This is a genomic window from Leifsonia sp. PARNA 1/14, from assembly GCF_055720965.1.
On the sequence record NZ_JBVQSP010000001.1, the window covers coordinates 735,298 to 790,584 of the forward strand.

Below are 55,287 nucleotides of genomic sequence, written 5' to 3' on the forward strand. Positions count from 1 at the left end.
GTTCGCCGCGGCCTCCGCCGTGCTCGCGTCGCTGCCCACCGAAGTGCTCGGGCGGGTCGACACGATCTCGGCGAAGACCAAGGACGATGTGTCGTTCACGCTGCGCGGCAGCGGTGCGACGGTCGTCTGGGGGAGCGCAGAGGACTCCGGGCTCAAGTCGGCGGACCTCGCAGCACTCCTGAAGGGTGCGCCGGACGCGCACCGCTACGACGTCTCGTCACCGCACAGTGTGACGACGGGATGACCAGGTTGGAGGCCCACTTTGCCGACACGCCTGGAAACTGCGGCGGCTGGAGGCCCTGCGCCTCTACCGTCGAATCGAGAATTGCATACTCAGCATAACTTTAAGCCTCGAGTTGAGGTTGAAGGTTCCCGTGGAGGCCGGAAGTGACAGCAAACCAGAACTACCTCGCCGTGATCAAGGTCGTCGGCATCGGCGGCGGCGGCGTGAACGCCGTCAACCGCATGATCGAGCTCGGCCTGCGCGGCGTCGAGTTCATCGCCATCAACACGGACGCCCAGGCACTGCTCATGAGCGATGCCGACGTCAAGCTCGACGTCGGCCGTGAGATCACCCGCGGCCTCGGCGCCGGAGCCGACCCCGAGGTCGGCCGCCGGGCGGCGGAGGACCACGCGGAGGAGATCGAGGAGGCGCTCGCGGGCGCCGACATGGTCTTCGTGACCGCGGGCGAGGGCGGCGGCACCGGCACGGGCGGAGCGCCCGTGGTCGCGCGCATCGCCAAGTCGATCGGCGCCCTCACCATCGGTGTGGTCACCAAGCCGTTCTCCTTCGAGGGCAAGCGCCGCCAGCAGCAGGCGGAGTCCGGCGTGCAGCGCCTCAAAGAAGAGGTCGACACCCTCATCGTCGTCCCGAACGACCGGCTGCTGGAGATCAGCGACCGCGGCATCAGCATGCTGGAGGCGTTCTCCACCGCCGACCAGGTCCTCCTCGCCGGTGTGCAGGGCATCACCGACCTCATCACGACCCCGGGCCTCATCAACCTCGACTTCGCCGACGTGAAGTCCGTGATGCAGGGCGCCGGCTCTGCGCTTATGGGCATCGGCTCGTCGCGCGGTGCGGACCGCGCCATCAAGGCGGCCGAGCTGGCGGTGGCCTCGCCGCTGCTGGAGGCCTCCATCGACGGCGCCCACGGTGTGCTGCTCTCCATCCAGGGCGGATCGAACCTCGGCATCTTCGAGATCAACGACGCGGCCCGCCTGGTGCAGGAGGCCGTGCACCCGGAGGCCAACATCATCTTCGGTGCGGTCATCGACGACACCCTCGGCGACGAGGTGCGCGTCACGGTCATCGCGGCGGGTTTCGACGGCGGCGAGCCGAAGTCGGTGCAGGCCGCGGCAGACACGCGCCGCTCGACCTTCGTCGAGACGGGATCCGAGGAGGCCGCAGCGGCCTCCTCCGCGACTGTGGAGGCCGGCGAGGTCCAGGCGCCCGTGACGGAATGGCACGCGACCGGCGAGACCCCGGTCACCGAGACGGCCCAGAAGGACCCGGCGTTCGACGACGAGAATGACGACCTCGACATCCCCGACTTCCTCAAGTAACGCGCTCGCCGAGCGGCTGGCCGCTGTCCGGGGCGGCATCGCCGATGCCGCCAGGGCCGCCGGGCGCGCGCCGGAGGAGCTGACGACCATCGTCGTCACGAAGTTCCACCCGGCCTCGCTCGTGCGCGAGCTCGCGGCGCTCGGTGTGGAGGACGTGGGGGAGAACCGCCATCAGGAAGCGCAGGAGAAAGCGGCCGAGCTCGCCGAGCTCGGCCTCCACTGGCACTTCGTCGGGCAGCTCCAAAGCAAGAAGGCCCGCCAGGTCCGGCGCTACGCGAAGGTGATCCACTCGATCGACCGCTCGTCCGTCGTCGACGCCCTGGCCTCCGACGAGGACGTGATCGACGCGTTCGTGCAGCTCAACCTCACCGATGATCCCGGCCGTGGAGGCGTCGCCGACCGCGACCTCGAAGGACTGGTCGAGCGCGTGCTCGAGACGCAGGGGCTGCGTCTCCTCGGGGTCATGGCCGTCGCGCCGCTCGACGAGGAGCCGTCCCGCGCTTTCGAGCGGGTGCGCCTGGCGAGCGAACGCGTCCGCGCGCTCGCCCCCGACGCCGTCGCCATCTCGGCGGGGATGTCGCAGGACTACCGCGAGGCCATCGCGGCCGGCGCGACACACCTTCGGATCGGCACGGCCATTACCGGGAATCGGCCGACCCTTCGTTAATCTCGAAAGGGAGAAGGTTCATACAGTGCGTGCGAGGCGTCGGCGCACCGGTCTACACGGAGGAAGCGCATGGCCAACCCGCTGAAGAAGACGATGGTCTACCTGGGCCTCGCCGACGAGGAGCTGGAATTCGACGAGCAGCCCCAGGAGCAGGTGCAGCACCAGCCGCGCCGCGAGGCTCCCGCGCCTGCCCCGGTCCAGCCCGTCCCGCACCCCGCTCCGGTCGCCCCCGTGGCCGGTCGCGCTCCGGTAACCCCGCTGCGCAAATCGTCCACCGCACGGAATGTTTCGGTACAGGAAATGAACGAGATCCTCACAGTCCACCCCCGCCAGTACCGCGACGCGCAGGCGATCGCCGAGTCCTTCCGCGAAGGCATCCCGGTGATCATCAACCTCTCGCAGATGAGCGAGAGCGACGCGCGCCGCCTCATCGACTTCGCGAGCGGCCTGTCGCAGGGCCTCTACGGCAAGATCGAGCGGGTGACACCCAAGGTGTTTCTGCTCTCCCCGTCGCACGTGGTGGTCTCCGGAGAGCACGGCGGCCAGGACGCAGACGTCGACGCCTCCTTCTTCGCGCAGGCCTGACCGCCTCCGTACGAAAGCGCACCGTCCGGCCGGGCGGTGCGCTTTCGTGCATTCTCGGTCGTTCATACTGGAAGCGTGCTTGTCGTCTCGATCATCGCGAACGTCCTCTACTACGTCCTCCTGATCTACTTCTTCGTGCTCTGGGCGCGCTTCGTGCTCGATCTGGTGCGGACCTTCGCGCGGCAGTGGCGCCCACGCGGCTTCGGGCTCGTCCTCGCGGAGTCCACGTATGTGGTGACCGACCCGCCGATCCGCTTCTTCCGGCGGATCATCCCGCCGCTGTCGATGGGGCCCGTCGCGATCGACTTCGGCTGGAGCCTCACCATGCTCGTCGTCATCATCGGGCTGTACGTGACCCTGAGTTTCACCTGAGCGCAATTCCTCCCGACGCCTCGGCCGAGCGTCGGTGTCGGGCAGCGGCGCGCACCCGTTGTAATGTGGTCGAGGCCGACGCACCACGGGTGCGGCGGAGTGCGCTCTCGCAGTGCACTTTGCTAGCGTTGGCTGAACGCACTCAATGTTCGTCTTTTTCATGATCGAAGGTGGCTTGCCATGGCGCTGACTCCGGAAGATGTAGTCAACAAGCGGTTCCAACCGACGAAGTTCCGTGAGGGCTACGACCAGGACGAGGTCGACGACTTCCTCGACGAGGTCGTCGTCGAACTGCGTCGCCTGACCCAGGAGAGCGACGAGCTCAAGCAGCGCCTCGTCGCGGCCGACTCGCGCATCGCCGAGCTGCAGCGCAGCGGCGGCGCCGCCCCGGCCGCCCCCGTCGCGGCCGCACCGGCCGCCGACAACGGCGAGGTTCAGCGCCTCCAGCAGGAGAACAACGACCTCAAGCAGCGCCTCGCCGCCGCGCAGCGCGAGACCGAGGCCGCTCGTCAGCAGGCCTCCGCCGCGCCCGCCGCCGCCGCGGGAGCCGCCGGTGCCGCTGCCGGCTTCGCCGCCGGTGGTGCGACCGACGCGAACGACCCCAACGCGACCAACAACCTGCTCCAGCTCGCGCGCCGCCTCCACGAGGAGCACGTGCGCGAGGGCGTCGAGAAGCGCGACGCGCTCATCGCGGAGGGCCACGCCACCGCCGCCCGCATCGTCGCCGAGGCCGAGTCCAAGCAGCGCGCGCAGATCAGCGCGCTCGACCAGGAGCGCACCGGCCTGGAGCGCCGCATCGACGAGCTCCGCACCTTCGAGCGCGACTACCGTCAGGGTCTGAAGGGCTACATCGAGGGTCAGCTGCGCGACCTCGACAGCCAGCCCGCCGCCGCGCCGTCCGGCTTCGGCCAGGGCCGTCCGGCCCAGGGCACCGGCAACGTGCCGACTCCGGTCCCCGCCGGCTCGGGCGACGCCAACAGCCAGGACCAGGGCGCACAGCCCCCGGTCTTCCCCGGCTTTGGAGGCTAGTCCTTCGAGGACCAAGGTCAGCATCAGGGCCTTGGCGATCCTCGCCGTGGTCGCGCTCTGCGTGTACCTCGTCGACCAGATCGCCAAGGTCCTCGTTGTGTCGAACCTCTACGAGGGCCAGCAGGTCCAGGTCCTCGGACAGCTCCTCCAGTTCCACTTCGTCAAGAACCCGGGCGCCGCCTTCTCGATCGGCAGTGGTTCCACCTGGATCTTCTCCATCGTCGGTGTCGGCGTGCTCGGCTTCGTCATCTGGTATGCGCCGCGCATCCGCTCGACCGCGTGGGCGATCTTGTTCGGGCTTCTCCTGGGCGGACTGCTCGGCAACCTGACAGACCGGCTGTTCCGCGAGCCGGGCTTCGGAGTCGGCCACGTCGTCGACTTCCTGCAGATTCCGCTGTTGCCGGCGATCTTCAACCTCGCCGATGTCGCCATCGTCTCGAGCATGGCGCTGTTCCTCATCCTCACGCTGCGCGGAATCGGCCTGGACGGCCGGCGTCCGAGCGAGGAGGACGACGAGATCGGGGACGACGAGATCGAGGACGAAGAGATCGCGGACGACGACCTGCCCTCCCACGTCGACAAGCCCGGCGCCCCGCAGTCCTGATGGAGTCGCGTAGTTTCCCCATCCCCGACGGCCTCGACGGGTCGCGCGTCGACGCCGGCCTCGCCAAGCTCCTGGGCTTCTCGCGCAGCTTCGCCGCCGAGATCGCGGAGGCCGGCGACGTCAGCGTCGACGGCCGCCAGGCTGACAAGTCCGATCGCCTGATGGCCGGCTCCTGGCTCGAGGTGAGCTGGCAGCCACGTCAGGAGGCCCGCATCGTGCCGATCGCCGTCCCCGAGCTGACGATCGTGCACGACGACGACGACATCGTCGTGATCGACAAGCCCGTCGGCGTTGCGGCCCATCCCTCCGTCGGCTGGGAGGGCCCGACCGTGCTGGGCGCGCTGGCCGCCGCCGGCTTCCGCATCTCGACCTCCGGGGCCGCCGAACGCGCCGGCATCGTGCATCGCCTCGACGCCGGCACCAGCGGGCTCATGGTCGTGGCCAAGTCGGAGCACGCCTACACAGTCCTCAAGCGGGCCTTCCACGACCGCACGGTCGAGAAGATCTACCATGCCGTTGTCCAGGGCCACCCCGACCCGCTCACCGGCACGATCGACGCGCCGATCGGGCGCCACCCGCGGTCGGACTGGAAGTTCGCCGTCGTCGCGGGCGGCAAGCCCTCCGTCACTCACTACGAGACGATCGAGGCGTTCCCGTCGGCGAGCCTCCTCGAGATCCACCTGGAGACCGGTCGCACGCACCAGATCCGCGTTCACATGGCGGCGCAGCGGCACCCGTGCGCCGGCGACGCCATGTACGGCGCCGACCCCGCGCTGTCGGCGCGGCTCGGGCTCACGCGGCAGTGGCTGCACGCCGTTCAGCTCGCGTTCGCGCACCCCGCGACGGGGGAGTGGGTCACGTTCACGACGACCTACCCCGAGGATCTGCAACACGCTCTCGACGTGCTCCGCGCGTCGTAGGTCCGACGTAGTCTTAAGCCCTCACCTCGACCCGGAGCACCAGTGCCTTCGACTGATTCGTTCGTCCATCTCCACGTCCACAGCGAGTACTCCATGCTCGATGGGGCCGCGCGCGTCAAACCGCTCATCGAGGCCGCCGTCGAGCAGGGTATGCCGGCCGTGGCCATCACCGACCACGGCAACATGTTCGGTGCCTTCGACTTCTGGCGCACGGCGACGGACGCGGGCATCAAGCCGATCATCGGCACCGAGGCGTACCTGACGCCACGCACCCACCGCACCGACAAGACCCGTGTGCGCTGGGGAGACGGCGGGGGCGACGACGTCTCCGGCTCCGGCGCGTACACCCACATGACGATGCTGGCGGCGACGACCGAGGGCATGCACAACCTGTTCCGGCTGTCGTCCTACGCCTCGATGGAGGGTTACTACTTCAAGCCGCGCATGGACCGCGAGCTGCTCAGCAAGTACTCGAAGGGCATCATCGCGACCACCGGCTGTCCGTCGGGCGAGGTGCAGACCCGACTGCGGCTCGGCCAGTACGACGAGGCCAAGAAGGCCGCGGCCGAGTTCCGGGACATTTTCGGCAGAGAGAACTTCTTCGCCGAGATCATGGATCACGGGCTCGGCATCGAGCGCCGGATCATGAGCGACCTGATCCGGCTCGCGAAGGAGCTCGGCATCCCGCTCGTCGCCACCAACGACCTCCACTACACGCACGCGGCCGACGCCAAGAGCCATGCCGCCCTGCTGTGCGTGCAGTCCGGATCGACGCTCGATGACCCCAACCGGTTCAAATTCGACGCTGACGAGTTCTACCTCAAGACGCCCGAGGAGATGCGGCAGCTCTTCCGCGACCACCCCGACGCGTGCGACAACACGCTGGCGATCGCCGAGCGCGTCGACGTGAAGTTCGACACCGCGGCCAACTACATGCCTCGCTTCCCGGTGCCCGAGGGCGAGAACGAGCAGAGCTGGTTCGTCAAAGAGGTCGAGAAGGGGCTCGAGCAGCGCTATCCGAACGGCATCACGCCCGAGGTGCGCAAGCAGGCCGACTACGAGATCGGCGTCATCTCGCAGATGGGCTTCCCCGGCTACTTCCTCGTCGTCGCCGACTTCATCAACTGGTCCAAGCGCAACGGCATCCGAGTGGGGCCGGGCCGTGGTTCCGGTGCAGGGTCGATGGCCGCGTACGCCATGCGCATCACCGACCTCGACCCGCTGCAGCACGGCCTCATCTTCGAGCGCTTCCTCAACCCCGACCGCGTCTCCATGCCCGACTTCGACGTCGACTTCGACGACCGCCGCCGTGGCGAGGTCATCAAGTACGTGACCGAGAAGTACGGGTCGGAGCGCGTGGCGCAGATCGTCACCTACGGCACCATCAAGGCCAAGCAGGCGCTGAAAGACTCCGGGCGGGTCCTCGGCTTCCCGTTCTCGATGGGCGAGAAGCTCACCAAGGCGATGCCGCCGCCCGTCATGGGCAAGGACATCCCGCTGACCGGGATCTTCGACAAAGAGCACCCGCGCTACAAGGAGGCCGTCGACATCCGCTCCGTCGTCGAGACGGATCCGGAGGCCAAGACGGTCTTCGACACGGCCCTCGGCCTCGAGAACCTCAAGCGCCAGTGGGGCGTGCACGCGGCCGGCGTCATCATGTCGTCGGATCCGCTCATCGACGTCATCCCGATCATGAAGCGCGAGCAGGACGGCCAGATCGTCACGCAGTTCGACTATCCGGCCTGCGAGTCGCTCGGACTGATCAAGATGGACTTCCTAGGTCTGCGCAACCTGACGATCATCAACGACGCGCTCGACAACATCCGCGACAACCGCGGCGTGAACCTCGTCCTGGAGGACCTCGAGCTCGACGACCGGCCCGCCTACGAGCTGCTGTCCCGCGGTGACACGCTCGGCGTGTTCCAGCTCGACGGCGGCCCGATGCGCTCGCTACTGCGCTTGATGAAACCCGACAACTTCGAGGACATCTCGGCACTGATCGCGCTGTACCGCCCGGGTCCGATGGGCGCGAACTCGCACACCAACTACGCGCTGCGCAAGAACGGCCTGCAAGACATCACGCCGATCCACCCGGAGCTCGCCGAGCCCCTGGAGGACATTCTCTCGACCAGCTACGGCCTGATCATCTATCAGGAGCAGGTCATGGCGATCGCGCAGAAGGTCGCCGGCTTCTCGCTCGGACAGGCCGACATCCTGCGTCGTGCGATGGGCAAGAAGAAGAAGTCCGAGCTCGACAAGCAGTTCGAGGGCTTTTCGCAGGGAATGGTCGACCGCGGTTATTCGATGGCGGCCGTCGGCAAGCTGTGGGAGATCCTCCTGCCGTTCTCCGACTACGCGTTCAACAAAGCGCACTCCGCCGCCTACGGCGTCATCTCGTACTGGACGGCCTACCTCAAGGCGCACTTCCCCGCTGAGTACATGGCCGCGCTGCTCACCAGCGTCGGCGACTCCAAGGACAAGATGGCCCTCTACCTCAACGAGTGCCGGCGGATGGGCATCAAGGTGCTTCCGCCCGACGTCAACGAGTCGAACCTCTACTTCGCGGCCGTCGGCGAGGACATCCGCTTCGGCATGGGCGCCGTGCGCAACGTCGGCGCGAATGTCGTCGAGGGCGTCCGGGAGGCCCGCGAGGGCAAGGGCCGCTTCGAGTCGTTCCACGACTTCCTCGGCAAGGTGCCGATCCACGCCGCGAACAAGCGCACGGTCGAGTCGCTGATCAAGGCAGGGGCGTTCGACTCGCTCGGTCACACCCGGCGCGCCCTCGTGGAGGTCCACGAGGACGCGGTGGAGTCCGCGGTCAAGATCAAGCGCAGCGAGGCGAACGGCGACGTCGGGTTCGACTTCGACAGCCTGTGGGGCGACGACGAGCCGAGTCAGTCGCAGCACCACATCCCGGAGCGACCGGAGTGGGTGAAGCGCGACAAGCTCGCGTTCGAGCGCGAGATGCTCGGGCTCTACGTCTCCGACCACCCGCTGGCCGGGCTGGAGCTGCAGCTCGCGAAGCTCGCCAGCACCTCCATCGCCGAGCTGCTCGCCTCCGACTCCGTGCAGGACGGCGACACCGTCGTCATCGCGGGTCTCGTCACGAGCGTGCAGCATCGCGTGGCCAAAGCCTCCGGCAACCAGTACGGCATGATCCAGGTCGAGGACTTCGGCGGCGAGATGACCGTCATGTTCATGGGCAAGGCGTACCAGGAGTTCTCACCGATGCTGCAGGGCGACGCCATCGTGGTGGTCCGCGGCCGGGTGAGCATGCGCGACGACGGCATGAACCTCCACGCCTTCAGCCTGATGACACCCGACCTGGGCCAGGCCGACGACGTCGGGACGCTCATGATCACGATGCCGGACCAGCGGGCGACCACCGACACGGTCTCGTCGTTGGCCGAGGTGCTGTCGCGCCATCCGGGCGACAGCGAAGTGCGGCTGCGGCTCGTGAAGGGCCAGGTCGCGCGCGTCTTCGAGGTGCCCAAGCCGGTGAAGGTGTCGCCCGACCTCTACGGCGAGCTCAAGGGCCTGCTCGGCCCGAACTGCCTGGTGTAAGCCCGGTCAGTCCAGCTCGCTGGGCCGGTGGTAGCGGCGCTCGTGGTACAGCAGCGGCTCGTCGGGCTCGCCGAGCTCTCCGCCTTCGATCTGCACGACGACCACCGCGCTGTTGTGCACCGGGAACCGTTCGACGATGCGGCCGACCATCCACGACGTCACACCGTTGATGACGGGCAGGCCGTGCGGTCCGCGATGCCAGTGGTCGCCGAGGAAGCGTCGCGAGTTGTCATCCGAGAGGATCTCGGCGACGCCTTTGTTGCGGACGCCGAGCATGTGGATGACGACGCGCTCGGTCTCCAGGATCGCGGGCCAGCTCGACGCCGAGAGCGCCATGTTGAAGGTCGCCAGCGGAGGGACGGCGGCGAGCGAGGCGAGCGACGTGGCGGTGAAACCGACCGGGGTTCCGTCCGACGTCTGAGCGGTCACGATGGCCACTCCCGCGGCGTGCCGGCGGAATGCCTGACGGAACGCGGAGAGGTCGGGAGTGCGGTCGGTCGTCGCATCGTTCATACAGATTAAGAAGTACCGTTCGGCGCGGGGGATTCCCGAGGGGGGAAAGTCGGGAGCGGATAGGCTGTGAGGGCCATGATGAACACCATCGATCTCCGCGGAGTCCAGCCTACCCGCGCCGCCTTCGAGCGGCTCGTCCCCCGTCCCGTCGTCGACGTCCAGGTCGCGATGGAGGTCGCCGGCGAGCTGATCCATGACGTCCGGGCCAGGGGGGCGGCGGCCCTCGCCGAGCAGGCCGAGCGGTTCGACGGCGGGGCTCCTGCGTCGATCCGCGTACCGGCCTCCGACATCGCCGCCGCGGTGGACGCCCTCGCGCCGGAGGTTCGGGAGGCCCTGGAGGAGGCGATCGTGCGCGTGCGCGAGGCGACCGGCGCGCAGGTGCCGCCGGCAGCGGAGACCCGCATCGGCCCCGGCGCGACCATCGTGCAGCGGTGGCAGCCTGTCGAGCGCGCCGGTCTCTACGTCCCCGGCGGCAAGGCGGTCTACCCGTCGAGCGTCGTCATGAACGCTGTTCCGGCCCAGGTCGCCGGCGTCTCGTCCGTCGCCCTCGCGAGCCCGCCTCAGCGCCAGTTCGGCGGTTCGGTGCACCCGGTCATCCTCGGCGCCGCGGGACTGCTGGGCATCGACGAGGTCTACGCGATGGGAGGCGCCGGAGCGATCGGCGCGCTCGCCTACGGCGTCGAAGACATCGGCCTCGACCCTGTGCAGGTCATCACCGGCCCCGGCAACATCTACGTCGCTGCGGCCAAGCGCGTCGTCCGCGGTCAGACCGGCATCGACTCGGAGGCCGGGACGACCGAGATCCTGGTCATCGCCGACGACTCCGCCGACCCGCGCTACGTCGCAGCAGACCTGATCAGCCAGGCCGAGCACGACGAGGCCGCGGCCTCCCTGCTCGTCACCGACAGCCCCGCCTTCGCCGATCGCGTGTCCGCCGAACTCGACGCGCTCGCCGGGGCGACCAAGCACGCTGAGCGCGTGCGAACGGCGCTCGGCGGCCAGCAGTCGGCGATCGTGCTGGTCGACGACCTGGTCGCGGCGGCCGCGTTCAGCAACGCCTACGGGCCGGAGCACCTCGAGCTGCAGACGGCCGACCCGGATGCGCTGCTCGGGCTCATCCAGAACGCCGGCGCGATCTTCGTCGGCCCGGCCGCGCCGGTCAGCCTCGGCGACTATCTCGCCGGCTCCAACCACGTGCTCCCGACCGGCGGCCAGGCCCGGTTCTCGCCCGGCCTCGGGGCGTACTCGTTCCTGCGGCCGCAGCAGGTGGTCCGGTACGACCGTGATGCCCTGCGCACGGTCGCCGACCGCATCGTTGCGCTCTCCACGGCGGAGGACCTCCCGGCTCACGGCGAAGCGGTGACGATCCGCTTCAGGTGAGGGGCCCCGGTCGCGGGATCCCTCGACGCTGGGGTCGCGGCGTCGCTCCGGGCCGCCCACGCTCCACCGCGCGGTAGGATTTCCTCCATGTACTGCCCCTTCTGCCGCCACCCGGACTCCCGCGTCATCGACTCCCGGACGAGCGACGACGGGCTCTCGATCCGGCGGCGCCGACAGTGCCCCGAGTGCGGCCGACGCTTCTCGACCACCGAGACCGCTAGCCTCAGCGTCATCAAACGCAGCGGCGTCGTCGAGCCGTTCAGCCGCGAGAAGATCGTGCTCGGCGTCCGCAAGGCCTGCCAGGGCCGGCCGGTGACCGACTCCGACCTGGCGGTGCTCGCCCAGAAGGTGGAGGAGACCATCCGCTCGACCGGTGCCTCCCAGATCGAGGCCAACGACATCGGCCTCGCCATCCTCCCCGAGCTCCGGGAGCTCGACGAGGTCGCCTACCTGCGGTTCGCGAGCGTCTACCAGGCGTTCGACTCGCTGGAGGACTTCGAAGCGGCCATCCAGCAGTTGCGCGTCGCGCACCACGGCGAGCCGGTCGACGTCGAGGCGTGACGTAAGCCTCGCGGCTCGGTGCGCGCCGCAGGGTATTCTTCTACCGGCATGTATCGCACACTCTTCTCCCTCGTCCTGTCGAAGCTCGATCCCGAGCGCGCGCACCACCTCGCCTTCCTGGTGATCCGCGCCCTTCCAGCCGTGGGACTGGGCGCCCTGGCCCGCAGATTCACCGCAGCCGATCCGTCGCTCGCCGTCGAGACGCTCGGGCTGCGTTTCGCGTCGCCGTTCGGCCTCGCTGCCGGGTTCGACAAAGACGGCGAGGCCGTGATCGGGCTCGGCGATCTCGGGTTCGGGCATGTGGAGGTCGGCACGATCACCGCCCTCGCACAGCCGGGCAACGACCGGCCGCGGCTCTTCCGGCTGATCCCGGACCGCGCGGTGATCAACCGGATGGGATTCAACAACCACGGCGCCGGTGCCGCCGCCGACCGCCTCCTCAAGGTAGGCCGCGCGCGGCAGCGGCCGGTGCTCGGCGTGAACATCGGCAAGAGCCGCGTCGTCGCCGTCGAGGACGCCACGCAGGACTACCTGACCAGCGCACGCGCGCTCGCCCCGGTCGCCGACTACCTGGTCGTGAACGTCAGCTCGCCGAACACGCCCGGTCTGCGCGGCCTCCAGGAGCTCGAGCTGCTGGCGCCGCTGCTGACCGCAGTGAAACAGGTCGCCGGCTCGGTTCCGCTGCTGGTGAAGATCGCCCCCGACCTGACGGACGAGCAAGTCGAGAAGATCGCGGGCCTCGCCGTCGAGCTCGGACTCGCCGGCATCATCGCCACGAACACGACGATCTCGCGCGACGGCTTGTCGACCGATGCCGCCGTGGTGGAGGCCGCCGGCGCCGGAGGGCTCTCCGGCGCACCGCTGGCAGCCCGGTCGCTCGAGGTGCTCAGGCTGATCCGGGCCCACGTCCCCGCCGACCTGTGCGTCATCTCGGTCGGCGGCGTCGAGACGGCAGACGACGTGCAGCGCCGGCTCGACGCGGGCGCGACGCTCGTGCAGGGCTACACGGCGTTCCTCTACCGCGGGCCGCTCTGGGCGCGGCAGATCAACCGCGGGCTGCTACGCCTCCGGCGTGCCCTGGTGGAAGCGTAGGCGCCACCGCCCACCGCTCCGGAGCCACAGCGAGCTGCGCAGGCTGGCCCCGCGCGCGTCGACCGTGCGCGCCGTGAGCAGGATGACGTCGGAGCCGAGACGCTCGGTGCCGAGCACGTCGATCTCCGCGGCGGGCGCGTCCTCAGCCTCCAGAGCCTCCAGGATCGCGTCGCGCCCCCAGAGGGTGCCCGACCGGCCGATCTCCTCGAACTCGGGGTGCAGCAGCGCCGCGACACGGGACGAGTCGGCGCGGACGGCCGGCTCGATGAGCTCGCGCTCGAGGCGTGCCACGGCCTCCTCGTCGGTCTCCGCCGCACTCGCGTCGTCGGACGTCAGGAGGTCGTCGAACAGGTCGAACTCGACGCTCGTCACCGCCGGGGCCGCGACCTGCGCCTGAGCGGGTCGCGCGAGGGCGGGCTCCGGCTCGTGGACGGCCGCGCCCGGCCATCCCGGGCCGATCGGGATCACGTCGTCGTCGCGGTACGCCGTGGCGACAGCGCGGGCGCGCAGATCCGCGGCCTCGTTGAGGTCGTGTCCGGCATGGCCCTTGACCCACTCGAACGTGTAACTGCGACCGTGCAGCGCGCGATCCAGGCGTTCGAGGAGCTCGCGGTTGAGGACGGGGGAGCCGTCGGATTTACGCCAGCCCTTGCGCTTCCAGCCCGGCATCCACTTGGTGACCGAGTTGATCACGTACTGGCTGTCGCACAGGATGCGCAGGTCGTCGTCGACGTGGGCGGTCGACTCGAGGAGGTCGATGACAGCCATGAGCTCGCCCATGTTGTTGGTGCCGTGCGGCCAGCCGCCCGCCGACCAGTGGTCGTCGTCGACGTACCAGGCCCAGCCGGCCGGGCCGGGGTTACCGAGGGCGGAGCCGTCCGCCGCTGCGACGATCGTCACGTCAGCTGGGGTAGTGGCCGCGCTTGACCTGCGGCTTCGGCAGACGCATGACGCGCAGCTGCAGCGCACGCATGGCGGCGTACCACTTGAGGCCGCGCTCGACCTTGGTCTTGCCGAACTTGTCGCCGACTTTCCTGGTGACCACGAAGCCGAGGACGATGCAGTCGATGACGGCGATCAGGAAGAACGCCCACAGTGCGACCAGGCCCCAGAGCTGCATGAACTGCCACGGCAGGAAGCTGAGCACGATGACCAGCAGCATGACGGGGATGAGGAACTCGCCGATGCTGAAGCGCGCGTCCACATAGTCGCGCACGTAGCGCCGCTGCGGTCCGCGGTCGCGGGCGGTGAGGTAGCGCTCGTCGCCCGCCGCCATGCCGACGCGGGCCTTCTCGCGGGCCTCGGCCTGCTTGGTGCGCGCCGTGCGAGCCGCCTCTTTGCGGTCCGTGGGCACCAGGGGCCGCTTGCGGGCGGCCTCCTGCTCACGGCGGGAGGGCGTGGGGGCGCCCTTGCCCTGCGTGAGCCGGGCTGCGGTCTCTTCGGGGGTCTCGACGGCGGGCGTCTCCGCCTCGGCCGCCGGGTTCTGTCGTTTCGCCAACGCTTGCGCCTTCGTTTCAGGGGTCCGTTTAAGATTACCCGCATGACAGACTCCCAGCAGACTCCTTCCGGCCGAATCGCAGGTGGCGAGAGCGACGCGGCGGAAGCGCGCGTCCGGACCGCCGTCGAGGCGGGCCTCCCTGCCACGATCGCCGAACTCTCCCGCCTGGTGCGCATCCCGTCGGTCTCGTGGGCCGCCTACGACCCCGCGAACGTGCGCGCGAGCGCCGACGCGGTCGCCGGGCTCCTGCGCGAGACCGGCGCGTTCGACAGCGTGGAGGTGAAGCAGGCGCCGATCTCCGGCGAGAGCCTGGGGCAGCCCGCCGTGCTCGCGACCCGTGCCGCGAAGAACGGCCGCCCGACCGTGCTGCTCTACGCCCACCACGACGTGCAGCCGCAGGGCGACGCCGCGAACTGGGACACCCCTCCGTTCGAGCCGACGGTGCGCGGCGATCGCCTCTACGGCCGCGGAGCCGCCGACGACAAGGCCGGCGTGATGTCGCACGTGGCGAGCGTGCAGGCGCTGGTCGAGGCGCTCGGCCCCGACTTCGACCTCGGCCTCGCCGTCTTCATCGAGGGCGAGGAGGAGTTCGGCTCGCGCTCGTTCGCGAACTTCCTGGAGCAGAACAAGGCGGCGCTGGCGGCCGACGTCATCGTCGTGGCCGACTCGGACAACGTCGACGTCGACACGCCCGCCCTCACCGTCTCGCTGCGCGGCAATGTGACCTTTAAGCTCACCGTGTCCACGCTGGAGCACGCATCGCACTCCGGGATGTACGGGGGAGCGGCGCCCGACGCCATGCTCGCCCTCGTCGCCCTGCTGGCGACGCTGCACGACGAGAACGGCTCGGTCGCCGTCGAGGGGATGCGCTCGCGCGACGACGCGGCGGAGCCGCCGGCGGTCAGCGAGGAGCAGTTCCACGAGGAGGCCGCACTGCTGCCAGGCGTCACCCCGATCGGCACCGGGCCGATCCTGTCGCGGATGTGGTCGCAGCCGACGGTGACGATCACCGGCATCGACGCGCCCAGCGTGGTCGACGCCTCCAACACGCTCCTGCCGAGCGTGGCGGTGCGTCTGAGCGCCCGCGTGGCGCCGGGGCAGCCCGCTTCGGAGGCCTACGCGGCGCTCGAGCGCCACCTGCGCGAGCACGCGCCCTTCGGCGCCCACATCGACATCAGCGACGTCGACACCGGCGACGCGTTCCTCGTCGACACGGCCGGCTGGGCCGCGACGGAGGCCAAGCAGGCGATGGCCGACGCCTGGGGCAAGGAGGCCGTCGAGACCGGCGTCGGAGGGTCGATCCCGTTCATCGCCGACCTGGTGCGCGAGTTCCCCGAAGCTCAGATCCTGGTGACCGGGGTCGAGGATCCGGACACCCGTGCGCACAGCCCGAACGAGTCGCTGCACTTGGGGGTGTTCAAGCGGGCGATCCTCGCGGAGGCCCTGCTGCTGGCCCGGCTGGACGGCCGGCAGAGTTGAGCGCCGCCCGGCGGGATCGGACGGTACTGAGCGATCTCGCATCCGATCGACGTACAATCGACGCAGATTTCGCAATCGAACTCTCGACACACGTGTGAGGAGCCCCATGACCGACACAGCGCTGACCGCGACCAAGCCGCACGGCGTCGGCCTGACCGACAACGCCGCAGGCAAGGTGAAGAGCCTGCTCGAGCAGGAGGGACGCGACGACCTGCGCCTGCGCGTCGCCGTGCAGCCCGGCGGCTGCTCCGGTCTGATCTACCAGCTGTACTTCGACGAGCGCATGCTCGACGGCGACGCCACGGTGGACTTCGACGGGGTCGAGGTCATCGTCGACAAGATGAGCGTCCCCTACCTGGACGGCGCCACGATCGACTTCGAGGACACCATCCAGAAGCAGGGATTCACCATCGACAACCCCAACGCGACGGGGTCCTGCGCCTGCGGAGACTCGTTCCACTGAGCCGTCCATAGCACAGAAAACACCTCTGGGCCGCCCCTTGTGGGCGGCCCTTTGTGTTCGAATCCGGGTGTCCAGCGGAGTAGGGTAGGTAACGCCACATACAGTTGCATGTGAACTGTCCCCGAGTCTCTCGAAAGGTCACCGGTGCGTCACAATCGCCGTCTCCGATGGGCTGCCATCCCGATCGCAGCGACACTCGCTATCGTCCTCGCGGGCTGCACGCAGGCCCAGCTCCATGGCTTCCTGCCGGGCTTCGTCGAGGGCGAGCAGCCAGTCACGAACCACACGGAGCGCATCAGCGGTCTCTGGGTGACGAGCTGGATCGTCCTTCTCATCGTGGGCATCGTCGTGTGGGGCCTGATCCTCTGGGCGGTCATCGTCTACCGACGCCGCAGGGGGCAGACCGGCCTCCCGGTGCAGCTGCGCTACAACATGCCGATCGAGATCTTCTACACGATCGTGCCGCTCATCCTGGTGCTCGGCTTCTTCGCCTTCACCGCACGCGACCAGAACGCCATCGAGCAGCCGTACGCTAACCCCGACCTCAAGATCCAGGTCTACGCCAAGCAGTGGGCGTGGGACTTCAACTACGTCACCGACAACGTGTACGACCCGGGAATCCAGGCTCAGCCCGACGATTCGAACGCCGCCCCCGGCACGGTGCAGGAGAGCCAGATCCCCACGCTCTACCTCCCCGAGAACAAGAAGGTCACGATCCAGCTCGACTCGCGCGACGTGATCCACTCGTTCTGGGTGCCCGCCTTCCTCTACAAGAAGGACGTCATCCCGGGCAAGACCAACTACATGTACTTCTCGACGACCGGCCGCACGGGAACGTTCGTCGGCAAGTGCGCCGAGCTGTGCGGCGAGTACCACTCGGCGATGCTCTTCAACGTGAAGATCGTCTCGCAGAGCGAGTACGACGCTCACATCCAGTCCCTCCGCGACAAGGGCTTCGAGGGGCAGCTGGGGTCGGAGTTCGACCGCAACAACAACCTGCCCGGCACGGGCGCCCCCACGGGCAACGAGTGATTCCGGCAACGAGTAGGACAGACGCATGACGACGACAGCACCGGCGCCGGGAGCGACCACCGCTCCTGCAGCTCCGAAGCCCACTCTCCTCACCGCGAACGGCGTGGAGCGCAAGGGCAACATCCTCGTGAACTACATCACGTCGACGGACCACAAGACGATCGGGTACATGTACCTCATCTCGTCGTTCATCTACTTCTTGATCGGCGGCGTGATGGCGCTGATCATCCGTGCCCAGCTGTTCGAGCCGGGCCTGGAGGTCGTCCAGACCAAGGAGCAGTACAACCAGCTGTTCACGATGCACGGCACGATCATGCTGCTGATGTTCGCGACACCGCTGTTCGCCGGGTTCGCCAACGTGCTCATGCCGCTCCAGATCGGCGCTCCCGACGTGGCGTTCCCGCGTCTGAACGCTCTCGCGTACTGGTTCTACTCGTTCGGTTCGCTGATCGCGGTCGCCGGCTTCCTCACCCCGCAGGGTGCGGCCTCCTTCGGGTGGTTCGCCTATGCGCCGTTGTCGAGTACGACGTTCTCACCAGGCATCGGCGGCAATCTCTGGGTGGTCGGCCTCGGCCTGTCGGGCTTCGGAACGATCCTCGGTGCGGTGAACTTCATCACCACCATCATCACGATGCGCGCCCCGGGCATGACCATGTTCCGCATGCCGATCTTCACCTGGAACATCCTGGTCACGTCGATCCTCGTGCTCATGGCCTTCCCGGTCCTGGCCGCTGCGCTCTTCGCCCTCGCCGCCGACCGCGTGTTCGACGCGCACATCTACGACGCCGCCAACGGCGGGGCGCTGCTCTGGCAGCATCTGTTCTGGTTCTTCGGGCATCCGGAGGTCTACATCATCGCGCTGCCGTTCTTCGGCATCGTGTCGGAGATCTTCCCGGTGTTCAGCCGCAAGCCGATCTTCGGGTACAAGACGCTGATCTACGCGACGATCTCGATCGCCGCCCTCTCCGTCACGGTGTGGGCCCACCACATGTACGTGACCGGCTCGGTCCTGCTGCCCTGGTTCTCGCTGATGACGATGCTCATCGCCGTTCCGACCGGCGTGAAGATCTTCAACTGGATCGGCACAATGTGGCGCGGGTCGCTCACGTTCGAGTCGCCCATGCTGTGGTCGATCGGCTTCCTCATCACGTTCACTTTCGGTGGTCTGACCGGTGTCATCCTGGCGTCGCCGCCGCTCGACTTCCACGTGTCCGACACGTACTTCGTCGTGGCGCACTTCCACTACGTGGTGTTCGGCACCGTCGTGTTCGCGATGTTCGCCGGGTTCTACTTCTGGTGGCCCAAGTGGACGGGCAAGATGCTCAACGACCGGCTGGGCAAGTGGCACTTCTGGCTGCTGTTCATCGGGTTCCACACGACGTTCCTCATCCAGCACTGGCTTGGCGTCGTGGGCATGCCCCGACGGTACGCGACCTATCTGCCGTCCGACGGCTTCACGTGGATGAACCAGGTCTCGTCGATCGGTGCAGGCATCCTGGCGGTCTCGATGATCCCGTTCTTCGTCAACGTGTACCTCACGGCGCGCAACGCTCCGAAGGTCACGGTCAACGACCCGTGGGGCTACGGACGCTCGCTCGAGTGGGCGACCTCCTGCCCGCCGCCGCGGCACAACTTCACGTCCATCCCGCGCATCCGCTCGGAGTCGCCGGCGTTCGACCTGAACCACCCCGAGGCCGGTATCCCGATCGGCATCGGCGGCGGCAAAGACGCCCCGGACGCGCCCGTGTACGACGCTGCTAGCGACAAGGTGAAGTGAACCCATGAGAGCTAACGCAATCCTCTTCTGGATCCTGGCGGCCTTCTTCCTCCTCTCGGCGATCGTCTACACGCTGTGGAGCCTCCTCGACCCGATGCACATGAAGGTCGAGTGGGTCGGCACCGTGGCCCTCACGCTGAGCGCCATCCTCGCCGCGTTCATCGCTTTCTACGTGGGGCGCTCGCACGCCTCGCAGGGCGGCGAGCTGCCCGAGGACAAGCTCGATGCGAACATCGACGACGGCGATCCGGAGCTCGGTCACTTCTCCCCGTGGAGCTGGTGGCCCATCTCGCTCGGCGCGGCGGCCGCGCTCGTCATGCTCGGCCTCGCGGTCGGCTTCTGGATCTGCTTCATCGGTGTGGCCTTCGCTCTGGTAAGCATCGTCGGCTGGGTCTACGAGTACTACCGCGGCTTCTTCGCCCGCTGAGTCGAACGCAAACGCTCTGTACGAATAGGCCGCCTCCCTCGGGAGGCGGCCTTTTCGGCGTCGGGTGCCGAGAGATCCACTTCGGACTTTCGATGCCGGGTTCAGCGCACCTGGAAGCTGAGCACGTCGACGGAGACGGTCGTCTCTGCGGCCGGCGCGGGCGCCGCGTCAGCGTGACGCGCTGACGGCCCCATCGCCGCCAGGGCGAGGCGGAGGTCCTCATCGAGCGCGAGTGTGTATGAGACATGTTCGCGCGTCAGCGGGGCGTACAGCGCCTCTGCGGCCCTGACGACGTCCTCGGCCTTGTCTGTCGGGATGTCGAGCATGGTGCCCGCCTGTCTCAGCGACCCGAGGTGGTCCGCGCGGGGCACCACGACCACGAGCCGGCCGCCCGGACGAAGGACACGGTGGAACTCGGGCAGGTTCCGCGGTGCGAAGACGTCCAGCACGGCATCCACCGTCTGCGAGCGGACGGGGAGCGGACGCCAGGTGTCGGCGACCAGGCCGTCGATGCTGGCCGACGAACGCACAGCCCGGGCGACCGCGGCGGGGGAGAGGTCCATCGCCAGGCCGACGGCGTCGGCTGCGGGCGCGAGGACGGCGCGCAGGTAATAGCCCGTTCCGGCGCCGGCGTCGAGAATCCGCGAGCTCTCCCCGGGCCGGGCGGCCGCGGCAACGGCAGAGGCGATGGGGGCGTAGGCACCGCCCTCGAGCACCGCGTCGCGAGCGTCCAGCATCTCGGCCGAGTCGCCGACCAGCTTGCTGCCGCCGCCGAGCAGCGACACGTAGCCGCGTTTGTTGACGTCGTGGCGGTGTCCCTCGGGGCAACCGAGCATCAGCCTGTCGACGGGTTCCAGGTCGCGCCCGCACACGAGGCAGCGCAGCCAGGAGGCCAGACGTGCGAGTGCATCACGGGCTGGATCTGTCACAGGGAGCTCCTCGAGCATGCCGGGGGAAGGGGCTGGAAACGGGCAAGCGCCGATCGTCGATGACGATCGGCGCTTGCACGGAGGTTCAGCGGATCAGTGGTGACCGTGACCCGACTCGAGCTCCCCGCGGGTCGGCGGGACGAGACGGTCTTCGAAGAACCAGCGGGACAGGCTCGCGCGCATCCGCGTTCCAGCCGTGATCTTGCCGCGCTTGTTCGGACGGATCATCAGCGGCTCGTACGCCTCGAAGCTCACCAGACGCCAGCGCTCGTAGTCGCTGAGCTGCTCGTGCACCTCGATGAACTCGCCACCGGGGAGCTTGACGATGCGGCCGGTCTCGTAACCGTGCAGCGCGACCGAGCGGTCCTTCTTCTGAAGCGCGAGGCAGACGCGCTTGGTGAGGAAGTACGCGACCACAGGGCCGACGAACAGCAGGGCCTGGAGCGTGTGGATCACGCCCTCCATCGTCAGCATGAAGTGCGTGGCGATGATGTCGGACGACGCCGCAGCCCAGAACACCGCGTAGAACGTCACGCCGGCGGCGCCGATGGCGGTGCGGGTGGCCGCGTTGCGCGGACGGTCGAGGATGTGGTGCTCGCGCTTGTCGCCGGTGATCCACGCTTCGATGAAGGGGTAGATCATCACGGTCACGATGAAGAGACCAAGGATGGCGACAGGGACGATGATGTTGAACGACCAGGTGCGGTTGAGCCAGACGAACTCCCAGCCCGGCGGAACGAGACGCAGGGCGCCGTCCGCGAAGCCGATGTACCAGTCGGGCTGGGTGCCGGCAGACACGGGCGAGGGATCGTACGGACCGTAGTTCCAGATCGGGTTGATGGTGAAGAGCGACGCCATGAGCGCCACGACACCGAACACGATGAAGAAGAAGCCGCCGGCCTTCGCCGCGTACACCGGGAGGACCGGGTAGCCGACGACGTTGCCCTGGGTGCGGCCGGGAGCGGCGTACTGCGTGTGCTTGTGGACGACCACGAACACCAGGTGCAGTGCGATGAACGCGACCACGAGCGCGGGCAGCAGCAGGATGTGCAGCGTGTAGAGGCGCCCCACGATCGCCGTGCCCGGGAACTCGCCGCCGAAGAGCAGGAACGAGATCCAGGTGCCGACCACAGGGAGGCCCTTGATGAGGCCGTCGATGATGCGGAGGCCGTTGCCGGACAGCAGGTCGTCGGGGAGCGAGTAGCCCGTGAAGCCCTCGGCCATCGCGAGGATGAACAGCGTGAAGCCGATCACCCAGTTGAGCTCGCGCGGCTTGCGGAACGCACCCGTGAAGAAGATGCGGAGCATGTGCAGGCCGATCGCGGCCACGAACAGCAGAGCCGCCCAGTGGTGGATCTGGCGCACGAGCAGGCCGCCGCGCACCTCGAACGAGATGTTGAGCGTGGACTCCATCGCCGCGGACATGTGGATGCCCTTGAGCGGCACGTACGAGCCGTTGTAGACGACCTCGGCCATCGACGCCTGGAAGAAGAACGTCAGGAACGTTCCCGTCAACAGGATGACGATGAAGCTGTAGAGGGCGACCTCACCGAGCAGGAAGGACCAGTGGTCGGGGAAGATCTTGCGACCGAACTCCTTGACCGCGCCGGAGATGCTGGTGCGGTCCTCGATGTAGTTGGCGGCCGCCGCTGTGAAGCCGCCGCTCTTGACCGTGGTTTCTGCCGCAGGAGCTGCGGCGGTGGTGGTGCTCAATGGCGCTCCCAGAAACTCGGGCCGACGGGCTGGTGGAAGTCGCTGCGGGCGACCAGGTAACCGTCGGCGTCAACGGTGATCGGCAGCTGCGGCAGTGGCCGCTTCGCCGGTCCGAAGATGACCTCTGCCTCGTGCGTGATGTCGAACTGCGACTGGTGGCACGGGCACAGCAGGTGGTGGGTCTGCTGCTCGTAGAGCGCCACAGGGCACCCGACGTGCGTGCAGATCTTGGAGTAGGCGACGATGCCGTCGTAGTTCCAGTTCTCACGGCCCTTGGAGACGTGCAGGTCTTCGGGCTTGAGGCGCATGAGCAGGACGGCCGCCTTGGCCTTCTGCTCCAGCATGTCCGGAGCGTCGATCAGGCCCTCCGGAATGACGTGGAAGGCGCTGCCCAGCGTGACGTCGGACGCCTTGATCGGGGTGCCCGAGGGGTCGCGCGTGAGGCGGATGCCCTTGGCCCACATGGTCTGCGAGAGCAGCTCGGCCGGGTCTTCACCCTGCGGCGCGAGACCGCGGAAAAGCACCACGGCGGGGAGCGGGAAGGCGATCAGCGCGCCGATCAGACTGTTGCGCACCAGCGTGCGGCGGTTGAAGCCGGACTCCTGGTCGGCCTGGCGGAAGATCTCGGCCGCGCGCTCGGTGGTCTGCTCGGAGCCGCGGACGGGGTGGCGGAGGTCGACGCCCTCTTTCTCGTGCATGAGGGCCTTGCCCCAGTGCACGGCGCCGATGCCGATGGCGAGCAGGGCCAGTGCGATGCCGAGGCCGATGAACAGGTTGTTCAGACGCACGGAGCCCGGGTCGCTGTCGTTGATCGGGAACGCCATGTACGCGGCGACCGCCCACACGGAGCCCGCGATGGACAGATAGAACAGCGTGTAGACGGTGCGCTCGGCGCGCCGCTCCTTCTTGGGGTCGAGGTCGGTCACCCGGGGGCGGTGCGGCGGGAAACCGGGGTTCTCGACGGCGTCGCGGATGATCACCGCCGTTCCGGGGTCTCCGGTCCGGTGCACGTCGACGGCCGACGAACTGGCTGGCGTCAGCTCGTGACCGCCGTTCTCGTCCTGTGCCATTGTTCTCCTTCTTACGCTGTGCTTCTACAAGTACGACAGAACGGTCAGTTGGACTTCGCCGTGATCCACACGGTCAGGGCGACGATGGCGCCGAGGCCGAAGATCCAGAGGAAGAGTCCCTCGGCCACCGGGCCGAGCGAGCCGAGCTCGAAGCCGCCCGGGGACGGGTTGTTCTGGATGTACTTGAGGTACGTGATGATGTCGGCCTTGCCCTGGGGCGAGATGTTCAGGTCGTTGAACACCGGCATGTTCTGCGGGCCGGTGATCATGGCCTCGTAGATGTGCTTGGCGCTGACACCGGTCAGCGGCGGGGCGAACTTGCCCTCGGTGAGCGCACCACCCGCGCCGGCGACGTTGTGGCACATCGCGCAGTTGATGCGGAAGAGCTCGGCGCCTGCGGCGGCGTCGCCCTTGCCGTCGAGGAACTTCTGCTCGGGCACCGAGGGGCCGGGAGCGAGCGACGCGACGTAGGCGGCGAGGGCCGCGACGTCGGCATCGGAGAACTGCACCGGCTTCTGCTCGGCCTGCGGCCCCTGCATCTGCATGGGCATGCGGCCGGTGCCGACCTGGAAGTCGACCGCGGCGGCGCCGACGCCGATCAGGGTCGGCGCGTTGATCGTGCCCTGCGCGTCCATGCCGTGGCAGGTGGCGCAGTTGGCCTGGAACAGCTTCTCGCCCTGCTCGATCTGCGACTTGGAGGACGTCTGCACCGAAGCGGTGTCGGCCGAGGCCGTGGTGGTGGTGAACGCGGCGTACGCGCCGCCGGTGAGGCCGAGGCCGATGGCGAGCAGGGCGACGGTGGCGAGCGGGTGGCGGCGACCGGTCTTGCGCGCCGCCTTAGTGCGGCCGGGGGCCGTGGCGCGGGACTTCTGGGTGCCGGGAACGCGGGGACGCATGAGGTGAGGTCAGCTCCTGTTGATCTATCGGATGATGTAGATGACCGCGAACAGTCCGATCCACACGACGTCGACGAAGTGCCAGTAGTACGACACGACGATGGCGCTCGTGGCCTCTTTGTGGCCGAAGGTCTTGACCGCGAACGCACGGCCGATGACGAGCAGGAAGGCGATGAGGCCGCCGGTGACGTGGAGGGCGTGGAAGCCGGTCGTCAAATAGAAGGCGGAGCCGTAGGCGTTGGCGTCGAACGCGATGCCCTCGGAGACGAGCGTGGCGTACTCGAGCACCTGGCCGGAGACGAAGATGGCACCCATGATGTACGAGAGGGCGAACCACTCGACGAGGCCCCATTTCCAGAACTGCAGCACGCCGCCGCTGCGGCGCGGCTGGAGGCGCTCCGCGGCGAACACGCCCATCTGGCAGGTCACGGAGGACAGCACCAGGATCGTGGTGTTCACGGCCGCGTAGGGGATGTTCAAGTGCTGTGTCTCGGCGGCCCACAGATCGGGCGACGTCGACTTGAGCGTGAAGTAGATCGCGAAGAGACCCGCGAAGAACATCACCTCGGAGCCGAGCCAGACGATCGTGCCGACGGCCACGACATTGGGCCGGTTGATCGCCGGCGCACTCGTTGCAGGAGAAATGGAGGTGCTCGTCACAAAACCCATTATGGCTGAAAAGAAGCCGTGGTTTTCTCACCTGAATGGCACGAATTCGCCTCGATTCGGGTAAGGGCAGCCTTACACCTGGTACAAAGCCCCTGCTCCCCGTGGCGTGTCGCCTCCCAATAGGATCGCAGTATGACGCAAATGCAGTCCTGGTCGTCCGTGCTCACCTCACTCCTCGCCCGCGAGGACCTGAGCGTGGCGGACGCGGCCTGGGCCATGGATCAGGTCATGTCGGGGGAGGCCACCGAGGCCCAGCTCGCCGCATTCCTGATCGCGCTGCGCGCCAAGGGCGAGACCGTCGACGAGGTCGTCGGGTTCCGCGACGCCATCCTCGACCACGCCGTTCCGCTGCCGGTCGACCCGATGGCGCTGGACATCGTGGGCACCGGGGGAGACCGTTTCGGCACCGTGAACGTGTCCACGACGGCCTCCATCGTCGCCGCGGCGTCGGGCGTGCCCGTGATCAAGCACGGCAACCGGGCGGCCAGCTCGTCGTCGGGGTCGTCCGATGTGCTGGCGGCACTCGGCATCGACCTGACGCTGCCGCCCGAGCGGGTGGCCGAGGTGCTGCAGCGCACCGGGATCACCTTCGCGTTCGCCAGCGCCTTCCACCCCGGTTTCGCCAATGCCGGGCCCGTCCGATCCCAGCTCGGCGTGCCGACCGTGTTCAATTTCCTCGGACCGCTGTGCAATCCGGCCCGCCCGGAGGCGTCGGCAGTGGGCGTGGCGACGCTCGACCGCATCCCGCTGATCGTCGGCGTCTTCCAGACCCGCGGCGCGACCGCGCTGGTCTTCCGCGGCGACGACGGTCTCGACGAGCTGTCGACCACCGGTCACAGCCACGTCTGGGAGGTCTCCAGGGGCCTCGTCACCGAGCACGACATCGATCCGCGCGATCTGGGCATCCCGCGCGCCAGGATCGACGACCTGCTCGGGAAGGACGCCGCGTACAACGCGGCTGTCGTGCGTGCCGTGCTCGCGGGCCAGGAGGGCCCCGTGCGCGACATCGTGTTGCTCAACGCGGCGGCCGGGCTCGTGTCCTACGAGCTCGCGTCCGACCCGTCGAGGGTCCAGGAGTCCATCCTGGATCGGTTCCGTTCGCAAATGGCGGTCGCCGCCCAGGCGATCGACTCCGGGGCTGCGGCCGCGAAGCTCGACGAATGGGTGGCGGCTACGCACTGATGTAGCAAGCACCGACAGCAAAGTGGAAGGAAGGGTTTTCAATGAAGAAGCTCATCAACGACGTACCCGACGTCGTGGCCGAGTCCTTGGCGGGTTTCGGCCGAGCTCACGCTGACATCGTCGCGGTGTCGCAGGACCCCCGTTTCGTCTCCCGGGCCGACGGCCCGGTGCGCGGCAAGGTCGGCCTGGTCAGCGGCGGCGGCAGCGGCCATGAGCCGCTCCACGCCGGATTCGTGGGGAAGGGCATGCTGGACGCTGCGGTGCCCGGCGAGGTGTTCACCTCCCCGACCCCGATGCCGATCGTGGAGGCCACCAAGGCCGCCGACGGTGGCGCCGGTGTGCTCCACATCGTCAAGAACTACACAGGCGACGTGCTGAACTTCGAGACCGCCGCCGACCTGGTGGGCGCGGAGGGCATCACCGTGCGCTCCGTCGTCACCAACGACGACGTCGCGGTGCAGGACTCGCTCTACACGGCCGGGCGCCGCGGCGTCGCCGGCACCGTGCTCGTCGAGAAGATCGCGGGGGCGGCGGCCGATCGCGGCGACGACCTCGACGCGGTGACAGCGGTCGCCGAGAAGGTCAACGCCAACGTCCGCTCGATCGGGCTGGCGCTCACCGACGGCACGGTCCCGCACGCGGGCGAGCCCGGTTTCGTGCTCCCGGAGGACGAGATCGAGTTCGGCGTGGGCATCCACGGCGAGCCCGGTCGCGAGCGCATCAAGATCCAGCCGGCCGACCGCCTCGTCGACCGGATGATGGACGCGATCCTCACCGATCTGCCGTTCTCGTCCGGAGACACGGTGCTGCTGTTCGTGAACGGGATGGGCGGCACCCCGCTGTCCGAGCTCTACATCCTGTTCCGCCGGGCGGCGGAGATCCTGGACGAGAAGGGCATCGTGCTCGGCCGTTCCCTGGTCGGCAACTACGTCACCTCGCTCGAGATGCAGGGCGCCTCCATCTCGGTGCTGAAGCTCGACGACGAACTGACCGCCCTGTGGGACGCTCCGGTGCACACCGCCGCGCTCCGCTGGGGCGTCTGACGAGCACAGCAGAACGACAGCACACCGAACGACACGGGTGACGAGAGGAAGGAAACGCGCATGGCGTTGGACACGAACTGGGTCTCGTCCTGGATCTCGGCCGCGGCGGAGGCCGTGGCCGAGCACAAAGGCGAGCTGAACACGCTCGACCGGGAGATCGGCGACGGCGATCACGGCGAGAACATGGACCGCGGCATGCGCGCGTCCGTGGACGCGCTGGCGAAGCTGCCGGAGGATGCGACTCCGTCCGCGGCGCTGCGCTCGATCGCGATGACCCTCATCTCCACGGTCGGTGGAGCCTCCGGACCGCTCTACGGCACCGCCTTCCTGAAGGCGGCCGAGCCGGTGGGCGACGCGCAGGTGATCGACGGAGAGACGCTCGTTGCGCTGCTGACGGCGGCGCGCGACGGGATCGTGTCCCGCGGCAAGGCGGAGCCGGGCGACAAGACGATGATCGACGCCTGGACCCCCGCGGTGGAGGCGGCGTCGGCCGCGCTCGCCGCGGGGGCCGACCCGGCGGCGATCCTCGCGGCGACAGCCGACGCTGCCGAGCAGGGCTCGGACGCGACCATCCCGCTCGTCGCCCGCAAGGGCCGCGCGAGCTACCTCGGTGAGCGTTCCGCCGGTCACCGCGACCCGGGTGCACAGTCGACGGCCCTGATCCTGCGGGCTGCGGCCGGAGCCGCCGGATGAGCGCGACGGTCGGGATCGTCTTCGTCTCGCACAGCTCGCAGCTCGCCGCCGGCGCCGTCGCCCTCGCCGGGCAGATGGCGCCGTCGGTGACGCTGCTGCCTGCGGGAGGGACGGACGACGATGGGATCGGCACGAGCTTCGGGAAGGTCATGACCGCTGTGGGCGAGGCCGACCGGGGCTCCGGCGTCGTGGTGGTGAGCGACCTCGGCTCCGCGCTGCTGACGGCCGAGACGGTGCTGGACCTCCTGCCGGACGACGAGCGCGCTCGCGTGCGCGTCGTCGACGGCCCGTTCGTCGAGGGAGGCGTCGCGGCGGCGGTGGCCGCCGAGACCGGCGCCGATCTGGAGGGCGTGGCCGCCGCCGTCGAGGGTGCGCGCGCCGCCTGGGGCGGTGCGGAGCCCGCCGAGGCGCCGGAGACCCAGGCTGCGACCCCCGCGTCGGCCGAGGGCGGCACGCGCAGTGGATCGGGCTATGCGCGCGAGGTGCTGGTGCGCAACCCGCAGGGACTGCACGCGCGTCCCGCTGCGGAGTTCGTGAAGCTGGCGAACACCTTCCCGGTGAAGGTCACCGTCAACGGCAAGGACGCCAAGAGCCTGCTCGGCGTGATGTCGCTCGGGCTGACCGCCGGCGCGACAGCGTCGATCGCGTCGCCCGACGAAGACGGCGAAGCTGCGGTCGATGCACTGGTCGAACTCGTCGAGGGCGGGTTCGGCGAGGTCTGACCCGGTCCGACCGGCGAGACAGCCGCGCTAGAGGTCGACCGCCATCTCGAGCTCGAGCGCGGTGCGATCGAGCGGATACGGCTGCGTGTGACCGGTGAGGGCGAAGCCGTGCCGCTCGTAGTAGCGGATCGCGGGGAGGTTGCGCTCGTGCACCTCCAGCAGCAGGCGACCGGAGCGGCGCCGCGCCCAGGCGATGACGGCGTCGAGCAGCGCGTCGGCGACGCCGTTTTCGCGGCCGCGCCGCGACGGCGTCACGTAGACGCCGACCAGGTGCGGGTCGGGCGAGCTCACAGCATGGAAGCCGCCCATGGTTCCGATCCAGCGTCCGTCCGGGGTCACCGCGGCGAACAGCTCGCTGGAGGCCGAGCCGTTCGCCGCGCGGCGGCGCCAGTGCTCGTCGGGGTGCGCTTGCGCGGCCTCCAGCGTCTCGAGGAACGCGATGGGCGTGTCCTCGAGCATCTCCAGCCGGATCGCCCGGTAGGCCCGCCAGTCGGCCTCCACGGCCGGGCGGACCACCCAGGGCCGCTCGGCACCGGGGGAGTCCGTCCATTCGCGCGGGTGCGCGCCGCCCATGTCTGTCCCGCTCGTGTCAGTTCCGCTCGGCCAGCAGGGCCTCGCTCTCGGCGAGCAGGATCGCCGTGCACAGACCTTCGAGGGCCTCGCTCAGCTCCGCCAATGGAGGGAAGGTCGGCGCGATGCGGATGTTCGCGTCGCGCGGGTCCTCGCCGTACGGGAAGGTCGCCCCGGCGGGTGTGACGGCGATCCCTGCCTCCTTCGCCAGTTGCACGGCCCGCTTGGCGCAGCCGTCGAGCACGTCGAGGCTGACGAAGTACCCGCCGAGCGGAGCTTTCCACGCGCCGGCGCCCCACGGCTCCAGGCGGGCGCGGAAGGTCTCGTCGACCGCGGCGAACTTGGGAGCGAGGATCGCTCGGTGCCTCTCCATGTGCGCAGTCAGCCCGTCGGCGTCGCGCAGCAGCTGCACATGGCGCAGCTGGTTGAGCTTGTCGGGCCCGATGCTCTGAGCTGCCGAGTTGTGCTGGAACCAGGCGATGTTCGTCTCGGAGGCGCCGAAGAAGGCGACGCCCGACCCGGGATAGGTGACCTTGGACGTGGACGCGAAGATCAGCGGACGGTCGGGGTTGCCCGCCTCGGCGGCCAACGCGAGGATGTCGATCGGCTCGGGGCGCTCGTCCGAGAGGTGGTGCACGACGTACGCGTTGTCCCAGAACAGGCGGAAGTCGGGGGCGGCGGGCAGCGACACGAGCGCACGCGCGACCTCCTCGCTGTAGACGGCGCCGGTCGGGTTGGAATACACCGGCACGCACCAGATGCCCTTGATGCTGTCGTCGGTGGCGAGCAGCGTCTCGATGGTCGCGATGTCGGGACCGTCGTCGTTCATCGGGACCGCGATCATACGGATGCCGAAACGCTCCAGGATCGTGAAGTGACGGTCGTAGCCGGGCACGGGCGCCAGGAACGAGATCGGCTGATGCCCCCAGGGGAGGTCGCCGCCGGGGACGCCGTGGATCAGTGCCTGCGCGACAGTGTCGTGCATGATCGTGAGGCTGGAGTTTCCGAGCGCGAGCAGCTGCGCCGGCGGCACCCGCAGCGCGTCGGCGAAGATCGCGCGCAGCTCAGGGAGGCCGTTCGGGCCTCCGTAGTTGCGGAGGTCGGTTCCCGCCGCGTCACGGTACGCACCGTCGGGCAGGTGCAGCAGGTCGTCGGAGAGGTCGAGCTGCTCGGCCGACGGCTTGCCGCGCGTGATGTCGAGCGCGAGGCCGCGGGCCTTGAGGTCGTCGTAGGCACGGGCGAACTCCGCGTGGGCGGCGCGCAGCGCTTCGGTGTCGAGGTCGGCGAGGGGGGCGGGTGCGGTGGTCACAATCCGATCGTACCGGCGCGCTGGATCGTCCGCCCGGCCGGGACGTGCGAACATCCGGAGTGTGACGAACGAAGTGAAGCGCGGGCGGGGGCGCACGCGGACGAAGATGTACGTGGCCCTGGCCGTCGGCGTGGTCGTCGCCGTCGGAACCTCCTTCATCGACGCGGTGCACCACGCCGTGCTCGCGGGCTGGGCCGCGGCCTGTCTGGTCTACATCGCGTGGGTGTGGTTGGCGGTGTGGCGCATGGACTCGCACACGACGCGCGACCACGCGACCCTGGAGGACCCCGGCCGCCGGACGGCCGACCTCGTGCTGATCTTCGCGGCGCTGGCGAGTGTCGTCGCGGTCGTGTGGGTGCTCGTGGACGCGCGCAGCCTGAAAGGCGGGGCGCAGCTGGGCGTCGCGCTGCTCGCCGTCGTCAGCATCGCCCTGACCTGGCTGCTCGTGCACACGATCTACATGCTGCGGTACGCGCGCATCTACTACCGCAAGAACGGCGGCGTCGACTTCAACCAGGACGAGCCGCCGAGGTACAGCGACTTCGCCTATCTCGCCCTGACCCTCGGGATGACCTTCCAGGTCTCGGACACGAATGTCTCCAGCTCGTACCTGCGCAGGACGATCCTGGGTCACACCCTGCTGTCGTACGTGTTCGGTACCGTGATCGTCGCCGCGACCGTGAACCTGGTGGCCGGCCTCACCTGAGGTAGCGGACGAACCGGTAGCGCAGCCCGCTCGCGGCCTCCAGCCACGGCCCGGGCTCGCCGTGCCACTCGGGCCCGAGCACGGGTGCGAACGTGTCGCCGGCCACGTCGAGGTCGATCTCGGTGACCTCCACCCGGTCGGCGAGCGGCAGCGCCTGGCCGTAGAGCTCGGCGCCCCCGATCACCCAGACGATCGAGTCGCCCCGGCCGGCCGGAGCGTCCTCCAGGGAGTGGACGACCGTCGCGCCCGGTGCGTCGAAGTCGGCCTGGCGGGTCACGACGATGTTGTCCCTGCCCGGGAGCGGCCGGAAGCGCTCGGGCAGCGACTCCCAGGTGCGGCGCCCCATCACGACGGGATCCGTGCCGGTCAGCTCGCGGAAGTGCGCGAGGTCCTCGGGGAGGTGCCACGGCATCACGCCGCCGGCGCCGATGACCCGGTCGTGGGCCTCGGCCCAGATGAGCGCGAGACTCATACGGCGACGGCCGCACGGATCGCCGGGTGGTGCTGGTAGTCCTCGACGGCGAAGTCCTCGAACGTGTACTCGAAGATGCTCTCGGGCGTGCGGGTGAAGCGCAGCGTCGGCGCCGGATACGGGTCGCGGGACAGCTGCTCGGTCACCTGCTCGACGTGGTTGTCGTAGATGTGGCAGTCGCCGCCCGTCCAGACGAACTCGCCAGGCTCCAGGCCCACCTGCTGCGCGACCATCAGGGTGAGGAGGGCGTAGCTGGCGATGTTGAAGGGGACGCCGAGGAACATGTCGGCGCTGCGCTGGTAGAGCTGGCAGGAGAGCCTCCCGTCGGCGACATAGAACTGGAAGAACGCGTGGCACGGCGCGAGCGCCATGTCCGGGATGTCGGCGACGTTCCAGGCGGAGACGATGATCCGCCGGGAGTCGGGGTCGCGGCGCAGAGTGTCGATCACCTGCTGGATCTGGTCGATGTGGGTTCCGTCCGGAGCCGGCCACGACCTCCACTGCACGCCGTAGACGGGGCCGAGCTCGCCGCGCTCGTCGGCCCACTCGTCCCAGATCGTCACGCCGTTGTCGCGCAGCCAGCCCACGTTGCTCTCGCCGCGCAGGAACCAGAGCAACTCATAGGCGATCGACTTGAAGTGGACGCGCTTGGTGGTGATCAGGGGGAAACCCTCTGCGAGGTCGAACCGCAGCTGCCGGCCGAACACGCTGCGCGTGCCTGTGCCGGTGCGGTCGGACTTGCGGCTGCCGTTCGCGAGGACGTCGCGCAGCAGGTCTTCATACGGAGTCGGGGTCGGCGTGCTCATCGAGACGATGGTACTTCGCCCCGGGCGTGGATGACCCCTGACCCGCCAGACGTTCCCGTCGTAGGCTTCGAGCATGGCCGATGGTGCGGACACCGATGGTGTCGAGGGGGAGGGCATCGCCGAGCCGGACCGCAGGATCCGCCACAGCGACGACGAGCTCGCCGACGCCTTGCAGGCCGAGGTCGACCGCGTCACGGCGGCCATCCCGATCATCGCGGGGCCGACGGTGATGCGGCCGGACGCAGCATCGCTCAGCGACGACGAGGTCACCGCGATCGTGGATGCCGACCTGCGGATCCACGACACGACGGCGGCGATCGCGCACCTGCAGTCGGTGCTGGAGGCGCGGGCTGCAACGTCGGCCATTCCGGTCGTGAGGGCGGAGGCGCCGGTCGCCCTGGTGCCGGAGGCCGAGCCCGAGGTCGCGCCGCTCGACGAGGAGGACGACGAGGAGGACGACGACTGGGTCGGGCCGCCGACGCAGCTGATCAGCTTCGACGACCTCCCCGTACGGAGGCGCGACACCGGACCGCAGCCGACTTACAGTGCGTGGGTCGGGGCGGCAGCGCCGCAGCCGCGGGGTCAGCCGCAGCCACAGCCGCAGCCTCCGGCGTCCTCGGCCGTCGCGGAGGAGGTCCCGCCTCCGAAGTTCCCGACCGTCGCCATGGAGCCGCCGTCCGGTCAGGACGAGATCGAGCCCGCGGACGTCGGGCACGACGACCTCGCAACGCCGCCCGTGCGCGTCGAGCCGCTCGGATTCGTCGCGGCGGAGCTCGCTCCGCGCGACTCCCAGCCCGTGCCTCTTCTCTCGGACGTGCTGCCTTCGGCGCCGGTCGTCGAACCGCTCGCAGCACAGGAGCCGTTGGTCGCGCACGACCTCGGCGCGACGACAGCACGACCCGACCACATCGACCGGGATGTCGCCGACGACGCCGACGACGTGCGCGCCGGCGCGCCCACCCCTGTCGCGACGCCCCGCCTGGCCGACGGCTCCGTGCTCTTCGGCGCCCCGCCGGCGCCGCCCCCGCCGTTCGTCCCGGAGGCCGCCGACCTCGAGCCGACCCCATTGGAGCAGCGGGCCGGACGCGCGTCCCGGCTGTTCTGGCTGTGGTTCGCCGGCACATCCTCCCTGATCAGCGTCGGTGTCGGCGCGACTCTCTTCCTGCTCGGTCTCAGCCTCCGTCAGCTGCTGGTCGCGACTCTCGTGGGTGTCGCGCTGTCGTTCCTTCCACTGGGGCTGGGCACGTTGGCGGGCAAGTGGAGCGGGCAGCCGACGATGGTCGTCTCCCGTGCCACGTTCGGACTGCTCGGCAATGCCCTGCCGACCGCGCTGGCGCTGGCCACCAAGGTGTTCTGGGGCGCCGTGCTGCTGTGGCTGGCGGGGTCGGCGGCGGGATCGGTCGCGGTCGCCGGCGGCTGGTCGCAGCTCGGCGTCGGGCCGACGGCCTTCGCCCTCCTGCTCACGGTGGGGATCGCAGGTGTCGTCGCATTCTTCGGCTACGGACTGCTCTCGCGCGTTCAGCTGGTGCTGACGATCGCCTCCGCAGTGCTGATCGTCGGCATGATCGCCGCCACCTGGCGGCACGTCGACCTCTCGCGGGCGCTCGCCGTGCCAGACGCCCTGTGGACGCATGTCGTGACGGGAGCCGTCCTCGTCTTCAGCTATGTCGGGCTGGCGTGGGCGATGAGCAGCGCGGAGGTCGCCCGCTACCAGCACCCGAAGTCCTCCGGTGCCGCCGGCATGTTGTGGGCGACCTTCGGGGCCGGGGTGCCGCCGTTCGTGCTCGTCTCCTACGGCGGCCTGCTCGCAGCCTCGGACCCGGCGCTGGCCGGCGACATCGCGCGCGACCCGGTCGCCGGACTCACCCGTCTCGGCCTGCCGTTCTGGTATCCGGTGCCGCTGCTGCTCGCGGTCGGCCTCAGCCTGATCTCCGCTCTGGTGCTGACGATGTACTCGGGAGGGTTCACCCTCGATGCGCTCGGTGTCCGGCTCGGAAGGCGGTGGAGCACCCTGATCGTCGGTGGCGCGATCGCCTTCGCCGGCATCGCCCTGGCGCTCACCGTGCGCGACCTCGACGACGTCCTGCGCGGCCTCCCGACGACCTTGGCCGTGCCCGTGGCCGCGTGGGCCGGCCTGTTCACCGGGGAGATGATGCTGCGGACCCGGCGGTTCCATCAACCGTCGCTGGTGAACCGCGGCGGCGTCTACCCGGATTGGCGCTGGACGAACCTCGCGATGCTCGTGGTCGCCAGCGCGGTGGGCCTCGGGTTCGTGAGCTCGCCGCTGCCTTGGCTCGCGTGGGAGGGCTACCTCTTCCGCCTGCTGGGCGCCGACCCGAACGCCGGGATCGGCGCGAGCAACATCGGCGTCGTGATCGCGCTCGCCGTCGGCCTCCTCACCCCGATCGTCTCGGCCGTGCCCGCCGTCCGCCGTCAGGAGCGCGCGCAGGCGTAGCGCTGCCAGCGGAGGAGATGTGCGCCGCTCCGCCCTGCATCTCCTCCGTCGTCTGCCACGCGGCGGCGTGTCGCCGCACATCTCCTCCGTTGCTGCCCGACCCGTGCGGCGGCCGATCACGTAGGCTCTTGTGCGTGCCGCACACTCTCCGTTCCGTCTGCGAGGTCGTCGAATCGCTCTGGCCGATCGCCGGTGCGGAGGGGTGGGACGCGCCCGGGCTGGTCTCGGGCGATCCGGACGCCCCGATCGACCGCATCCTCCTCACCGTGGACGCCGTCGCCGCCACCATCGACGAAGCCGTCGGTCTCGACGCCGACCTCCTCATCGCCCACCACCCTTTGCTGCTGCGCGGAGTGACCTCCATCGCCGAAGACCGCTACAAAGGCGCGCTCCTGGCCACGTTGATCCGCGCCGACTGCGCCCTTGTTGCGGCGCACACGAACGCCGACGTCGTGGCCGACGGCACGAGCGCCGTGCTGGCCGCGAAGCTCGGCCTCGCCGACACCGCTCCGATCGCCCCGGCGCCCGACGGGGTCACCGGCATCGGGCGCGTCGGCACGCTCGCCGAGCCGACGACGCTCGGCGCCCTCGCCCGGGTCGTCGCCGATCTGCTGCCGCCCACCGCGGGCGGCGTGCGCGCGGCGGGCGACTACCACCAGCCGGTCTCGCGCGTCGCCGTGTGCGGCGGCGCGGGCGACTCGCTGCTGGCGACGGAGGCCGTCCGGGGCGCCGACGTCTACATCACCGCCGACCTCCGGCATCACCCCGCGTCGGAGGCGCGCGAGCAGGCCGTGCTCGGCGGCGGACCCGCCCTGCTCGACGTCTCGCACTGGGCGAGCGAGTGGCTGTGGCTCGACACGGCGGCGGAGGCGCTGCGCAGCGCCCTCCCCGGCGTGGAGGTCGCGGTCAGCGAGCTGCGCACCGACCCGTGGGACTTCGCCATCCTGCAATGAGCCTCCAGCACCGACGATGAACACACCGAACGCCACAGCACCGAACGCCACAGCACCGAACGCCACAGCACCGAACGCCACAGCACCGAACGCCACAGCAGAGAGCAGAGCACTGTGAAAGCCAGCCCCTCCGACCAGAACGAGCTCCTGAGGCTTCAGGCCGCCGACACGCGGCTCAGCCAGCTCGACCATGCCGTCAAGAATCTCCCGCAGGCCAAGGAGCTCGCCGCCCTGCAGCCCGAGGTCGACGCCCTGCGTGCGCGCTGGATCGCCGCGACCGGCGAGGTGGAGGACGCCCGGTCGGAGCTCAAGCGCGTCGAGTCCGACGTCGAGCTCGTGGAGGCGCGCAAGCGCCGCGACACCGAGCGGGTGCAGCAGACGTCATCGATGAAGGACGTGCAGGCGCTGGAAGCCGAGCTCGCCTCCCTCGACAAGCGCCAGAACGACCTCGAGGAGATCGAGCTCACGGTCATGGAGCGCGTCGAAGGGCTCGAGGGCGCGCTGGCCGCCATCGAGGCCGAGCGCTCCGAGCTCGAAGGCAAGGTGCAGACGCTCGAGGCCGCGCGCGACGCCGAGTCCGGAACCGTCGGCGCCCAGCGCGACGCCCTCGCCCGCGACCGCGCCACGATCGCCGGGGCGCTCCCGGACGACCTGGTGGCCCTGTACGAGCGCCAGCGCGCGCGCTACGGCCTCGGCGCCGCTCTGCTGCTGCGCGGGGTGTCGATGGGCTCGAACGTCAAGCTCACCGAGTCCGACCTCGCCGAGATCCGCCGCGCGGCCGACGACGACGTCGTGCTCTGCCCGGACAGCGGCGCCATCCTCATCCGCAACGAGGAGTCGGGGCTCTGACACGCGCGCTGCGCTAGGGTGGAGGCCGGAACGGGACGGCCAGACGGTCGCGTCGGCCTGCGCGAGCGGGCCGCCGAGGAACGTCCGGGCTCCGCAGAGCAGGGTGGTGGGTAACACCCACCCGGGGTGACCCGCGAGAAAGTGCAACAGAGAGCAGACCGCCTCGCACGCGAGTGCGCGGTAAGGGTGAAACGGTGGTGTAAGAGACCACCAGCGGCCGGGGTGACCCGGCCGGCTGGGTAAACCTCGCCTGGAGCAAGGTCAGACAGGGGACCATGAGGCTGCTCGCCTCGTCCCCGGGTAGACCGCTAGAGGGCGGCGGCGACGTCGTCCCGAGAGAGATGGCCGTCCGCGGCGCGCGAGTGCCGCGACAGAACCCGGCGTATCGGCCGTCCCGTTCCTTTCAGCAGCCGCCGAGGGGCACGTAAACGCCACTGAAACCGGGTTTTAGGGGCGTTTTCGTGCCCCTCGACGCTCATTCCGTGTCGAGGTCCGGGTTCGGGTCCGGGTCGGGGGAGAAGCGGTAGCCCATGCCGGCCTCCGTCAGGAGGTAACGCGGGGCGGAGGGCACCGGTTCGAGCTTCTTGCGCAGCTGCGCCAGGTAGAGCCGCAGGTAGCCGGTGTCGTTCGTGTACTGCGGCCCCCATACCTGCGTGAGGAGGGACTGCCGCGTCACCAGCCGGCGCGGGTTGCGCAGCAGCACCTCGAGGATCGCCCACTCGGTGGGAGTGAGCCGGACGGGGCTCTCGCCGTCGACCGTGCGCTTGAGCACCTGATGGGCCGCGAGGTCGACGGTGATATCGCCGAACCGCACCGCCGGCTCATCGGAGGAGCCCGACTGGCGGCGGGTCAGGGCGCGGATGCGCGCGAGCAGCTCGTCCGCAGCGAACGGCTTGGTCACGTAGTCGTCGGCGCCGGCGTCGAGCGCGTCCACTTTGTCGGTGGATCCGGTGCGACCCGAGACGACGAGGATCGGCACCGTCGACCAGCCGCGCAGACCCTCGATGACCTCGATGCCGTTCAACTCCGGCATGCCCAGGTCGAGCATCACCAGGTCGGGATGGTGCTCGACCGCTTGCGACAGCGCCTCGGCTCCGGTCTTCGCGGTGATGACTTCGTAACCGCGCGCGCCGAGCAGGATGCGCAGCGCCCGGAGGATCTGCTGGTCGTCGTCGGCGATCAGGATCCTCATCGCTGCCCCTCCGTGTGCTCGGTGGCCGTGTGCGCGGTGGCCGTGTGCTCGGTGGCCGCGGGGAGCGAGACCACCATCGTGAGGCCGCCACCCGGCGTGTCCTCTGCCTCCAGTGTGCCGCCCATGCCTTCGGCGAACCCCTTCGACAGTGCGAGCCCGAGTCCGATCCCGGTGTCGTTGTCGGTGTCGCTCAGGCGCTGGAACGGCTGGAACACGGCCTCGCGGCGCTCGCTGGGGATTCCCGGTCCGTGGTCGATGACCCGCAGCTCCACCGTGCCGCCAAACTCGCTCGCGGCGATGACGGGAGGCCGGTCGGGTGGCGAGAAGCGCAGCGCGTTGCCCAGCAGGTTCACCAGCACGCGCTGCAGGAGCACGCCGTCGGCGAGCACGGGCGGCACGCCGTCGGCGAGGTCGAGCCCGACCTCCGCCGGGCCGACGCCGAGTTCGTCCAGGGCCGGAGGAATGACGTCGTCGATCTCGGTCGGCGCGAGCGACACCCCCAGCACTCCTGCCTCCACCCGGCTCACGTCGAGCAGGTTGGTGACGAGGGTCGCGAGCGAGTGGAGGCTGTCCTCCGCGGTCTCCAGGAGGGCCTCCCGGTCGGCCTCGCTCAGCGCGAGGTCGGTCTGCCGGAGGGTCGTGACGGCGGCGGTCGCGGCTGCCAGTGGGCGACGGAGGTCGTGCCCGACGGCCGCGAGGAGCGCACTGCGCACCCGGTCGGCCTCGGCGAGCGGCCCGAGCTCGCTGGCGGTCGCAGCGAGCTCCCGGTGTTCGAGCGCGGCGTCGAGCTGGGCGACGATCGCCGCCAGCAGCCGCCGGTCCGCGGCCTCCAGGTCGTGCCCGGACAGCTCCAGCGTGCCGCGGTCGCCGACCCGCACCTGCTGTGTGTGGGCGGGGTCGGAGGGTTCGCCGTCGGCGGAGACGACCTCGTCGCCGTCGAGGAGCCGCACCCCGGTCAGGCCGAACGCCTCGCGCGTGCGGGTCACGAGCGCCTGCAGCGCATCCTCGCCGCGGATGACGCCGCCGGCGACCGTCGCGAGCAGTTCCGCCTCCGCCGCCGCCCGCTGCGCCGCGCGGCTGCGCCGCGCAGCCTGGTCGACGACGACGCTGACCAGCGCCGCGATCACCAGGTACAGCACGAGCGCCAGCAGGTGCAGGGGCTCGGCGATGGAGATCGTGTAGAGAGGGTCGACGAAGAAGAAGTCGAGAGTGAGCCCGGAGAGCAGTGCGGCGAACAAGGCGGGCCAGATGCCGCCGACCAGCGCGACGACCACCACGAGCAGCTGGTAGCTGAGCACGTCCGCCGTCATCGACTCGCTCGACCGGACGTTCACGAGCAGCAGGGTCAGCAGGGGGCCGCCGATCAGGGCCAGGACGAAGCCGTAGACGCGCCGGCGCACGGTCAGACCGCCGCGCGGCCGCGGGAGCGAGAACCGGCCGCCCGCCCGCGCGTGGGACACGATATGCACGTCGATATCCCCGGACTCGCGGATCACGGTCGCGCCGATCCCCGGCCCGGTGAGCAGCGCGGCGAGCCGGCTGCGCCGCGAGACGCCGATCACCAGCTGGGTCGCGTTCTCGCCGCGCGCGAAGTCGACGAGCGCGCGCGGGATGTCGCTGCCGACCACCTGGTGGTAGCTGCCGCCGAGCTGCTCGACGAGTGCGCGCTGGGCGGCGAGCGCACCGGGAGTGGCCTCGCGGAGGCCGTCCTGGCTGGTGATGTGCACCGCGAGCAGTGCGCCGCCGGCCGCGCGGGCGGCGATGCGTGCGCCGCGGCGCAGCAACGTCTCGCCCTCCGGGCCGCCGGTGAGGGCGACCACCACCCGTTCGCGGGCCTCCCACGTGCCGGCGATGCCGTGCTCGGCGCGGTACCTCTGCAGCGCGGAATCGACTTCGTCGGCCAGCCAGAGCAGTGCGAGTTCGCGCAGTGCGGTCAGATTGCCGAGGCGGAAGTAGTTCGACAGCGCGGCGTCCACCCTCGCAGACGGGTACACGACGCCCTCGGCGAGCCGGTCGCGCAACGCCTGCGGTGCGAGGTCCACGACCTCGATCTGGTCGGCGCGGCGCAGCACGGCGTCGGGGATGGTCTCGCGCTGCTGCACGCCGGTGATCTGCTCGACGACGTCGTTCAGCGACTCGATGTGCTGGATGTTGACCGTCGACATCACGTCGATTCCGGCGGCGAGCATCGCCTCCACGTCCTCCCAGCGCTTGGCGTTCTGAAGGCCGGGGGCGTTGGTGTGGGCGAGCTCGTCGACGAGGGCGAGCTGCGGCCGGCGGGCGAGCACGGCGTCCAGGTCGAGCTCAGTGAGCTCGACGCCGCGATGCTCGACCGCCCGGCGCGGAACGACCTCCAGCCCGTCGAGGAGAGCAGCGGTGGCGGCACGGCCGTGGGTCTCCACGACCGCGACCACCACGTCGTCGCCCAACGCCTTCAGCCGCTTGCCTTCTTCGAGCATCGCGTAGGTCTTGCCGACGCCGGGCGCCGCGCCGAGCATGACCCGCAGGTGGCCGCGCGACATGGGCTCTCGATCCCTCACTCTCGATGTCGGCGCTTCAGGCGTCGGTGTGCTCGGGGCCTTCAGGCGTCGGAGGAGACCCCGACCTCCGCCGACCGCCCGCGCTCGCCGGCGTCGCGGCGCTCGCCGCGGACGGCCAGCGCCGCCGCCCCGAGGATGCCCGCGTTGTTGCGGTGCACCGCCGGCACGATCTCGGTCTTGAGGTCCAGCAGCGGCAGGAATTCCTCATAGTTCTTCGAGACCCCGCCGCCGACGATGAACAGGTCGGGCGTGAACAGGAACTCGACCGTCGAGTAGTACTTCTGGAGGCGCTTGGCCCACTTCTCCCACGAGAGGTCCTCACGCTCTTTGGCCGAATAGGCGGCGCGCGACTCCGCGTCGTGGCCCTCGATCTCCAGGTGGCCCAGCTCGGCGTTCGGGATGAGCACGCCGTCGTAGATCAGCGCCGAGCCGATTCCGGTCCCGAGCGTCGTCATGATGACGAGGCCGTCCCGGCCCTTCGCCGCGCCGAACCGGGTCTCGGCGTAACCCGCCGCATCGGCGTCGTTGACGAAGTGGATGTCGCGGCCCAGGCCCTTCTCGAAGAGCTCCTCGGCGTGGAGGCCGATCCACTTCTTGGAGACGTTGGCCGCCGACAGAGTGACGCCATGGCTGACGATCGCCGGGAAGCACACACCGACAGGCGCGTCCGGCTCCTCGGCGGCCAGCTTCTCGACGATCTCCTTCGTGGTCTCCACGATGTCGTCGGGCTTCCCGCCCTCCGGGGTCGGCAGCTTGACCCGGTCGCTGAGCAGTTCCCCGGTCTCGAGGTCGACCAGCGCCCCCTTGATGCCCGTTCCGCCGACGTCGATTCCGATTGCGTGGTTCTGCGCGCTCATGTGGTCGAATCTACCCTGCGCTCGGGTACCGGGCGATGAGCGGCAGGAACACGTCGTCGACGATCGCGACGATCGTCTCGTCGTCGGCGGGCGCCATGCGCATCAGCAGCTCGTGACGCAGCAGCGTGAACGGCAGCTGGGCCACGATCGGAGGCAGCGAGCCCCGGTCGAGCTCGCCGCGAGCGGAGGCACGCTGGAGGATCGCGTCGAGCATCGTGGGCCGGCCGCCGATGAGCTGCTCGCGCAACCCTGCTATGCCGCCCTCGCTCTCGGAGACTATGCCGCTGAAGCGGAGCATGAGCGGGCCGACGAGCTGGCTGCGGCGCGCGTTCGCCTGGCGCAGGTAGTCGATCAGGTCGTCGCGGAGGTTGCCGTGGTCGGGCAACTCGATCTGCTCGGCGTCGAAGTGGTGCCGGACCGCCGCGAGCGCGAGTTCGCTGCGCGTGGGCCAGCGGCGGGCGATCACGGGACGGCTGGTGCCCGCTCGCGCGGCCACGCCCTCCATCGTCAGTGCCGAGTAGCCGTTCTCGTCGAGCTCGGCCCATGCGGCCTCCAGCAGTGCGGCCTCGAGCTCGGCGCCGCGGCGGCGGCGGGCGGGCGACTCGTCAAGATCCATTTGCGCATCTTATCGAAGAGAGCTATCGTGTGGTCAATTAGATACGCATCTGCATCTTAAAGGAGTTCGCCATGGCCGAGAAGCTCGACAGAACGGTCGTCCGGACCGCGACCGCCCTGGTGGTCGGTGCGCTGGCGGTGGTCTTCGACACGACGATCCTCAGCGTCGCGCTGCACACGCTCGCGATCGACCTGCACACCTCGGTCGCGCAGATCCAGTGGGTGACGACCGGGTACCTCCTGGCGCTCGCCGCCACCGTCCCACTCTCGGCATGGCTGCTGGCGCGGTTCGGCGGCAAGCGCGTCTGGATGGTCGCGCTCGCGATCTTCCTGGCGGGCTCGATCCTCTCCGGCCTCGCATGGAACGCGGAGTCGCTCATCGCGTTCCGCATCCTCCAGGGCGTCGGCGGCGGCCTGATGCTGCCCGTGATGACGACGCTGGTGATGGAGGTCGCCGGCGGCAGGCAGCTCGGCCGGGTGTCGGCCGTCATCGGCCTCCCGGCGATGGCCGGTCCGGTGCTCGGTCCGGTGCTCGGCGGGCTCATCCTGGCGCTGGGGGACTGGCGCTGGATCTTCTGGGTCAACATCCCGTTCACGGTCGCCGGCCTGCTGCTGGCCTGGCGGATGCTGCCCTCCGACCGCGGCCGCGACCCGAAGCGCCGCCTCGACGTCGTCGGTGTCGTGCTGCTGGTGCCGGGCCTCGCGGGCCTCCTGCTGGGGCTCTCGAACTCCGTGCAGACGGGTGGTTTCGGCCGCGTCGACGCCTGGCTCCCGCTCGTGGCCGGCGTTGCGCTCGTCGCGGCCTTCGCGGTCTGGGCGCTGCATCGGCGAGGCAGCGCGCTGGTGGACGTGCGCCTGCTGCGCGTGCGCTCGGTCTGGTCGGCCTCCACGCTGCTCTTCCTGTCGAGCGTCGCCCTCTACGGAGCGATGCTCCTCCTCCCGCTGTTCTGGCAGCAGGTGCGTGGCACCGACGCGCTCGGCGCCGGCCTTCTTCTGGTGCCGCAGGGGCTGGGGACGCTGGCCTGCCGTCCGATCGCCGGGCGGCTGATCGATCGGGTCGGCGCGCGCTGGATCGCCGTGGTCGGCTTCGCGATCGTGGCGGTCGCGACGATCCCGTTCGCGCTGAGCCCGGTTTCCGCCGCCGACCCGCTGCTGCTCGTCGCGCTCTTCGTCCGAGGCTTCGGCCTCGGCGCGATCACCATGCCGCTCATGGTCGCCTCGTACCAGGGCCTGGCGGGGGAGCAGATCGCGCACTCGAGCATCCTCACCCGCACGGCCCAGCAACTCGGCGGCTCGTTCGGCACCGCGCTGTTCGCCGTGCTCCTTCAGGCCGCGGTGCAGGGCGGGGCTTCGGTCAGCGCGGCGTTCGACCTGGCGTTCTGGGTCGCCTCGGCCGCGACCGTGCTCGGTGTCGGGATCTCGTTCGTCCTGCCGTCGGCGGGGGCTGCGAAGGCGGCGGTCGCCTCGACGCCGGCACCCGCGCCGGCCCCGGTCACGGCAGCGTCAGGATCTCCGCGCCCCGCTCCGTGACCACCAGGGTGTGCTCGAATTGCGCCGTGATGCTCCGGTCGCGGGTGACGACCGTCCAGTCGTCGGCCCACATGTCCCACTCGTAGCTGCCCAGGGTCAGCATCGGCTCGATCGTGAACACCATCCCGACCTCCATCACGTCGTCGAACGCGGGAGCGGCGTCGTAGTGGGGGATGATCAGACCCGAGTGGAACGTCGCCCCGACGCCGTGCCCGGTGAAGTCGCGCACGACTCCGTAGCCGTAGCGCTTGGCGAACGACTCGATCGCCCGGCCGATCACGTTGACCTGGCGCCCGGGCGCGACGGCCTTGATGCCGCGGTTCAGGGCCTCCCGGGTGCGTTCGACGAGCAGGGTGACCTCCTGGGAGGCCGTGCCGACGATGAAGGTCTGGTTGCTGTCGCCGTGGAAGCCGTTCTTGAATGCGGTGATGTCGATGTTGACGATGTCACCGTCCTCGAGCACCGTGTCGTCTGGGATGCCGTGGCAGACGACCTCGTTGACCGAGCTGCAGATCGATTTGGGGTAGCCGCGGTAGCCGAGGGTCGACGGGTAGGCGTCGTGCTCGATCAGGAACTCGTGGCCGATCGCGTCGAGCTCCTCGGTCGTGACGCCCGGACGCACTGCCTGGCCGACGCGCTCGATCGCCCGCGCCGCGATCCGGCCGGACTCGCGGATGAGCTCGATCTCCTCCGGCGTGTACACGTCGCCGCGGTCCGACGGCGTCGGGCCGGCCTTGCCGACGTACTCCGGTCGCGGGATGCGCGAGGGGACGGGACGCATCGCGGTGACGCGGCCCGGGATCAGGTGACCGGCGGAATCCTTGGGCATAGGATCAAGCTTATGACCGGCGAGAACGACTACGGGATCCGCCAGGATGCCGAGCACAAGTACTGGTACAACATGAAGACCGGCCAGGTCGAGCAGGGCTTCCTGTCGCCTGCGCCCGACCGCGTCGGCCCGTTCGACACCCGGGCCGAGGCCGAGAACGCCCTCGAGAAGCTCCGCGAGAACAGCGCGAAGTGGGCCGAAGAGGACGCCGAAGAGGGCCGCTAGCCACCAGCGCTCGCAGTGCCGCCGACCGGAGGCCCCAGCAGGTCGGCGAGGTCCGTGCCGGCCCTGAGGAGCGCCTCGGACCGCTCGGCGACGGTCCGCAGACGTTGAGTGAGCGCTTCGCGCGCCTCCGCAGGGCTGCCGACGGAGCCGTCGGCGCCGACCAGAGAGGCCACGACCGCTCGAACCTGCGGGATGCGGTAGCCGCCGGCCCGCAGAGCGCGGACGATCCGCGCGTCACGCGCCGCCCCGGGAGGATACCGACGCGCACCGGTGGCGTCATCGCGCTCCGGCGAGACCAGTCCCTGCTGCTCCCAGAACCTCAGGGTCGAGGAGCGCACGCCGAGCGCCAGTGACAGCTCGGTGATGGTCATCGCATCCGCCGGGAGGGCGGGAGCGTCATGCGCGCGCTCATCGACGATGGCGTCGAGGGCCTGAAGGGCGGCGAGAGTGTCTGCTCGCGCGCCGGCCACTGCCACGTGGAGCGCGACGATGCGAGCGACCGCCTCGTCGCGCGGCGAGGTGCGCAGCTCGCGCATCGTCGCGCGCGCCGCGACAGGGCCGACCGCGACAGCGAGCCCGCGGTATGCGCGCAGGGCGGCCAGATGCTCCCGGGCGAACCGGCGGTAGCCGTTCGGCAACCGGACGGCGGGAGGGATCACCGCGAGTCGTTCGAGATCGCGGACCTGCTGCACGGAGTAGCCGCTCGCCGACGCGAGCCCGCTCGTCGAGACGAGGTCGTCGGCGCCGATCGGATCGTTCACCCAGGACCACCCTCCATAAGCACTTCAAGCAGACACTTGAATCATGACGATGGAAACGGATTCTCTCAGAGGTCAGAGGCTTCGACGGCGTTCTCGAGCTGGCGCCGCAGCCCGGCAGCGCGTTCCCGGAGATCTCCTGGGGCGACCACTTCTTCTACTTCGCGCCCGACGGCCAGGTGCCGACGAACCGGCAGCCCTACGCCACCATCGTGACGAAGGACTACCCGGACGACACCGCGTCCCGCCTCGACGCTCCGGATCGCTGGCGGCTCAACATCCACGTGGGGACGACGACAGCCGCCGCGCTCGCCGGCGCTGCCGGGGAAGCCGTCGGCGACGTCGACTTCAGCGCGGAGGACGTGTTCCTCCTGCATCCCCTCTACGGAGCGCTCGGCTGGGTCTGCGTCGTGAATCCCGGTGAGGCCACGCTCCACCGCGCTCTGGAGGCTCTGCGCGACGCGCATCGCGACGACCGGCGACGAGTCGAACGCCGTGCGACCTCCGGCTGACCGGCGCCGAATGATGTGCCCCGACTAGAAGCTGTGCTCCTCGGTCGGGAACCGGCCGCCCTTGACGTCGGCCTGATACTCCCGCGCGGCCTCCGAGAGCACGCCCTTCAGGTCGGCGTACTGCTTCACGAAGCGCGGGATGCGGCCGGTCGTGAAACCCGCCCAGTCCGTCCACACCAGCAGCTGGCCGTCCACGTGCGGGCCGGCGCCGACACCGATCGTCGGGATGCGCAGCTCCTGCGTCACGCGCTGCGCCACGTCGGCCGGGACCATCTCCATCACGACGGCGAACGCGCCGGCCTCCTCGACCGCGTGCGCGTCGGCGAGCACCTGCTCCGCGCCGGCGCCGCGACCCTGCACGAGGTGACCGCCGAGCCCGTGCTCGCTCTGGGGGGTGAATCCGATGTGCGCCATCACGGGGATTCCGGCGTCGACGATGCGCCGGATCTGCTTGGCGCTGCGCTCGCCGCCCTCGAGCTTGACCGCGTGCGCGCCCGTCTCCTTCATGAAGCGCACCGCTGTGTGCAGCGCCTCCTGCGGGCCGGTCTCGTAGGAGCCGAACGGCATGTCGGCGACGACGAACGCGCGCTTGACCGCCTTGGCGACCGCACGGGTCAGCGGGATGAGCTCGTCGACGGTCACGGGGAGGGTCGTGTCGTAGCCGAGGACGTTGTTGCCCGCCGAGTCGCCGACCAGCAGGAAGTCGATCCCTGCTTCGTCGAAGATCTGAGCGGTCAGCATGTCGTAGCTGGTCAGGCCGGTGAACGGCGATCCCTCCTCCTTGGCCGCCTGGAAGTGGCGGGTCCGCACCCGCTTCAGCGACTCCATCGAGGGAGTGGCGGGGTGGACGGAGGGCACAGGGGACTGCTCGCTCATGCGCCTCAGTCTAGTGACGCGTCCCACCGCCCGATCCGGCGGGATTCCGCCTGCTGTGCCACTAGTCTGGAGGGGCTGACGAAAGGGGCAGGATGGACAAGCAGCGCGACTTCGTTCTTCGGACCATCGAGGAGCGCGGCGTCAAGTTCGTGAGGCTGTGGTTCACCGACGTCGTCGGCACGCTCAAGTCCGTCGCGATCGCGCCGGCGGAGGTCGAAGGGGCGTTCACCGAGGGGCTCGGCTTCGACGGCTCCGCCATCGAGGGACTGACCCGCGCGTTCGAGTCCGACCTCCTCGCGCATCCCGACCCCACCACCTTCCAGATCCTGCCGTGGCGCGGCGAGGTCGACCCGACCGCCCGCATGTTCTGCGACATCACGACGCCCGATGGCCAGCCGTCGGTGTCCGACCCGCGCAACGTGCTCAAGCGCACGCTCGAGAAGGCCGCAGACCGTGGGTTCACGTTCTACACCCACCCGGAGATCGAGTTCTACCTGCTCAAGTCCTCCACCTTCGGCGACGAGGGTCCGGAGCCCGTCGACTCGGCCGGGTACTTCGACAACGTGCCGGGCGGCACCGCCCACGACTTCCGCCGCCGTTCGGTGCGGATGCTCGAAGACCTCGGCATCTCGGTCGAGTTCAGCCACCACGAGGCCGGTCCCGGCCAGAACGAGATCGACCTCCGTTACGCCGACGCGCTGACCACGGCCGACAACATCATGACCTTCCGCACGGTGATCAAGGAGGTGGCGATCGAGCAGGGCGTCTACGCGACGTTCATGCCGAAGCCGCTCTCGGGGCACCCGGGCTCGGGCATGCACACCCACATGTCGCTGTTCGAGGGCGACACCAACGCGTTCTTCGAGGCGGGTGCGCAGTACCAGCTGTCGAAGGTGGGCCGCCAGTTCATCGCGGGCCTGCTCAAGCACGCGCCCGAGATCACCGCGGTCACGAACCAGTTCGTCAATTCCTACAAGCGGCTCTGGGGCGGCGACGAGGCTCCCAGCTTCGTCTGCTGGGGTCACAACAACCGCTCGGCTCTCGTGCGGGTGCCGCTGTACAAGCCCAACAAGGGTCAGAGCTCGCGCGTCGAGTACCGCGCGATCGACTCGGCGGCCAACCCCTACCTCGCCTTCTCGCTCATGCTGGCCGCGGGCCTCAAGGGCATCGAGGGCCAGTACGAGCTGCCTCCCGAGGCCGAGGACAACGTCTGGGCGCTGTCCGACGCCGAGCGCCGGGCGCTGGGCTACAGCCAGCTGCCGGCGAGCCTCGACCACGCGATCTCGCTCATGGAGGACTCGGAGCTCGTGGCTGAGACGCTCGGCGAGCAGGTGTTCAACTACGCCCTCCTCAACAAGCGCAAGGAGTGGGCGGAGTACCGGGCGCAGGTGACGCCGTACGAGCTGCGCACCAACCTCGAGATCCTCTGACACGAACGTGACCCGCGAGCAGCTCTCCCTCACGGCGCTCGCACGCGCCGGATTCGTGGGGCTGAGCTCGGTGCGTGGGCAGCTGGACGAACTGGTCGAGCTGACCGGCTTCGACGTGGACGACCTCCTGCCCGCACTCTCGGCAGTGGCCGACCCGGACACGGCGCTGGCGCTCGCGCTGCGATTGCTGCGGCACGCTCCCGTGCAGACGGCGCGTTATGTGCCGTCGCGCAACGACGCCAGCCGGGTCCTGCGGGTGATCGGGGCGTCGGAGGGCGCCGCGGAGTTCTTCCTGCGGCAGCCGGCGGAGCTGAGCGCGCTCGACTACCCGATCACCGCGCTGCCGACCGCCGGCGAGCTGCGTGACGACCTGCTGGATTCGGTCGGCGCCGTCGACGGCGTCGCCGCGCTGCACGACGACGAGGCTCGCGCAGCCCTCCGCGTGCGCTACCGCCGACGTCTGGTGCAGATCGCGAGCTTCGACCTCGAGCAGGAAGACCCGGTCGCCGGGTTCGACGCGGTCGCCGCCGCGCTCTCCGACCTCGCCGCCGCCGCGTTGGAGGCGTCGCTCGCCGTCGCTCGCCGCCAGACGATCGGCACCGGGCCCGGCCGTTTTCCGGAGGCCGAGGTGCGTGCGACGCCGTTCGCCGTCATCGGCATGGGCAAGGCCGGCGCGCGCGAGCTCAACTACGTGAGCGACGTCGACGTGATCTACGTGACGGAGGGCGTCGAGTCCGCCGGGCTCGGTGCGGGCCGGGCGGTCGACATCGCGACCCGGCTGGCGATGCTCACGCAGCGCGGCATCCACGAGCCCGCCATCGAGCCGGGGCTCTGGGAGGTCGACCCCAATCTGCGGCCGGAGGGCAAGGACGGCGCGCTCGTGCGCACACTCGAGTCGCACATCGCCTACTACGACCGCTGGGCCAAGGGGTGGGAGTTCCAGGCGCTGCTCAAAGCCCGCCCGCTCGCCGGCGACGCCGACCTCGGAGCCCGCTACGTCGCCGCGCTCGCCCCCAAGGTGTGGAGCAGCGCCTCGCGCGAGAACTTCGTGGAGTCGGTGCAGCGGATGCGCGAGCGTGTCACCGACAACATCCCCGACGACGAGGTGCACTACCAGCTGAAGCTCGGGCCGGGCGGTCTGCGCGACGTCGAGTTCACCGTGCAGTTGCTGCAGCTCGTGCACGGCCAGAGCGACGAGCTCGTACGCCAGCGCGACACCCTGTCGGCGCTCGCAGCGCTCGCGGCCCAGGGCTACATCGGGCGTGAGGAGGCCGCCGCGTTCTCGCAGGACTACCGCACGCTGCGGCTGATGGAGCACCGCCTCCAGCTGCGGCACCTCACCCGGACGCACCTGATGCCGCGCGACGAGGGCGATGTGCGCGTGCTGGCCCGGGCGACCGGTCTGGCGCCGAGCGCCGAGCAGTTGATGGTGCGCTGGAACGAGATCAAGCACCGCGTGCGAGGCCTGCACGAGCGGCTGTTCTACCGACCGCTGCTGAGTGCTGTGGCGGCGACGAACGCGGACACCCGGCTCGCGGATGCGACGGCGGGCGAGGGCGGCGCCGGTCTCACGACCGAGCAGGCAGAGGCGCGACTCGCCGCGATCGGCTTCCGCGATCCGCGCGGCGCCCTTGCGCACATCGCCGCCCTCACCGCGGGAGTCTCGCGCCGGGCCGCTATCCAGCGGCACCTGCTCCCCGTCCTCTTGCAGTGGTTCGCGGCGGGCGCGGATCCCGATTACGGCCTCCTCACCTTCCGCCGGCTGAGCGAAGACCTCGGCTCGACGCACTGGTATCTGCGGATGCTGCGCGACTCCACCGGCGCCGCCGAACGGCTCACGCGCGTGCTGTCCGGCTCGCGGTTCGCGGGCGAGCTGCTCGGCCGCATCCCCGAGTCGGTGGCTTGGCTGGAGTCGGAGGAGGACCTCCGCCCGCGCAACGCCGAGGTGCTGCGGGAGGAGACCGCCGCGATCCTCGGCCGGCACGAGTCGGCGGCTACGGCGGCATCGTCGCTGCGCGCCGTCCGCCGGCGCGAGGTGCTGCGCCTGGCCTTCTCCGCGATCCTCGGCTTCAGTACCATCGAGGAGCTGGCGCGAGGTCTCACGGCCGTCAATGAGAACGTGATCGTCGGCGTGCTGTCGGCGATCCGCGCCGAGCGCGGGGACGCCGACGCGCTCGAATTCGCGATCATCGGCATGGGGCGTTTCGGAGGCCGTGAGCTCGGTTTCGGCTCCGACGCCGACGTGATGTACGTCTTCCGCCCGCTCGCAGCCGACCAGGACGTCGCGCACAAGGCGGCCCTCGCCATCGTCGCCGAGCTCAACCGGCTCACCGAAGACAATCGGCTTCCACTCGACCTCGACATCGGGCTGCGGCCGGAGGGGAAGAACGGGCCGGCGGTGCGGTCGCTGGAGGCCTACCGGGCGTACTACCGCCGCTGGTCGCTGACCTGGGAGGCTCAGGCGCTGCTGCGCGCCCGCGGTGTCGCCGGCGACGCCACGCTGCTCGCCGACTTCGAGGCCGTCGCCGACGAGGTGCGCTTCCCGGCGAGCATCGGCGACCAGGAGGTGCGCGAGGTCAAGCGCATCAAGGCGCGCGTCGAGAACGAGCGGCTGCCGCAGGGCGCCGACCCGTCGCGCCATCTGAAGCTCGGCCGGGGCTCGCTCAGCGATGTCGAGTGGTTCGTGCAGCTCGTCCAGCTTCAGCACGCGGCCGCGATCCCCGCGCTGCGGACGACCTCCACGCTGGAGGCCCTGGCGGTCGCGGTGGAACACGGCTTCATCGACGCAGAAGACGCGGCGAAGCTGCACGACGCCTGGCTGTTCGCCTCCCGGGCCCGTTCGGCGATGACGCTGTGGACCAACAAGACCGCCGACGTGCTGCCGGCCGACCGGGTGGCGCTGGAGGGCGTGGCCCGTCTCATGGAGTACCCGCCGGGTTCGGCGAGTCGGCTCGAAGAGGACTACCTGGCCGTCACCCGCCGGGCGCGGGCGGTCTTCGAGCGTTCCTTCTACGGGGTCCAGCAGCGCTCGACGCCCACGGGCTGAGACGCCGAGCGCTGCCGGGTGCCTCACATGCCCGGTACGGGAGTCAGTTCGTAGACGTCGATCGTGCCGCCCATCGCGCGGTGCGGGTGGCCGGTGAGCAGGCTCTCGACGGCGTCGGCGCCGTCGGCCTCGATGAGCGTGTAGCCGCCCACACTGCGGTCAGCGCCATCGGAGACCGCCGCGGTCGGCGCCCCGAAGTCGATCAGGCCGCTGCCGACCTGCTGCGCCCACGCGTTCCAGGCAGCGTTCATCTGCTCTGCCTGTTCGGGGGTGGGCTCCGGCATCGAGGCGATCGCCTCGGGGTCGGCGCGGTAGAGGAGGAGGTAGCGGGCCATGGGGGTCTCCGATCTGTCGCGGGGTCCGAGCGGCCCCGGCGCGAGACGAATCTAGCCGGATGAGGGCTTCGCGGGAACGCCTGCAGGGCCACCCTGCGACGGTTCTCAGACGATGTTCTCGCGCTGCTTCCTGGGAGTCTGTCGGCCGTTTCCTGTCCCTCCCGTGGAACGGTGGGACGATCGGGTCGCCCCGCCCCGACGACCGGTCGCGTCTGCGCCGATCGAACGCCCGAGGAGACCCCGATGAACCCGACCCTGCAGCCCGACCCTGCTTTCCCCTCCGACGGGGACGGGCGGCCCGTCCCGGACCGCCCGAACGTCGCGCACGCTCAGGCGCGCCGCCCGTCGCTGCGCAAGCGGATCGTCCTGTCGGTCGTCGCCCTCGTGACTGTGCTGGTCGTGGCCGTCGGCGGGTTCGCGCTCTACTCGTACGTCGATCTGTCCAATGGCCTCCACCGGTCGACGGTCGCGCTCCCGGGCGCGGGGAAGAAACACGACGTCGCCGAGACGAACATCCTGGTCATGGGCCTGGACAGCCGACTCGACGAGAACGGCGACCCGCTGCCGAAGGATGTGTACGACGCGCTGCACGCGGGCGACCAGTCGGACGGCGGCTACAACGCGAACGTGCTGATGCTCATCCACATCCCGGCCGGCGGCAAGAAGGCCGTCGGCATCTCGATCCCGCGCGACGATTACGCCCCGCTGTCCGGCAGCCCCGACGGCGTATCGGCGTCGAAGATCAAGGAGGCTTACGGCCTCGCCCTCGACCAGAAGCTGACCGAGCTCACGAACGCGGGAGGCCTCAGCCAGGCCGACGCCTACCAGCAGGCGCGCACCTTCGCCCGCCAGACCGAGCTCCAGACGGTCTCGGACTTCCTCGGCGGCGTGCGCATCGACCATTTCGTCGAGGTGACGATGGCCGCGTTCTACCAAGTGGCCCAGGCGGTGCAGCCCGTGACGGTCTGCATCGCGGAGGACACCAAGGACCCGTACTCCGGCGCCGACTTCAAGGCGGGCGTGCAAGAGCTCTCGGCATCGCAGGCCGTCAGCTTCGTGCGTCAGCGCCGGGACGAGAGCAACCCGGACCTGAACTTCACCGACCTCGACCGCGAACGCCGTCAGCAGGCGTTCATCGTGTCGCTCGCGACCAAGCTCAAGAAGGCCGACACCTTCGCCAACCCCGCGACCCTGTCCTCCCTGATCTCGACGGCCAAGCAGAACATCGCCCTCGACTCGGGGTTCGACCTCCTGAGCTTCGCTTCGGAGGCGCAGCACCTCGCCGGAGGCAACATCACCTTCACGACGCTGCCGATCACCGGGTACGGCGTGAAGGACGGCAAAGACGTCAACCTCGTCGACCCCGACCAGATCCACGCCGTCGTGCAGCAGCTGTTGAACCCCTCCACCGCGACGCCCACCCCGACCGCTGCGGCGCCCGCTTCGTCGGCTCCTGCCACGCCTGCGTCACCCGCGCCCTCGTCGACCCCGACGACGTCGGCCGGCCCGAACGGCACCTACACTGACCCGACGGCGCCCCTGCCGTCCGGGGGAGTGCCCTGCGTTAAGTGACAGCTAGTCGCCCAGCGCGTCGATGAGCGCTGCGTAGAGCGCACTGAACCGCGCCCGGTGGTCCTCTGTCTCGATAGGGCTCAGCGGAAAGGTCACCTTCGCACCGTAGGACCACTCGGCCGTGACCTTGAAGTCGCCCGGCCACGGGTCGAACAGGTCGCGCCGGAACGCCGAGTTCGCGTCAGAGACGGTCAGCTGGGCGAGACCGGCGCGCGGCCGCGCGACCACGAGCGTCTCGACGTCGTAGGGGTCCGCGCTGCGTCCGCCGGCGTCGGCGAACACGATCGTCTTGTCGGTGAAGACGACGACTTTCGCCGAGAAGACGCCGGCGTCGTCGATGCGTACTCCGGAGTCGAGATGATCGATCGGCCGCAGCCCGACCGCGAGAGCGATGCCGGTGACGAAGTGCCCGAACCACTCGGCGCGGTCATCGCTGCGGATCCGCATCCACGCCGGTCCGGTGAGTCCCCGCCCGACCTCCTCGAGCACGTCGTTCAGATCTTTGTCGGCCATACGACGACCTCCTCCACTCCGCTTCGCCAGCGGCCACTCCGACAACCGTAATCGCGCGGCGCCGAGTTCGCATCACGGGAAGCGCAGCACGCGGAAAGGGCCGCATCCCTGCCGGGGATGCGGCCCTTCCACTACTGCGTCCGGATCAGACCCCGTAATACAGCTCGTACTCGAACGGGTGCGGGCGCTGCGCGAGGGGCTTGATCTCCTTCTCGCGCTTGTACTCGATCCAGGTCTCGATGAGCTCCGGGGTGAACACGCCGCCCGCGGTGAGGAAGTCGTGGTCGGCCTCGAGCGCGTCGAGCGCCTCGCCGAGCGACGCCGGCACCTGGGGGATGTTCTTGGCCTCCTCGGGCGGCAGCTCGTAGAGGTCCTTGTCGACCGGCTCGTGCGGCTCGATGCGGTTCTTGATACCGTCGAGGCCGGCCATGAGCTGGGCGGCGAACGCGAGGTACGGGTTTCCGGAGGCGTCGGGCGCGCGGAACTCGATGCGCTTGGCCTTCGGGTTGGTGCCCGTGATCGGGATGCGGATGGACGCCGAGCGGTTACCGGCCGAGTAGACCAGGTTGACCGGGGCCTCGAAGCCGGGGACGAGACGGTGGAACGAGTTCACCGTCGGGTTCGTGAAGGCCAGCACCGCCGGGGCGTGCTTGAGGAGGCCGCCGATGTACCAGCGGGCGATGTCGGACAGGCCGCCGTAGCCGGCCTCGTCATAGAACAGCGGCTTGCCGTCGTTCCACAGCGACTGGTGGGTGTGCATGCCCGAGCCGTTGTCGCCGAAGAGCGGCTTCGGCATGAACGTGGCGGTCTTGCCCCACTGCTCGGCCGTGTTCTTCACGATGTACTTGAACTTCAGGATGTCGTCCGCCGCGTGGACCATGGTGTCGAAGCGGTAGTTGATCTCGGCCTGGCCGCCGGTGCCCACCTCGTGGTGCGCACGCTCCAGGATGAGGCCCGCGTCGATCAGCTTCAGCGAGATGTCGTCGCGCAGGTCGGCCTGCTTGTCCACCGGGCTCACCGGGAAGTAGCCGCCCTTGTACGGCGTCTTGTTGCCGAGGTTGCCGCCCTCTTCGACGCGGCCGGAGTTCCAGGCGCCCTCCTCGGAGTCGACCGAGTAGAACGAGGAGTTCTGCTTCACTTCGTAACGCACGTCGTCGAAGATGTAGAACTCGGCCTCGGGAGCGAAGAACGCGGTGTCGGCGATGCCGGTGGAGGCGAGGTACTTCTCGGCCTTCTTGGCGACCTGGCGGGGGTCCTTCGCGTAGATCTCACCGTTGCGCGGGTTGTAGATGTCGAAGACCATGATCAGCGTGCGCTCGACGCGGAACGGGTCGATGTAGGCGGTCGAGACATCCGGGATCAGCTGCATGTCCGACTCGTGGATCGACGCGAAACCGCGGATCGAGGAACCGTCGAACAGCTGGCCGACGGAGAAGAACTCCTCGTCGACGGTCGCTGCGGGGATGTTGAAGTGCTGCTGCACACCGGGCAGGTCGGTGAAGCGGATATCAAGGAACTTGACGTCGGTGTCCTTGATGAACTTGAGCACCTCGGAAGAATCACGGAACATACAGAGGACTCCCAATGGCTTTGCGGTGAGGGACTGCGCGTGCAGCCCAAGCTACACGCTAGGGGGAGGCCGTTTCCCTCCGGTGACGCAAATGTTTCCGGCATGTTACGCCGTGGTCCGCCCGGTAAACTCGTCAGGTGCCCCAGAAGTCCCCGTCCTCCCGCTCGGGAGACATCGCGCCCAGCCGCTACCCGGGCGAACGCCTCGGCCTCCCGGAGGCCGGCCCGCGCTCCGTCGGACGCCTCGGCCGCCGCCTCGGCGCGATCGTCGTCGACTGGGCGCTCGCGTCGCTGATCTCGCTGGCTTTCTTCCACTACGACCAGT

At 69.6% G+C, this 55,287-nt stretch carries 53 protein-coding genes, 1 other RNA gene and 1 pseudogene (1 of these 55 only partly in view); 33 read left to right on the forward strand and 22 right to left on the reverse strand.

All coding sequences use genetic code 11. The features are described from left to right. The 9 genes and pseudogenes from AC0HS0_RS03715 to dnaE form a co-directional block, all read left to right on the forward strand. Nucleotides 1–244: pseudogene (locus AC0HS0_RS03715) on the forward strand (FtsQ-type POTRA domain-containing protein); the annotation flags it as partial. Nucleotides 245–387: 143 nt separating this feature from the next. Further along, nucleotides 388–1,563, forward strand: a complete 1,176-nt coding sequence (gene ftsZ / locus AC0HS0_RS03720; protein WP_472961727.1) for a cell division protein FtsZ — start codon at nt 388–390, stop codon at nt 1,561–1,563. Continuing rightward, nucleotides 1,529–2,230 (forward strand): YggS family pyridoxal phosphate-dependent enzyme, encoded by a 702-nt coding sequence (locus AC0HS0_RS03725; protein WP_472961729.1) that lies wholly within the window; start codon nt 1,529–1,531, stop codon nt 2,228–2,230. The genes ftsZ and AC0HS0_RS03725 overlap by 35 nt, the downstream gene beginning before the upstream one ends. A 69-nt stretch (nt 2,231–2,299) precedes the next feature. Then, nucleotides 2,300–2,815, forward strand: coding sequence for a cell division protein SepF (locus tag AC0HS0_RS03730; protein ID WP_472961731.1), 516 nt, complete (start codon nt 2,300–2,302; stop codon nt 2,813–2,815). Nucleotides 2,816–2,890: 75 nt separating this feature from the next. Further along, nucleotides 2,891–3,187, forward strand: coding sequence for a YggT family protein (locus AC0HS0_RS03735; protein ID WP_179605620.1), 297 nt, complete (start codon nt 2,891–2,893; stop codon nt 3,185–3,187). Between the two features lie 180 nt (nt 3,188–3,367). After that, a complete protein-coding gene (locus tag AC0HS0_RS03740; protein ID WP_472961732.1) occupies nt 3,368–4,216 on the forward strand; it encodes a DivIVA domain-containing protein in 849 nt (282 codons plus the stop codon). Nucleotides 4,217–4,247: 31 nt separating this feature from the next. Next, the gene (gene lspA, locus AC0HS0_RS03745) at nt 4,248–4,820 is read left to right on the forward strand and encodes a signal peptidase II (protein WP_472961733.1); all 573 of its coding nucleotides are present in this window, start codon (nt 4,248–4,250) and stop codon (nt 4,818–4,820) included. Beyond that, a complete protein-coding gene (locus AC0HS0_RS03750; RefSeq protein WP_472961735.1) occupies nt 4,820–5,740 on the forward strand; it encodes an RluA family pseudouridine synthase in 921 nt (306 codons plus the stop codon). The genes lspA and AC0HS0_RS03750 overlap by 1 nt, the downstream gene beginning before the upstream one ends. A 93-nt stretch (nt 5,741–5,833) precedes the next feature. Continuing rightward, the gene (gene dnaE / locus AC0HS0_RS03755) at nt 5,834–9,304 is read left to right on the forward strand and encodes a DNA polymerase III subunit alpha (RefSeq protein WP_472961737.1); all 3,471 of its coding nucleotides are present in this window, start codon (nt 5,834–5,836) and stop codon (nt 9,302–9,304) included. A gap of 6 nt (nt 9,305–9,310) precedes the next feature. Here dnaE and AC0HS0_RS03760 read toward each other — a convergent pair whose 3' ends face one another. Next, nucleotides 9,311–9,817, reverse strand: a complete 507-nt coding sequence (locus AC0HS0_RS03760; RefSeq protein WP_472961740.1) for a flavin reductase family protein — start codon at nt 9,815–9,817, stop codon at nt 9,311–9,313. 75 nt (nt 9,818–9,892) lie between these two features. Between AC0HS0_RS03760 and hisD the strand changes: the two genes are divergently transcribed. From hisD to AC0HS0_RS03775, 3 genes are all read left to right on the forward strand, one after another. Beyond that, entirely contained in the window at nt 9,893–11,197 is a 1,305-nt protein-coding gene (gene hisD, locus AC0HS0_RS03765) for a histidinol dehydrogenase (RefSeq protein ID WP_472961742.1), read from the forward strand. A gap of 87 nt (nt 11,198–11,284) precedes the next feature. Further along, nucleotides 11,285–11,758, forward strand: coding sequence for a transcriptional regulator NrdR (gene nrdR, locus AC0HS0_RS03770; protein ID WP_472961743.1), 474 nt, complete (start codon nt 11,285–11,287; stop codon nt 11,756–11,758). A 48-nt stretch (nt 11,759–11,806) separates the two neighbouring features. Next, nucleotides 11,807–12,850: a quinone-dependent dihydroorotate dehydrogenase gene (locus AC0HS0_RS03775; RefSeq protein WP_472961745.1), complete on the forward strand. Its 1,044-nt coding sequence runs from the start codon at nt 11,807–11,809 to the stop codon at nt 12,848–12,850. On the opposite strand, the gene AC0HS0_RS03780 is transcribed toward AC0HS0_RS03775, so the two are convergent. Together AC0HS0_RS03780 and AC0HS0_RS03785 are read right to left on the reverse strand one after the other, a co-directional pair. Then, entirely contained in the window at nt 12,818–13,750 is a 933-nt protein-coding gene (locus AC0HS0_RS03780) for an RNase H family protein (protein ID WP_472961746.1), read from the reverse strand. The genes AC0HS0_RS03775 and AC0HS0_RS03780 overlap by 33 nt on opposite strands. 1 nt (nt 13,751) lies before the next feature. Beyond that, complete coding sequence (locus tag AC0HS0_RS03785; protein WP_472961748.1) at nt 13,752–14,348, reverse strand: DUF3043 domain-containing protein; 597 nt, start codon at nt 14,346–14,348, stop codon at nt 13,752–13,754. Nucleotides 14,349–14,390: 42 nt separating this feature from the next. Between AC0HS0_RS03785 and AC0HS0_RS03790 the strand changes: the two genes are divergently transcribed. The 5 genes from AC0HS0_RS03790 to AC0HS0_RS03810 all read left to right on the forward strand — a co-directional run bounded on the left by AC0HS0_RS03790 (nt 14,391) and on the right by AC0HS0_RS03810 (nt 19,526). Beyond that, nucleotides 14,391–15,827 carry a M20/M25/M40 family metallo-hydrolase gene (locus tag AC0HS0_RS03790; RefSeq protein ID WP_472961749.1) on the forward strand — a complete coding sequence of 479 codons (1,437 nt, stop codon included), beginning with the start codon at nt 14,391–14,393 and terminating at the stop codon, nt 15,825–15,827. A 106-nt stretch (nt 15,828–15,933) separates the two neighbouring features. Next, nucleotides 15,934–16,290: an iron-sulfur cluster insertion protein ErpA gene (gene erpA / locus AC0HS0_RS03795; RefSeq protein WP_208039553.1), complete on the forward strand. Its 357-nt coding sequence runs from the start codon at nt 15,934–15,936 to the stop codon at nt 16,288–16,290. A 144-nt stretch (nt 16,291–16,434) separates the two neighbouring features. Next, nucleotides 16,435–17,322, forward strand: a complete 888-nt coding sequence (ctaC, locus tag AC0HS0_RS03800) for an aa3-type cytochrome oxidase subunit II (protein WP_472961751.1) — start codon at nt 16,435–16,437, stop codon at nt 17,320–17,322. Nucleotides 17,323–17,347: 25 nt separating this feature from the next. Further along, nucleotides 17,348–19,099 (forward strand): aa3-type cytochrome oxidase subunit I, encoded by a 1,752-nt coding sequence (ctaD, locus tag AC0HS0_RS03805; RefSeq protein ID WP_472961754.1) that lies wholly within the window; start codon nt 17,348–17,350, stop codon nt 19,097–19,099. A 4-nt stretch (nt 19,100–19,103) separates the two neighbouring features. After that, the gene (locus AC0HS0_RS03810) at nt 19,104–19,526 is read left to right on the forward strand and encodes a cytochrome c oxidase subunit 4 (RefSeq protein WP_472961756.1); all 423 of its coding nucleotides are present in this window, start codon (nt 19,104–19,106) and stop codon (nt 19,524–19,526) included. Between the two features lie 101 nt (nt 19,527–19,627). On the opposite strand, the gene AC0HS0_RS03815 is transcribed toward AC0HS0_RS03810, so the two are convergent. The 5 genes from AC0HS0_RS03815 to ctaE form a co-directional block, all read right to left on the reverse strand. Continuing rightward, entirely contained in the window at nt 19,628–20,455 is an 828-nt protein-coding gene (locus tag AC0HS0_RS03815) for a methyltransferase domain-containing protein (RefSeq protein ID WP_472961758.1), read from the reverse strand. A gap of 93 nt (nt 20,456–20,548) precedes the next feature. After that, entirely contained in the window at nt 20,549–22,168 is a 1,620-nt protein-coding gene (qcrB, locus tag AC0HS0_RS03820; RefSeq protein WP_472961759.1) for a cytochrome bc1 complex cytochrome b subunit, read from the reverse strand. Continuing rightward, nucleotides 22,165–23,238, reverse strand: coding sequence for a cytochrome bc1 complex Rieske iron-sulfur subunit (gene qcrA / locus AC0HS0_RS03825; RefSeq protein ID WP_472961760.1), 1,074 nt, complete (start codon nt 23,236–23,238; stop codon nt 22,165–22,167). Before qcrA ends, qcrB begins: the two co-directional genes overlap by 4 nt. Before the next feature lie 44 nt (nt 23,239–23,282). Then, nucleotides 23,283–24,134 carry a cytochrome bc1 complex diheme cytochrome c subunit gene (gene qcrC, locus AC0HS0_RS03830; protein WP_472961761.1) on the reverse strand — a complete coding sequence of 284 codons (852 nt, stop codon included), beginning with the start codon at nt 24,132–24,134 and terminating at the stop codon, nt 23,283–23,285. A gap of 24 nt (nt 24,135–24,158) precedes the next feature. Continuing rightward, nucleotides 24,159–24,803 carry an aa3-type cytochrome oxidase subunit III gene (gene ctaE, locus AC0HS0_RS03835; protein ID WP_055915645.1) on the reverse strand — a complete coding sequence of 215 codons (645 nt, stop codon included), beginning with the start codon at nt 24,801–24,803 and terminating at the stop codon, nt 24,159–24,161. Nucleotides 24,804–24,935: 132 nt separating this feature from the next. Between ctaE and trpD the strand changes: the two genes are divergently transcribed. From trpD to dhaM, 4 genes are read left to right on the forward strand one after another with little or no spacing between them, the layout of a single operon-like run. After that, entirely contained in the window at nt 24,936–25,985 is a 1,050-nt protein-coding gene (gene trpD, locus AC0HS0_RS03840; protein ID WP_472961763.1) for an anthranilate phosphoribosyltransferase, read from the forward strand. Between the two features lie 41 nt (nt 25,986–26,026). Further along, complete coding sequence (gene dhaK / locus AC0HS0_RS03845; protein ID WP_472961765.1) at nt 26,027–27,028, forward strand: dihydroxyacetone kinase subunit DhaK; 1,002 nt, start codon at nt 26,027–26,029, stop codon at nt 27,026–27,028. Between the two features lie 60 nt (nt 27,029–27,088). Further along, complete coding sequence (gene dhaL / locus AC0HS0_RS03850) at nt 27,089–27,721, forward strand: dihydroxyacetone kinase subunit DhaL (RefSeq protein WP_472961767.1); 633 nt, start codon at nt 27,089–27,091, stop codon at nt 27,719–27,721. After that, nucleotides 27,718–28,443 carry a dihydroxyacetone kinase phosphoryl donor subunit DhaM gene (dhaM, locus tag AC0HS0_RS03855; RefSeq protein ID WP_472961769.1) on the forward strand — a complete coding sequence of 242 codons (726 nt, stop codon included), beginning with the start codon at nt 27,718–27,720 and terminating at the stop codon, nt 28,441–28,443. The genes dhaL and dhaM overlap by 4 nt, the downstream gene beginning before the upstream one ends. 27 nt (nt 28,444–28,470) lie before the next feature. Here the strand turns inward: dhaM and AC0HS0_RS03860 are convergent, their stop codons facing one another. Next, complete coding sequence (locus AC0HS0_RS03860) at nt 28,471–29,016, reverse strand: GNAT family N-acetyltransferase (protein WP_472961770.1); 546 nt, start codon at nt 29,014–29,016, stop codon at nt 28,471–28,473. A gap of 16 nt (nt 29,017–29,032) precedes the next feature. After that, nucleotides 29,033–30,322: an aspartate aminotransferase type Ic gene (locus AC0HS0_RS03865; protein WP_472961774.1), complete on the reverse strand. Its 1,290-nt coding sequence runs from the start codon at nt 30,320–30,322 to the stop codon at nt 29,033–29,035. A 61-nt stretch (nt 30,323–30,383) separates the two neighbouring features. Here AC0HS0_RS03865 and AC0HS0_RS03870 point away from each other — a divergent pair, with 61 nt between their 5' ends. Then, the gene (locus AC0HS0_RS03870; protein WP_472961777.1) at nt 30,384–31,028 is read left to right on the forward strand and encodes a DUF1345 domain-containing protein; all 645 of its coding nucleotides are present in this window, start codon (nt 30,384–30,386) and stop codon (nt 31,026–31,028) included. Here the strand turns inward: AC0HS0_RS03870 and AC0HS0_RS03875 are convergent. Continuing rightward, nucleotides 31,021–31,500 (reverse strand): dihydrofolate reductase, encoded by a 480-nt coding sequence (locus AC0HS0_RS03875; RefSeq protein ID WP_472961778.1) that lies wholly within the window; start codon nt 31,498–31,500, stop codon nt 31,021–31,023. The genes AC0HS0_RS03870 and AC0HS0_RS03875 overlap by 8 nt on opposite strands. Continuing rightward, nucleotides 31,497–32,306 (reverse strand): thymidylate synthase, encoded by an 810-nt coding sequence (locus AC0HS0_RS03880; protein WP_472961779.1) that lies wholly within the window; start codon nt 32,304–32,306, stop codon nt 31,497–31,499. The genes AC0HS0_RS03875 and AC0HS0_RS03880 overlap by 4 nt, the downstream gene beginning before the upstream one ends. A gap of 73 nt (nt 32,307–32,379) precedes the next feature. Here AC0HS0_RS03880 and AC0HS0_RS03885 point away from each other — a divergent pair, with 73 nt between their 5' ends. From AC0HS0_RS03885 to rnpB, 4 genes are all read left to right on the forward strand, one after another. Continuing rightward, a complete protein-coding gene (locus tag AC0HS0_RS03885; RefSeq protein ID WP_472961780.1) occupies nt 32,380–34,761 on the forward strand; it encodes a cytosine permease in 2,382 nt (793 codons plus the stop codon). A gap of 134 nt (nt 34,762–34,895) precedes the next feature. Then, nucleotides 34,896–35,714 carry a Nif3-like dinuclear metal center hexameric protein gene (locus AC0HS0_RS03890; protein WP_472961782.1) on the forward strand — a complete coding sequence of 273 codons (819 nt, stop codon included), beginning with the start codon at nt 34,896–34,898 and terminating at the stop codon, nt 35,712–35,714. A 114-nt stretch (nt 35,715–35,828) separates the two neighbouring features. Beyond that, nucleotides 35,829–36,563 carry a zinc ribbon domain-containing protein gene (locus tag AC0HS0_RS03895; protein WP_472961784.1) on the forward strand — a complete coding sequence of 245 codons (735 nt, stop codon included), beginning with the start codon at nt 35,829–35,831 and terminating at the stop codon, nt 36,561–36,563. Nucleotides 36,564–36,594: 31 nt separating this feature from the next. Next, an RNA gene (gene rnpB / locus AC0HS0_RS03900) (RNase P RNA component class A) lies at nt 36,595–36,964 on the forward strand. A gap of 74 nt (nt 36,965–37,038) precedes the next feature. Here the strand turns inward: rnpB and AC0HS0_RS03905 are convergent. The 4 genes from AC0HS0_RS03905 to AC0HS0_RS03920 are packed head-to-tail and all read right to left on the reverse strand — an operon-like array spanning nt 37,039 to nt 41,768. Continuing rightward, complete coding sequence (locus AC0HS0_RS03905) at nt 37,039–37,755, reverse strand: response regulator (RefSeq protein ID WP_472961785.1); 717 nt, start codon at nt 37,753–37,755, stop codon at nt 37,039–37,041. Beyond that, nucleotides 37,752–40,277 (reverse strand): sensor histidine kinase, encoded by a 2,526-nt coding sequence (locus AC0HS0_RS03910; RefSeq protein ID WP_472961786.1) that lies wholly within the window; start codon nt 40,275–40,277, stop codon nt 37,752–37,754. The genes AC0HS0_RS03905 and AC0HS0_RS03910 overlap by 4 nt, the downstream gene beginning before the upstream one ends. 59 nt (nt 40,278–40,336) lie before the next feature. Next, nucleotides 40,337–41,152, reverse strand: coding sequence for a polyphosphate--glucose phosphotransferase (gene ppgK, locus AC0HS0_RS03915; protein WP_472961787.1), 816 nt, complete (start codon nt 41,150–41,152; stop codon nt 40,337–40,339). Between the two features lie 10 nt (nt 41,153–41,162). Then, the gene (locus tag AC0HS0_RS03920; RefSeq protein ID WP_472961788.1) at nt 41,163–41,768 is read right to left on the reverse strand and encodes a TetR/AcrR family transcriptional regulator; all 606 of its coding nucleotides are present in this window, start codon (nt 41,766–41,768) and stop codon (nt 41,163–41,165) included. Between the two features lie 71 nt (nt 41,769–41,839). Between AC0HS0_RS03920 and AC0HS0_RS03925 the strand changes: the two genes are divergently transcribed. Further along, nucleotides 41,840–43,297, forward strand: a complete 1,458-nt coding sequence (locus AC0HS0_RS03925) for an MDR family MFS transporter (protein WP_472961789.1) — start codon at nt 41,840–41,842, stop codon at nt 43,295–43,297. On the opposite strand, the gene map is transcribed toward AC0HS0_RS03925, so the two are convergent. Then, entirely contained in the window at nt 43,260–44,126 is an 867-nt protein-coding gene (map, locus tag AC0HS0_RS03930; RefSeq protein WP_472961791.1) for a type I methionyl aminopeptidase, read from the reverse strand. The two genes, AC0HS0_RS03925 and map, sit on opposite strands and share 38 nt — an antisense overlap. Before the next feature lie 12 nt (nt 44,127–44,138). Here map and AC0HS0_RS03935 point away from each other — a divergent pair, with 12 nt between their 5' ends. Beyond that, on the forward strand, nt 44,139–44,351 hold the full coding sequence (locus tag AC0HS0_RS03935) for an SPOR domain-containing protein (protein ID WP_055915683.1): 213 nt from the start codon (nt 44,139–44,141) through the stop codon (nt 44,349–44,351). Here AC0HS0_RS03935 and AC0HS0_RS03940 read toward each other — a convergent pair. Continuing rightward, nucleotides 44,348–45,112, reverse strand: a complete 765-nt coding sequence (locus tag AC0HS0_RS03940; RefSeq protein WP_472961792.1) for a MerR family transcriptional regulator — start codon at nt 45,110–45,112, stop codon at nt 44,348–44,350. The genes AC0HS0_RS03935 and AC0HS0_RS03940 overlap by 4 nt on opposite strands. Before the next feature lie 59 nt (nt 45,113–45,171). On the opposite strand from AC0HS0_RS03940, the gene AC0HS0_RS03945 reads away from it, so the two are divergent. Beyond that, the gene (locus AC0HS0_RS03945; protein ID WP_472962126.1) at nt 45,172–45,621 is read left to right on the forward strand and encodes a DUF6194 family protein; all 450 of its coding nucleotides are present in this window, start codon (nt 45,172–45,174) and stop codon (nt 45,619–45,621) included. A gap of 24 nt (nt 45,622–45,645) precedes the next feature. Here AC0HS0_RS03945 and panB read toward each other — a convergent pair whose 3' ends face one another. After that, nucleotides 45,646–46,497 carry a 3-methyl-2-oxobutanoate hydroxymethyltransferase gene (gene panB, locus AC0HS0_RS03950; RefSeq protein ID WP_472961793.1) on the reverse strand — a complete coding sequence of 284 codons (852 nt, stop codon included), beginning with the start codon at nt 46,495–46,497 and terminating at the stop codon, nt 45,646–45,648. Between the two features lie 92 nt (nt 46,498–46,589). Between panB and glnA (AC0HS0_RS03955) the strand changes: the two genes are divergently transcribed. Both glnA (AC0HS0_RS03955) and AC0HS0_RS03960 read left to right on the forward strand, forming a co-directional pair. Further along, entirely contained in the window at nt 46,590–47,927 is a 1,338-nt protein-coding gene (gene glnA / locus AC0HS0_RS03955; protein ID WP_472961794.1) for a type I glutamate--ammonia ligase, read from the forward strand. Nucleotides 47,928–47,934: 7 nt separating this feature from the next. Then, on the forward strand, nt 47,935–50,973 hold the full coding sequence (locus AC0HS0_RS03960; protein WP_472961795.1) for a bifunctional [glutamine synthetase] adenylyltransferase/[glutamine synthetase]-adenylyl-L-tyrosine phosphorylase: 3,039 nt from the start codon (nt 47,935–47,937) through the stop codon (nt 50,971–50,973). A 23-nt stretch (nt 50,974–50,996) separates the two neighbouring features. Here AC0HS0_RS03960 and AC0HS0_RS03965 read toward each other — a convergent pair whose 3' ends face one another. After that, a complete protein-coding gene (locus AC0HS0_RS03965) occupies nt 50,997–51,308 on the reverse strand; it encodes a YciI family protein (RefSeq protein WP_472961797.1) in 312 nt (103 codons plus the stop codon). Between the two features lie 243 nt (nt 51,309–51,551). Between AC0HS0_RS03965 and AC0HS0_RS03970 the strand changes: the two genes are divergently transcribed. Next, entirely contained in the window at nt 51,552–52,880 is a 1,329-nt protein-coding gene (locus AC0HS0_RS03970; protein ID WP_472961799.1) for an LCP family protein, read from the forward strand. Between the two features lie 3 nt (nt 52,881–52,883). On the opposite strand, the gene AC0HS0_RS03975 is transcribed toward AC0HS0_RS03970, so the two are convergent. Next, nucleotides 52,884–53,393, reverse strand: coding sequence for a hypothetical protein (locus AC0HS0_RS03975; RefSeq protein ID WP_472961800.1), 510 nt, complete (start codon nt 53,391–53,393; stop codon nt 52,884–52,886). Nucleotides 53,394–53,538: 145 nt separating this feature from the next. Continuing rightward, the gene (gene glnA, locus AC0HS0_RS03980) at nt 53,539–54,963 is read right to left on the reverse strand and encodes a type I glutamate--ammonia ligase (protein ID WP_055915700.1); all 1,425 of its coding nucleotides are present in this window, start codon (nt 54,961–54,963) and stop codon (nt 53,539–53,541) included. 137 nt (nt 54,964–55,100) lie between these two features. On the opposite strand from glnA (AC0HS0_RS03980), the gene AC0HS0_RS03985 reads away from it, so the two are divergent. Then, nucleotides 55,101–55,287, forward strand: partial view of an RDD family protein gene (locus tag AC0HS0_RS03985; protein ID WP_472961801.1) — the 5' portion only. The gene runs 239 nt beyond the window's last position; only the first 187 of its 426 coding nucleotides appear in the window; its start codon is at nt 55,101–55,103; the stop codon falls past the right edge of the window.

Coding starts and splice junctions, on each gene's coding strand:
- glnA (WP_472961794.1), top strand. CDS start 46,590: ATGGACAAGCAGCGCGACTTCGTTCTTCGGACCATCGAGGAGCGCGGC.
- dhaK (WP_472961765.1), top strand. CDS start 26,027: ATGAAGAAGCTCATCAACGACGTACCCGACGTCGTGGCCGAGTCCTTG.
- nrdR (WP_472961743.1), top strand. CDS start 11,285: ATGTACTGCCCCTTCTGCCGCCACCCGGACTCCCGCGTCATCGACTCC.
- AC0HS0_RS03860 (WP_472961770.1), bottom strand. CDS start 29,016: ATGGGCGGCGCGCACCCGCGCGAATGGACGGACTCCCCCGGTGCCGAG.
- AC0HS0_RS03790 (WP_472961749.1), top strand. CDS start 14,391: ATGACAGACTCCCAGCAGACTCCTTCCGGCCGAATCGCAGGTGGCGAG.
- AC0HS0_RS03975 (WP_472961800.1), bottom strand. CDS start 53,393: ATGGCCGACAAAGATCTGAACGACGTGCTCGAGGAGGTCGGGCGGGGA.
- AC0HS0_RS03725 (WP_472961729.1), top strand. CDS start 1,529: ATGACGACCTCGACATCCCCGACTTCCTCAAGTAACGCGCTCGCCGAG.
- AC0HS0_RS03880 (WP_472961779.1), bottom strand. CDS start 32,306: ATGAGCACGCCGACCCCGACTCCGTATGAAGACCTGCTGCGCGACGTC.
- ctaE (WP_055915645.1), bottom strand. CDS start 24,803: ATGGGTTTTGTGACGAGCACCTCCATTTCTCCTGCAACGAGTGCGCCG.
- AC0HS0_RS03810 (WP_472961756.1), top strand. CDS start 19,104: ATGAGAGCTAACGCAATCCTCTTCTGGATCCTGGCGGCCTTCTTCCTC.
- AC0HS0_RS03750 (WP_472961735.1), top strand. CDS start 4,820: ATGGAGTCGCGTAGTTTCCCCATCCCCGACGGCCTCGACGGGTCGCGC.
- AC0HS0_RS03885 (WP_472961780.1), top strand. CDS start 32,380: ATGGCCGATGGTGCGGACACCGATGGTGTCGAGGGGGAGGGCATCGCC.
- ctaD (WP_472961754.1), top strand. CDS start 17,348: ATGACGACGACAGCACCGGCGCCGGGAGCGACCACCGCTCCTGCAGCT.
- AC0HS0_RS03905 (WP_472961785.1), bottom strand. CDS start 37,755: ATGAGGATCCTGATCGCCGACGACGACCAGCAGATCCTCCGGGCGCTG.
- qcrA (WP_472961760.1), bottom strand. CDS start 23,238: ATGGCACAGGACGAGAACGGCGGTCACGAGCTGACGCCAGCCAGTTCG.
- panB (WP_472961793.1), bottom strand. CDS start 46,497: ATGAGCGAGCAGTCCCCTGTGCCCTCCGTCCACCCCGCCACTCCCTCG.
- dhaL (WP_472961767.1), top strand. CDS start 27,089: ATGGCGTTGGACACGAACTGGGTCTCGTCCTGGATCTCGGCCGCGGCG.
- qcrC (WP_472961761.1), bottom strand. CDS start 24,134: ATGCGTCCCCGCGTTCCCGGCACCCAGAAGTCCCGCGCCACGGCCCCC.
- AC0HS0_RS03875 (WP_472961778.1), bottom strand. CDS start 31,500: ATGAGTCTCGCGCTCATCTGGGCCGAGGCCCACGACCGGGTCATCGGC.
- AC0HS0_RS03910 (WP_472961786.1), bottom strand. CDS start 40,277: ATGTCGCGCGGCCACCTGCGGGTCATGCTCGGCGCGGCGCCCGGCGTC.
- trpD (WP_472961763.1), top strand. CDS start 24,936: ATGACGCAAATGCAGTCCTGGTCGTCCGTGCTCACCTCACTCCTCGCC.
- hisD (WP_472961742.1), top strand. CDS start 9,893: ATGATGAACACCATCGATCTCCGCGGAGTCCAGCCTACCCGCGCCGCC.
- AC0HS0_RS03775 (WP_472961745.1), top strand. CDS start 11,807: ATGTATCGCACACTCTTCTCCCTCGTCCTGTCGAAGCTCGATCCCGAG.
- glnA (WP_055915700.1), bottom strand. CDS start 54,963: ATGTTCCGTGATTCTTCCGAGGTGCTCAAGTTCATCAAGGACACCGAC.
- erpA (WP_208039553.1), top strand. CDS start 15,934: ATGACCGACACAGCGCTGACCGCGACCAAGCCGCACGGCGTCGGCCTG.
- AC0HS0_RS03970 (WP_472961799.1), top strand. CDS start 51,552: ATGAACCCGACCCTGCAGCCCGACCCTGCTTTCCCCTCCGACGGGGAC.
- AC0HS0_RS03760 (WP_472961740.1), bottom strand. CDS start 9,817: ATGAACGATGCGACGACCGACCGCACTCCCGACCTCTCCGCGTTCCGT.
- AC0HS0_RS03925 (WP_472961789.1), top strand. CDS start 41,840: ATGGCCGAGAAGCTCGACAGAACGGTCGTCCGGACCGCGACCGCCCTG.
- dhaM (WP_472961769.1), top strand. CDS start 27,718: ATGAGCGCGACGGTCGGGATCGTCTTCGTCTCGCACAGCTCGCAGCTC.
- map (WP_472961791.1), bottom strand. CDS start 44,126: ATGCCCAAGGATTCCGCCGGTCACCTGATCCCGGGCCGCGTCACCGCG.
- ppgK (WP_472961787.1), bottom strand. CDS start 41,152: ATGAGCGCGCAGAACCACGCAATCGGAATCGACGTCGGCGGAACGGGC.
- dnaE (WP_472961737.1), top strand. CDS start 5,834: ATGCTCGATGGGGCCGCGCGCGTCAAACCGCTCATCGAGGCCGCCGTC.
- AC0HS0_RS03740 (WP_472961732.1), top strand. CDS start 3,368: ATGGCGCTGACTCCGGAAGATGTAGTCAACAAGCGGTTCCAACCGACG.
- AC0HS0_RS03730 (WP_472961731.1), top strand. CDS start 2,300: ATGGCCAACCCGCTGAAGAAGACGATGGTCTACCTGGGCCTCGCCGAC.
- AC0HS0_RS03965 (WP_472961797.1), bottom strand. CDS start 51,308: ATGGCCCGCTACCTCCTCCTCTACCGCGCCGACCCCGAGGCGATCGCC.
- AC0HS0_RS03920 (WP_472961788.1), bottom strand. CDS start 41,768: ATGGATCTTGACGAGTCGCCCGCCCGCCGCCGCCGCGGCGCCGAGCTC.
- AC0HS0_RS03935 (WP_055915683.1), top strand. CDS start 44,139: ATGACCGGCGAGAACGACTACGGGATCCGCCAGGATGCCGAGCACAAG.